The 57,671-nt window shown below is 42.5% G+C and carries 48 protein-coding genes and 1 tRNA gene (1 of these 49 running past the window's edge); 28 read left to right on the forward strand and 21 right to left on the reverse strand.

The window, feature by feature from the left end; genetic code table 11:
- Nucleotides 1–594: 594 nt before the first annotated feature.
- The 6 genes from I3257_RS01705 to I3257_RS01730 all read right to left on the reverse strand — a co-directional run bounded on the left by I3257_RS01705 (nt 595) and on the right by I3257_RS01730 (nt 12,025).
- Nucleotides 595–1,347: a hypothetical protein gene (locus I3257_RS01705; protein ID WP_238048620.1), complete on the reverse strand. Its 753-nt coding sequence runs from the start codon at nt 1,345–1,347 to the stop codon at nt 595–597.
- Entirely contained in the window at nt 1,347–4,031 is a 2,685-nt protein-coding gene (locus tag I3257_RS01710; RefSeq protein WP_238048621.1) for a DUF2345 domain-containing protein, read from the reverse strand. Before I3257_RS01710 ends, I3257_RS01705 begins: the two co-directional genes overlap by 1 nt.
- Nucleotides 4,032–4,203: 172 nt before the next feature.
- Nucleotides 4,204–5,040, reverse strand: a complete 837-nt coding sequence (locus I3257_RS01715) for an OmpA family protein (RefSeq protein WP_201581671.1) — start codon at nt 5,038–5,040, stop codon at nt 4,204–4,206.
- A gap of 110 nt (nt 5,041–5,150) precedes the next feature.
- Nucleotides 5,151–6,131, reverse strand: a complete 981-nt coding sequence (gene tagF / locus I3257_RS01720; protein ID WP_198330578.1) for a type VI secretion system-associated protein TagF — start codon at nt 6,129–6,131, stop codon at nt 5,151–5,153.
- Nucleotides 6,128–10,174: a type VI secretion system membrane subunit TssM gene (gene tssM / locus I3257_RS01725; protein WP_238048622.1), complete on the reverse strand. Its 4,047-nt coding sequence runs from the start codon at nt 10,172–10,174 to the stop codon at nt 6,128–6,130. Before tssM ends, tagF begins: the two co-directional genes overlap by 4 nt.
- A gap of 66 nt (nt 10,175–10,240) precedes the next feature.
- Nucleotides 10,241–12,025 (reverse strand): hypothetical protein, encoded by a 1,785-nt coding sequence (locus I3257_RS01730; protein ID WP_238048623.1) that lies wholly within the window; start codon nt 12,023–12,025, stop codon nt 10,241–10,243.
- Nucleotides 12,026–12,442: 417 nt separating this feature from the next.
- Here I3257_RS01730 and I3257_RS01735 point away from each other — a divergent pair, with 417 nt between their 5' ends.
- From I3257_RS01735 to icmH, 4 genes are all read left to right on the forward strand, one after another.
- Nucleotides 12,443–13,492, forward strand: coding sequence for a M15 family metallopeptidase (locus I3257_RS01735; RefSeq protein WP_238048624.1), 1,050 nt, complete (start codon nt 12,443–12,445; stop codon nt 13,490–13,492).
- A 31-nt stretch (nt 13,493–13,523) separates the two neighbouring features.
- Nucleotides 13,524–14,210 carry a hypothetical protein gene (locus tag I3257_RS01740; RefSeq protein WP_045451250.1) on the forward strand — a complete coding sequence of 229 codons (687 nt, stop codon included), beginning with the start codon at nt 13,524–13,526 and terminating at the stop codon, nt 14,208–14,210.
- Between the two features lie 9 nt (nt 14,211–14,219).
- A complete protein-coding gene (gene tssK, locus I3257_RS01745; RefSeq protein WP_238048625.1) occupies nt 14,220–15,566 on the forward strand; it encodes a type VI secretion system baseplate subunit TssK in 1,347 nt (448 codons plus the stop codon).
- Nucleotides 15,567–15,682: 116 nt separating this feature from the next.
- Nucleotides 15,683–16,495, forward strand: a complete 813-nt coding sequence (gene icmH / locus I3257_RS01750; RefSeq protein ID WP_060491495.1) for a type IVB secretion system protein IcmH/DotU — start codon at nt 15,683–15,685, stop codon at nt 16,493–16,495.
- Between the two features lie 254 nt (nt 16,496–16,749).
- Here icmH and I3257_RS01755 read toward each other — a convergent pair.
- Both I3257_RS01755 and I3257_RS01760 read right to left on the reverse strand, forming a co-directional pair.
- A tRNA-Asn gene (locus tag I3257_RS01755) sits at nt 16,750–16,825 on the reverse strand.
- A gap of 299 nt (nt 16,826–17,124) precedes the next feature.
- Entirely contained in the window at nt 17,125–18,327 is a 1,203-nt protein-coding gene (locus I3257_RS01760; protein WP_238048626.1) for a pyridoxal phosphate-dependent aminotransferase, read from the reverse strand.
- Between the two features lie 541 nt (nt 18,328–18,868).
- Between I3257_RS01760 and I3257_RS01765 the strand changes: the two genes are divergently transcribed.
- The 9 genes from I3257_RS01765 (at nt 18,869) to I3257_RS01805 (ending at nt 27,157) form a co-directional block, all read left to right on the forward strand.
- On the forward strand, nt 18,869–19,606 hold the full coding sequence (locus I3257_RS01765) for an SDR family NAD(P)-dependent oxidoreductase (RefSeq protein ID WP_238048627.1): 738 nt from the start codon (nt 18,869–18,871) through the stop codon (nt 19,604–19,606).
- Nucleotides 19,607–19,663: 57 nt separating this feature from the next.
- On the forward strand, nt 19,664–21,424 hold the full coding sequence (locus tag I3257_RS01770) for an FAD-dependent oxidoreductase (protein WP_238048628.1): 1,761 nt from the start codon (nt 19,664–19,666) through the stop codon (nt 21,422–21,424).
- A 41-nt stretch (nt 21,425–21,465) separates the two neighbouring features.
- The gene (locus I3257_RS01775) at nt 21,466–22,449 is read left to right on the forward strand and encodes a DUF1365 domain-containing protein (RefSeq protein ID WP_238048629.1); all 984 of its coding nucleotides are present in this window, start codon (nt 21,466–21,468) and stop codon (nt 22,447–22,449) included.
- A gap of 80 nt (nt 22,450–22,529) precedes the next feature.
- Entirely contained in the window at nt 22,530–24,023 is a 1,494-nt protein-coding gene (locus I3257_RS01780; protein ID WP_238048630.1) for a cyclopropane-fatty-acyl-phospholipid synthase family protein, read from the forward strand.
- A 101-nt stretch (nt 24,024–24,124) separates the two neighbouring features.
- Nucleotides 24,125–24,535 carry a DUF2177 family protein gene (locus I3257_RS01785; protein ID WP_060491490.1) on the forward strand — a complete coding sequence of 137 codons (411 nt, stop codon included), beginning with the start codon at nt 24,125–24,127 and terminating at the stop codon, nt 24,533–24,535.
- 126 nt (nt 24,536–24,661) lie between these two features.
- Nucleotides 24,662–25,207 (forward strand): acyl-CoA thioesterase, encoded by a 546-nt coding sequence (locus tag I3257_RS01790; RefSeq protein WP_238048631.1) that lies wholly within the window; start codon nt 24,662–24,664, stop codon nt 25,205–25,207.
- A gap of 109 nt (nt 25,208–25,316) precedes the next feature.
- Nucleotides 25,317–26,438, forward strand: a complete 1,122-nt coding sequence (locus tag I3257_RS01795; RefSeq protein ID WP_238048632.1) for a cation diffusion facilitator family transporter — start codon at nt 25,317–25,319, stop codon at nt 26,436–26,438.
- A 15-nt stretch (nt 26,439–26,453) separates the two neighbouring features.
- Complete coding sequence (locus tag I3257_RS01800) at nt 26,454–26,615, forward strand: hypothetical protein (RefSeq protein ID WP_238048633.1); 162 nt, start codon at nt 26,454–26,456, stop codon at nt 26,613–26,615.
- A 50-nt stretch (nt 26,616–26,665) separates the two neighbouring features.
- Nucleotides 26,666–27,157 carry a DUF2059 domain-containing protein gene (locus I3257_RS01805; RefSeq protein WP_238048634.1) on the forward strand — a complete coding sequence of 164 codons (492 nt, stop codon included), beginning with the start codon at nt 26,666–26,668 and terminating at the stop codon, nt 27,155–27,157.
- Nucleotides 27,158–27,341: 184 nt separating this feature from the next.
- Here I3257_RS01805 and dps read toward each other — a convergent pair whose 3' ends face one another.
- A complete protein-coding gene (gene dps, locus I3257_RS01810; RefSeq protein ID WP_201581658.1) occupies nt 27,342–27,824 on the reverse strand; it encodes a DNA starvation/stationary phase protection protein Dps in 483 nt (160 codons plus the stop codon).
- Nucleotides 27,825–28,195: 371 nt separating this feature from the next.
- Here dps and uvrB point away from each other — a divergent pair, with 371 nt between their 5' ends.
- From uvrB to I3257_RS01840, 6 genes are all read left to right on the forward strand, one after another.
- Nucleotides 28,196–30,307 carry an excinuclease ABC subunit UvrB gene (gene uvrB / locus I3257_RS01815; RefSeq protein WP_025652097.1) on the forward strand — a complete coding sequence of 704 codons (2,112 nt, stop codon included), beginning with the start codon at nt 28,196–28,198 and terminating at the stop codon, nt 30,305–30,307.
- Between the two features lie 88 nt (nt 30,308–30,395).
- Complete coding sequence (locus I3257_RS01820) at nt 30,396–31,220, forward strand: AbiH family protein (protein ID WP_238048635.1); 825 nt, start codon at nt 30,396–30,398, stop codon at nt 31,218–31,220.
- A gap of 41 nt (nt 31,221–31,261) precedes the next feature.
- A complete protein-coding gene (locus I3257_RS01825) occupies nt 31,262–31,876 on the forward strand; it encodes an AbiH family protein (RefSeq protein ID WP_238048636.1) in 615 nt (204 codons plus the stop codon).
- Nucleotides 31,877–32,118: 242 nt separating this feature from the next.
- Entirely contained in the window at nt 32,119–33,171 is a 1,053-nt protein-coding gene (locus I3257_RS01830) for a histidinol-phosphate transaminase (protein ID WP_238048637.1), read from the forward strand.
- Nucleotides 33,172–33,698: 527 nt separating this feature from the next.
- Nucleotides 33,699–34,751 (forward strand): histidinol-phosphate transaminase, encoded by a 1,053-nt coding sequence (locus tag I3257_RS01835; protein ID WP_238048638.1) that lies wholly within the window; start codon nt 33,699–33,701, stop codon nt 34,749–34,751.
- A 277-nt stretch (nt 34,752–35,028) separates the two neighbouring features.
- Nucleotides 35,029–35,406, forward strand: a complete 378-nt coding sequence (locus I3257_RS01840) for a hypothetical protein (RefSeq protein WP_201560109.1) — start codon at nt 35,029–35,031, stop codon at nt 35,404–35,406.
- 138 nt (nt 35,407–35,544) lie between these two features.
- Here I3257_RS01840 and I3257_RS01845 read toward each other — a convergent pair whose 3' ends face one another.
- The 4 genes from I3257_RS01845 to I3257_RS01860 form a co-directional block, all read right to left on the reverse strand.
- Complete coding sequence (locus I3257_RS01845; protein ID WP_238048639.1) at nt 35,545–37,209, reverse strand: alkaline phosphatase D family protein; 1,665 nt, start codon at nt 37,207–37,209, stop codon at nt 35,545–35,547.
- 153 nt (nt 37,210–37,362) lie between these two features.
- On the reverse strand, nt 37,363–37,752 hold the full coding sequence (locus I3257_RS01850; protein WP_045451282.1) for a hypothetical protein: 390 nt from the start codon (nt 37,750–37,752) through the stop codon (nt 37,363–37,365).
- A gap of 196 nt (nt 37,753–37,948) precedes the next feature.
- Nucleotides 37,949–38,182, reverse strand: a complete 234-nt coding sequence (locus tag I3257_RS01855; RefSeq protein ID WP_238048640.1) for a hypothetical protein — start codon at nt 38,180–38,182, stop codon at nt 37,949–37,951.
- 257 nt (nt 38,183–38,439) lie between these two features.
- Complete coding sequence (locus tag I3257_RS01860) at nt 38,440–38,955, reverse strand: hypothetical protein (protein ID WP_055123847.1); 516 nt, start codon at nt 38,953–38,955, stop codon at nt 38,440–38,442.
- Nucleotides 38,956–39,280: 325 nt separating this feature from the next.
- Here I3257_RS01860 and recJ point away from each other — a divergent pair, with 325 nt between their 5' ends.
- Nucleotides 39,281–41,110 (forward strand): single-stranded-DNA-specific exonuclease RecJ, encoded by a 1,830-nt coding sequence (gene recJ, locus I3257_RS01865; RefSeq protein WP_238048641.1) that lies wholly within the window; start codon nt 39,281–39,283, stop codon nt 41,108–41,110.
- Between the two features lie 73 nt (nt 41,111–41,183).
- On the opposite strand, the gene I3257_RS01870 is transcribed toward recJ, so the two are convergent.
- The 7 genes from I3257_RS01870 to I3257_RS01900 form a co-directional block, all read right to left on the reverse strand.
- Nucleotides 41,184–41,849 carry a trimeric intracellular cation channel family protein gene (locus I3257_RS01870; RefSeq protein ID WP_045445303.1) on the reverse strand — a complete coding sequence of 222 codons (666 nt, stop codon included), beginning with the start codon at nt 41,847–41,849 and terminating at the stop codon, nt 41,184–41,186.
- Nucleotides 41,850–42,110: 261 nt separating this feature from the next.
- Nucleotides 42,111–42,746, reverse strand: a complete 636-nt coding sequence (locus I3257_RS01875; protein WP_201539950.1) for a trimeric intracellular cation channel family protein — start codon at nt 42,744–42,746, stop codon at nt 42,111–42,113.
- Between the two features lie 111 nt (nt 42,747–42,857).
- Entirely contained in the window at nt 42,858–44,012 is a 1,155-nt protein-coding gene (locus I3257_RS01880; protein ID WP_238048642.1) for a multidrug resistance efflux transporter family protein, read from the reverse strand.
- A gap of 61 nt (nt 44,013–44,073) precedes the next feature.
- Complete coding sequence (gene queE / locus I3257_RS01885) at nt 44,074–44,805, reverse strand: 7-carboxy-7-deazaguanine synthase QueE (protein ID WP_238048643.1); 732 nt, start codon at nt 44,803–44,805, stop codon at nt 44,074–44,076.
- Between the two features lie 241 nt (nt 44,806–45,046).
- Nucleotides 45,047–45,868, reverse strand: coding sequence for a 2,3,4,5-tetrahydropyridine-2,6-dicarboxylate N-succinyltransferase (gene dapD / locus I3257_RS01890; protein ID WP_060491477.1), 822 nt, complete (start codon nt 45,866–45,868; stop codon nt 45,047–45,049).
- A 143-nt stretch (nt 45,869–46,011) separates the two neighbouring features.
- Nucleotides 46,012–46,968, reverse strand: coding sequence for an alpha/beta fold hydrolase (locus I3257_RS01895; protein WP_238048644.1), 957 nt, complete (start codon nt 46,966–46,968; stop codon nt 46,012–46,014).
- A gap of 135 nt (nt 46,969–47,103) precedes the next feature.
- The gene (locus tag I3257_RS01900; protein WP_238048645.1) at nt 47,104–48,837 is read right to left on the reverse strand and encodes an amidohydrolase; all 1,734 of its coding nucleotides are present in this window, start codon (nt 48,835–48,837) and stop codon (nt 47,104–47,106) included.
- A gap of 535 nt (nt 48,838–49,372) precedes the next feature.
- Here I3257_RS01900 and arsS point away from each other — a divergent pair.
- The 5 genes from arsS to I3257_RS01925 are packed head-to-tail and all read left to right on the forward strand — an operon-like array spanning nt 49,373 to nt 52,636.
- A complete protein-coding gene (gene arsS / locus I3257_RS01905; protein WP_238048646.1) occupies nt 49,373–50,371 on the forward strand; it encodes an arsenosugar biosynthesis radical SAM (seleno)protein ArsS in 999 nt (332 codons plus the stop codon).
- A gap of 12 nt (nt 50,372–50,383) precedes the next feature.
- Complete coding sequence (locus I3257_RS01910; RefSeq protein WP_238048647.1) at nt 50,384–51,232, forward strand: DUF547 domain-containing protein; 849 nt, start codon at nt 50,384–50,386, stop codon at nt 51,230–51,232.
- A gap of 39 nt (nt 51,233–51,271) precedes the next feature.
- A complete protein-coding gene (locus tag I3257_RS01915; protein WP_238048648.1) occupies nt 51,272–51,550 on the forward strand; it encodes a glycosyltransferase in 279 nt (92 codons plus the stop codon).
- Complete coding sequence (locus I3257_RS01920) at nt 51,522–51,998, forward strand: TIGR04283 family arsenosugar biosynthesis glycosyltransferase (RefSeq protein ID WP_238048649.1); 477 nt, start codon at nt 51,522–51,524, stop codon at nt 51,996–51,998. The genes I3257_RS01915 and I3257_RS01920 overlap by 29 nt, the downstream gene beginning before the upstream one ends.
- A gap of 44 nt (nt 51,999–52,042) precedes the next feature.
- Complete coding sequence (locus tag I3257_RS01925; protein WP_346014804.1) at nt 52,043–52,636, forward strand: TIGR04282 family arsenosugar biosynthesis glycosyltransferase; 594 nt, start codon at nt 52,043–52,045, stop codon at nt 52,634–52,636.
- Between the two features lie 138 nt (nt 52,637–52,774).
- Here the strand turns inward: I3257_RS01925 and mtnP are convergent, their stop codons facing one another.
- A complete protein-coding gene (mtnP, locus tag I3257_RS01930; protein ID WP_238048651.1) occupies nt 52,775–53,680 on the reverse strand; it encodes an S-methyl-5'-thioadenosine phosphorylase in 906 nt (301 codons plus the stop codon).
- A gap of 510 nt (nt 53,681–54,190) precedes the next feature.
- Here mtnP and I3257_RS01935 point away from each other — a divergent pair.
- The 3 genes in view from I3257_RS01935 to I3257_RS01945 are tightly spaced (each overlapping or abutting the next) and all read left to right on the forward strand, a layout consistent with a single transcriptional unit that may run on beyond the window.
- Complete coding sequence (locus I3257_RS01935; protein WP_193007574.1) at nt 54,191–55,210, forward strand: TAXI family TRAP transporter solute-binding subunit; 1,020 nt, start codon at nt 54,191–54,193, stop codon at nt 55,208–55,210.
- A complete protein-coding gene (locus I3257_RS01940) occupies nt 55,191–55,751 on the forward strand; it encodes a DUF1850 domain-containing protein (protein WP_238048652.1) in 561 nt (186 codons plus the stop codon). The genes I3257_RS01935 and I3257_RS01940 overlap by 20 nt, the downstream gene beginning before the upstream one ends.
- Nucleotides 55,723–57,671: the 5' portion of a TRAP transporter permease gene (locus I3257_RS01945; RefSeq protein WP_238048653.1), read on the forward strand. 142 nt of this gene lie beyond the right edge of the window; only the first 1,949 of its 2,091 coding nucleotides appear in the window; the start codon lies at nt 55,723–55,725; its stop codon lies beyond the right edge, outside the window. The genes I3257_RS01940 and I3257_RS01945 overlap by 29 nt, the downstream gene beginning before the upstream one ends.

Below are 57,671 nucleotides of genomic sequence, written 5' to 3' on the forward strand. Positions count from 1 at the left end.
GGTTAATACGCTTAGTTTACCAAGTTTAGTTGTACGGTTTATTCAGCATAGCTCAATAAGTCAGATTGTCAGCCTTTCAGTCGTTGATTTTGTAAAGGTTTAAAGTGGCCTATTAACTACTTGCATAATTAGGGGGCTGATGTTGGAGATAAAGCTATTGATTATTTTTCTGGGTAATTTCGAATACTTGTGACTTCTTTAGTTTTCCAGGGAAGCTTCCAGTAAAAACTCGGCAATATATCGCTTTGTTATAATTTATCGTACTTGAGCGCTCAAATCTAACGTTATATAGGTATCGATTTGAAGTTTTATCAATATTAGGCTCTATGTCTTTATGAATATTACTATTTAAATAATGGTTTGTAGAGAAGTCAGGAATATATTCATCGTCATACATAGTACTATCATTAATACAATGTACATAACTTCCTGTATTTTTTGATGATTTACGCGTTGAGAAATTAGTGTCTGATAAAAAAGTTATATAGTAATATGAGGAGTCTTGATTAAAATTTACTAATTGAATTTCTGGATGCGTATAATTTTTTACGCATCCTTGAAGGATCAGTATGATACTCAATAGTATTAGTTTTTTTAACATTGTAATACCTTTTGTAAAGAGTTAATCAACAAATCTAATGCTGATAAATTCCCATGAACTTTTGTAGTAATGATGTAATCTGCATCTAGATGGTTTGCTTTAGTTATCACATTATAGGTAGGTTGATCTTTATTAGGCTCCCACTGTTCTCCTAGATCAGCAACAAAATCGCTGAAACCATATTCTTTCGGCTTACATCGTATATTTATCCAAGTCTCAGCTATTACTACTGGATCGTTATAGTATATATCAGCTACATTTATCAAAAAACCTTTACCTACAGGGTCCAAAGTGATGAGCATTTTCGATTTATAGCCTTTCTTAAGTAACCTATTCGTTAAATGTGCGCCATTCCACCCTCCAAGACTATGCCCTATAATATAGATGGCTGTATTCTTGTCAGGAATTTTGTCAATAACTGATTTTTGAATATTTTCATCTCCAAAGATCTCATAATATCCTAGCCAACATATTGATAAGTCATCGATAATTAGTTTTTTTTGATTCTTTTTAATTATTGAGTCTTTTTTTGCTATATATTCTGAATGTACATAAGTTATATTTCTATTTGGACCTGACCCAGCAAAAGGCTTTTTGTCACCAGCTCCGCCAATGAATAAAATAATGGCTTTAGGTTTTGTTATAGATATACAAGTATTATTTGTACCAGATGAAGTTACATCAACTGTTCTAGTATGACCAACCATAGGTAATGTACGATTCAGACTATTATATTTGTTTCCCATTATTCACTTTCCTTCTCATCATTTTGCCAATCAAGCTCTAGATGAACCTCAATCTCATCCTCACTATCGGAATGGAAACGTTCGGACCAGCCATCTTCATTAGTGATACCTCTGAATTCTTCGCCCGTTTTTTTATTAACAGCAACATAAGAAGTATTAGCATAAGGTTCATCATCATCATCCAAAAACTGATACGCCAAATTATAAACTCCATCCATTAGCGTCTTTTTATCAAGGATGGTGTTAGGCAACAATCCAAGCCCCAGCCCATCCATACCGCCTCCAGCCTTGCTATGCTTACCAGCCTTCTCCTTAAACTGCTTAGCCGTAATCGTAATATCAGCACCTTCAAGGGTTATAATAGCTCCACCAGCCGTTAGCGTAATTTTATTCGTCGCTACTATCTCAACCTCTTTGGTAGAGGAGGCGATATTTACATCTTGCTTGGCTGTGGCTTCAAGCTTACCCGTATGGGCGGAGAGGGTGATATTCTCTTTGGCATTAGTCATAATAAACTGACCATCGGCTATTATATTGAGTGACTCGCTACTGACTTGATTATGACTATTACCACTACTTATCATCATGTCTTGCTGAGTGGTAGTGATCATCTCACCCATGCTTCTGTGAATGAGCGTATCGTCACTGACGTAAGCATTATCTGCTGCGCTATCGACTAGCGTGTAGGGCATCGTTTGATGGGTTTTGGTTTGCTGTTCCTCAGCGATGTTCTCAAGTTGCATCTTAATCGCGTTATGGCCTTTAACGTTTCTGCCCAGCCCTGTTGCCAGTTGCGTTAAACGCTCAGCTAGATGCTGACCACCAAGACCAGTTTGGGTCAGAGTCGGGGTGTGCTGCTGGTAGTTATGCTGTCCAGATTGTGCGTAGGTTTGCGGTTGAGTGGAGAGGACGAGGGCTTCACCTGACTTAATATTGATTTGAGCATTGGTGGCCGCATTGATGCCTTGACGTTTGGCGGTGTCTGACGGATTGATAACCCCCATTTTTAGACTGGCGGATATCCCACCACTGTCTACTTTTAGCTGCGAGTAAGCTTGTTCTGTACGATGATCAGTAATCCATTCTGATAAACCATTGTCCGTGTTGCGATAACCGCTTTCGACGGCTTGTTCGTTATCCGTGGCAAATAGGCTAGGTCGAGTCGATGACAATAAACTACCAGTATTAATCAGATGTTCGCTATCACCGATAGACTGCATCAGGGTTTGGTCGTCCGCTCTATGGGTGAAGTGGGTGCCGTAGTTAGCGCCAGCTTGTGCCTCCAATCGGTTGATAGGCTGAGATGGACTATCCAGTAACAAGCTGCGCGTGAGCGTCATATGATTGCGGCTATCGATATCGCTTTGCGCTTCGGTGATACCTGTCATCGGCGGTAGAGTCTGTCTACTGTATAGATGACCGACCCATAGGGTATCAGCGGTAATGAGGCGCAGCTGAGTTAAATGAATGCCAGATGCTAATGTCGACGCATGACGCTGTTGGTGGTGTGAGCTTTGGGTCAGCCCTGTGACATGCGCTAGACTATTGCGAGCCAGATGCACGATATGGGTAGCACGGTAGTGCTGATTGAGCGCACTGTGATCGACAAGCATAAAAGTATCAGCAACATTCAAATCCGTAGCATGGGCTAGAGCATGATAGATGCTATATCGATTTTGATGACTGTTTGCCACGATGGTTGCTTCGTCTATGGTTTCAGTATCTGTTACTGGCGCAAAAGTGGCTGGCGTGTCTAATGTGAGAGTGTGGTCATTCGAATGGCTTACGTCATCAGGGTTACGGCTCATCGCAACGTCAGCGGACTGCGTTGGGTGTGCAACACTGCTGCTATTAAAACGCTGCATCGTTACTGAATTTGGCTGGGTGATGACCTGCTCACTCAATGCCAATACTGGTGCATGGACACGGTCATGTAAAACTTGCTGGTAACGCAGCGCGCCAATATTCAAGCTGATGCCATCGCTATCACTTGGATCTGCGGTAGTAATAATGAGCTTTGGTGGACTGTGCTCATTCGTTTGCTCATGGCGCAGATAGGCTGTGAGTCCTTGACGCGCAAGCCGCTCGCAAATATGTGTCCAGTCACTGATTTGCCACTGGGTCATGCGTGCTGGTGACCAGTTAGCATGTTCACCATGGTTACTGTCATCGATGATTTCTATATCCAGCGTAGCCGTGCGCTCTGCTACCATCGCTTGTACGGTCAAATGAGTATCAATATGACCGCGTATATGCTGATGCAGACGATAAGTGATGGGCTGGGCGAGCAGGCGATAATAGCCGTAGCTGCCATCATGATCTAGCTGATGCACAGTCGTTATATATAGATGACGATAGGTCAATCCGCTCGGAGTATCGAAGCTCAAGGTTAATGGGCTACCGATTAAAGCCGTTAACGGTGTGAATGGGGGATGATGGCGCTCATGGATATAGACGTGCAGCACATAGGTGTCGATACCATGCTGCTGATGTTGGCAATTACCATTGGGGTTTAGTTGAGCAATGATATCGGCTTCATCAGCGCTATGCATGAGCTTATCTTGCCACGCACGATGAGCATTGATGTCTTGGCGAGCGCTCGGATAGGGCGCTTGAGTGCTGCCTTCACTGGCATAGAGCCGATCAGGATGCATAGGCAGCACGGTATTGGTCAAGCGTAGCATAGTTATGTCCCTATTTTTTTAGCAGTGGCTCTCTTTTGGCATTGGCATTTTTTGTAGCATCGATATCTCTAGTAGCAATGACAGTATGTTTTTCAGCATTATCAAACCAGCTATCAGCACTTAACCGTCATTGTTTAGTTGCCGTTATCGTCATACGTTCTACATAACGATGTTATTCATTAAGGGTAAATTCGATACGGCGATTGCGAGTGCGACCTTCTTCGTTGTCGTTACTAGCGATAGGATCTGAGTCCCCTTTGCCAGTAGTACTGAGACGAGTCGCATTTATATTTCGACCGATCAAGTATTGTTTGACGGCTTCTGCACGCTTATTTGATAGGGCAAGATTGGCGGTAGAATTGCCGACATTATCGGTATGACCTGTAATAAGAACAGGCTTATCACCTACTCGCTGTAACACCCCTGCCATATCGTCTAAGATACCAAGGCCCATCGGCGTTAGATTGGTGCTACCAGACTCGAACTCGACGATACGGTTGCCCAAAGTCTCGTCTATGAGGCGTTGTTCACCTTCTACCACAACCAGCTGATTTTCTAATTGATAGAGATCAGTTAGGCGCGAGTGAATACGGTTTTGAATGGCTTGCTTTTGTTCAAGGCTGCTTACCTTGCCATGTAAGCTAATGGTCGTCCCATGAATGTCGATACGCCCTTGACGAATGTTAGAGATATCGCTATCAATGATAGTCGTGGCTATCTGTTGCCAGTTGGTTGGTATACTGATGTTCGAACGTACTTCGATTTCATCTCTGACAGGTTTATCAGGATACTGTGCTTTTAGCTTGTCGAGCAGTTGCTGTTTGTCTGAGCTGGTAGCGACCACACCCTTGATGACCACTGGCACATTTTGTGAATTATTTGTCACATGAGTGTCGTTATGTTCTGCAAATACAACGGCGCTCATAGGCAGGGTGATAGCGGCGGCTAATAGCAGGTTTTTCGTGTGATTTGTTCGCTTGGGTTTTGTCATTCTAGAGAGGACTTTCATTCAAGTACCTTTTTAATCTGTCTATTATTGAGCAGTGACTAATTGCAGGGGTATGATGCATGGTGGCTACTATCAGCTGTTACAAATCAGCAGTTATCGTGAGCCATTATTTATTGTGCTAAAAAAGTTTTTTTAAACAATTGCCTAGTATCATACAGATATAAATTGTCTTGTAACAATACTTTATTAAACCGTGTCAACCCAATGTCTTCATCGATATAGCCTTGAGTCCAGTCGCTATGAGCGATGACCACCCAACCTTCAGGATAAGTTTTTTCACTTTCTGATATTTGCTTGAGTATACGTCCATCTGGTTTAGTAAAACTCATGAGCAGGCGATAGCAATTAGCGACACGATATAAGTAGGTATTCAAGTAGAGCTGGTGTGGCTGATAAAAACCATTGATGAGATCGTGCCAAAAAGTGGCCATGTGTATCGAGTTTTCTCTATCAGAGGTAAGTGACCAGCAGATGGCTTTATTTAAGCCATGGAAACCCTTAGTAAAAGTAGGTAAAAATAACAGGCCAGTGGCAATGATTTGCTGTATCAGCTGCGCTTTATCAATGTTCATTAAGATCGCTATATCATGCAACGTAGTGGTATTGATAAAATCATAGTAGTAAGTACTGGCATTATTATCGATGCTGAGTTGGCTATGGTTGAGATGCTCCATAAGATCGGTATTGTCAGTTTTGGATTTGGCCATGCTTAAAACTTCATAAGTGTCATTCCAAAGCGCTGATGACTTGACGGGCAGATAGTTCATCCAGTTTTTCGGTTTATCGAGATGAAGCACGCCAAAACCTATCAATGGGTAATTTCTATAGCTACTATCGTGACTAGGGATCAAAACACCGGTGATAATCTCATTAGCTCTAGTATCGATATGACTGAAATTTAAAAAGGCAAAGTTATGATTACTGACATTGTCTATCGGAATTCCGCTAAATACACTTTCCGACACGGCTAACGCTTCGCTGACCCACTCATCAATGGCATTGGTCTCAGAGATATGAGCGCGCGCCCGGACAAAGTCCCCGCGAGCAGGCAATTTTCCAAAATATACTAAAGGCAAGGAGTCTGGAGTCATGGCGTTTGCTCCTGCTGTTCAGTCACGGCTGAACGATCATCAGTAGCCGTCGTGCTATCAGTAGGCGGTTGCACTGGTGGACTGTTTTCACTATTAGTATTAGGGGTTACAGTAGATGTGCGGGCTGGCGGCGTGACATTGCTTGTATTTTGCTCGCCAGTCGGTACTGGCTGATTGGTGCCAGAACCCGCATTAGGAGTATCGCCATCAACAGTATTATTATCAGAAATTGGCCTTGCTGTACGTGTGACACCAAGGGCAATAATCTCCTCTGGTAGTTTCATGCCAGTAAAGGGATTGGTAGAGCGACCTTGACCGGTAGTGGTACTACTGCCACTGCCGCTGATGATTCTAAAGCGTACAGAGATAGTGATACCGTCACCAGACCATGCCATCTCAAAGACATCATTGCCCAGTTCAGTACGGCGTGCACTGTTAATCAGCTTTTCTACCCCAAAGCTACCTGCTTCTTCAAAGACAGTAAAGTCTCTGCCATCATAGTCTTTGGCTCGAATACTGGCACCAGGTTGGCTACTTGGGTTCGGCCATACAAACGTTGTCCACGCTTGGGTCCCCATGCGATAACGCAACTGCTGACCATCGACCACAATGGTATATTCAGTCAAACCGCTGACGGGTAATGGCATGATTTGAAAAGTGGTTTGATTGGCAGCGCCACCAGTATTATTCGCACCAGCAGCGCCTGGACTATTACTACCCGTATAATTGGTAAAGTAACGGCCAAAATCAGCGACAAACTGCGGGTTGAGACCCAAACCTGCACCATTCCAGATTTTACTGGAGATTTGATCGCCGCGGCGAATGATAAAGGGCGATAACGTTTCGTTGACGAATCGCGCCACATAGCCATCTTCGCCGAAGAATTGACCGATCTCTGCAGGCGTCGCTTCTAAGTTTGCATTCGCCGTAAAGGGGTACTTACTGCCTAGGTTATCGAGGAAAGGCTTATAGACTTGCGCTTTCCAAACTTTATTAATCTCTGCCTTGGTGGGCGTCAGCAGCATATTAAATGAACGAGTCAGTGGCTCACTCAACAACGGACGAACCAGTTGTTTTATTTCAGAGTTGGCTTGACTTAGGATCTGCTCATCTAATATCTGTAGAGATTTGGTTAACTCTGAGCCTTCGGGGCTGAGGGTTTGTGAGGCAAACAACAAGGCATCAGGGCCGATGTCGTCACTACGAGCGATATTGTTAAAGCGGGTTCTGATATCACCTAAACTGACTAAATAGCTGTCTAATAATGACAGATCCTGATTTTCTTCTCTTGGCGTTACTAGCGCATGTATAGAAGAGAATTCTTGAGCAATCACACCTGAGCTTGCTTGTGCTACAGGCGCGGCGTTACTAGAGCTACCACCATTATTCATCGCAGCTTCTGCTTGTCGTAGCTCAGCAGGGCTTTGACGCAGGATAGTTTGCTTAAACCAGTTGACGAATGAGCGACGAGATTCGCCACCATTGCCAGCTGCTTGATTAGCCGCTTTATTGTCCCATTGAGTTTGGCGATCTACTGTCTCAAACAGGGTTTTTAACGGTGACTCTGCGGCATTGGACAGCTGATTTAATAAGACCGCATGATCATCGAAGCCTGTGCTATCCCGAACATATACTTGAGTTAAAAAACGTTTCCATTCACTGATATATTCTTGCTTATAGCGATTGACCAGATATTGTCGTATCTGTTCAGGACTGCCCGTCAAGGTAAGGTCATCTTGGCTGCTGGTGGCCAACACCCAATCATCGGCGACCACTCTCGTAGTGGCCGCTTTATCAATCTCATCACTGACGAAAGCCTCCCATGCCTCTTTAGTAAAAGTGCCTGAAATTACATAGCTACCAAGCAGTGCTTCATTAGCATTGTTTTGCGTAATCTGCGCAACCGTGACCGATGGGAAGCGGGCAGATGCGCGCATTTTAATCTCAGAGTAAACACGCTCACGAGCAGGTTGACCTTTGCTAACTTTGGATAAATTGCTGCGGGTTTTGTCTATCAGCCCTAAGTCATTTTGGATCAATGGAAAGGCTGGGTCGTCGACATGAGCCAAGGTAAAACTCAAGATACGCTCAGCTTGGCGAATCATCTTGTCACGCGGCATGTCAGCGCGATTGGCTTCGAGCCAGTTGCGCCAAAAACGGGTCATCTGATCACTCAAATGACTGGCCTCTAAATTGTCATGATTGCCAAGCATGAGATAAGCCTTGAGCGCGTTATAAGCATCTTCAACGTCTGTGGGGTCCGACTGGATATAAGCATCATTAACGGCAGCATCAGAGGTGTCATCAGTGCTTGAGTCTTCTGTACGGACTTCTAATTGATTGGCATTGGTATTTACTTCGGTCAAAAACGTTTCGATATTTTGTTTGGTTGGCGCTAAGACGATGATGCTGATGCCGTTGTAATATTCTGCTAGCAATTTTTGCTTAAGCTTATCGCCTTGATAGAGGCCAAAACTCAAAGACAGCGGCTTGTCGTCTTCATAGCCTTCAAGCTGCTCGATTCGACTTTGTAGAATATTGAGCGACTCAAGCTGGGATTGTAGATCACCGTTAGAATTTTTTTGTAGCGCTGCGACTTGCTGTAAGTCAGCCACGACACGCTCAGTGAGCTGTTTATTATTGGCATAAGACCATGTCCACAGACCGACAGCCGCACACAAAGTCACGACAGCAGCTAGCGTCGCAAGCGCACGATGACTGCGCTTGTGTCGATTTTTATGCTGCTTGACCAAATGCTTGTCTTTTAGAATGACTTTAGAAAATAGATCTTGTAAAAAATAAGGCTTGTCTGCGGCTTCTTGCTGCGCATTGAGCGGTATCGCAGGTGGGCGCAAATCGTAATTTTGTACCATTTGCAACGTCATTTGGCTGCTAACTTGCCCGTCCTGCAAGGCGCTTGTAAAGTAAAAGCCACGCAATATGGGCTTAAATTGGAAAGGGTTGTCCTCAAACAGAGCATGCATCAGCGTCCGTATCATGGGACGTAATGACTGAAACTCCATTGGGAAAGTCATTAGACTGGGAGATACCGTGCGCTGATGACGTAAGGATAGCTTAGTGGTGCTCAAATCTTTTAGACCATTGACCAATACGCCAAAATGCTCTTCGAATATGTCAGTGATATTGATGTTTTCTGGGTCTTCAGGATAAGGGATGGTCGCACCCCATACTTGGCTGCGCTCTTCTTGCTCATAGTCATTAAAGAAGTCACGGAAGCCTGAAATCAAATCCATTTTAGTAAAGACCACATAGACAGGCGCATAGACTTCTAATTGTTCAGTTAAGTCTTGCACACGGCTGCGCAGATTCTTGGCCAAATCCAACGCATAGTTTGGGTCATTTTTGGTGAGTTCGGCGATACTGACCGCGATGATGATGCCGTTGATCGGTGCTTTAGGTCGATTCTTTTTGAGTAGGCTTAGAAATGACAGCCATTCTGAGCGATCTTCTTCATAAACAGAGTAACGTCCTGCGGTGTCGAGCAAAATACCTTCAGTCGAAAAAAACCAATCGCAGTTACGTGTACCGCCGACGCCTTTAACGGATAGCTTGTTACCTTGTTCCATAAAGGGGAATTTTAAGCCAGAGTGTAGCACTGCAGAGCTTTTGCCTGCCGCGGGATTACCAATGACCATATACCACGGCAGCTCATATAACGCCGCTTTGCCTGTTTGATCGCCTATCTTTGATTTGCGAATGGTTTTAATGGCATCTTGCATTTGCTGACGTAGCGCTTGCACTTCTTGAGCGTTTTCATCTTTGGCCACATGAAGGCTATCGTCACCTTGGCTCTCGTTGCCATTATCTTCCACTAAGTTTGCCAGCTCATCTGAGGCAAGCTTACGTTTTTTCCACAGGTAATAGCCAAGCGCCCCCAGCACCGTACATGCGATTAGGACGCCAATGATTATGACAAAGGTTTTAATAGTCACATAATCATAAAGTAAGACTAGAGCGACAATGAGCCCCAGCGCCAATAATACTCTTGGGTTATAGATAAGATGAAAAAACCTTGAAAACATGCGTGCTACCTAGTGTGAACTTAAGATAATAAAACGAGTATTTACCACGACAAAACACCATTAAAACTACGACTCAGATGTTTGAGAAGAGTCTAGCAACCAAAGCATATTGCAGTGCTTATGTTGAGTAATTAAAAACGATCTGTCTGACTCTTGTTGGTCTTCTTTGGCTAAGTCAATGAAGAGTGATAGGCTGATGAATGGCTTCAACCAATTATTCAATGGCATATAATGCCCTAAATGATGTTCGTTTACTAGAGCGCCTTGTGCTATAAATGCTTCAAGAAAGCTCATATACGTCGATAAGTCATAGGGCTGCTTTAATGGATTAATGTCAGACATAGCGATAATGGCCATGTCTGTTATAGCAACATTAGTCTTGTATTTTTCTTTGCTGTTGATGTCAGACGATTTTTTTGCGGGCTTTACTGTCTGTTTATCAGGGGTTTTTAGCGTGGTCGTATCGGTCGGTGACAGTGAAAGCATATTGTCTATTAATAGGTTTTTGATAGTCGTTAAATGATTCAAATAGCGACGATTATCACTCAAAAGCTCAGTGCGATGAGCTGTACCTATCTCCGTTAATAAAATACTGGTACTGGCGTCAATATTGAGTAGCTCTTGAGCCGCTTGATTCGAGAATAGCAACAGCGCACCCGCCTCAGTTGGAATGACATTGGTCATTTTCTCAGAATACAAATGAGTGTCTAACCATTCTTCACTTATCTGTGAATCTGCAATGAGAATTAAGCAAAGATCCGGCGCAGTTGATTTAGATAAAGGCAGCAGATGTCTATTGATGAATTCTGTAGGTGTGGCAATTAGGGTATTGTTAGCGCTATTATCTGCTACGGTGTTTGCGACGTCAGTGCTGTCAGTTATGATGGTCGTAATAGCAATCCGTGTATCAGGAATACCGTAAGTTGCTAACTGTTCTTTTATGGTCGCGATCAAAAATGCTGAATCGGCGCTGGCAGGTAAGCATAAATAGATAGGAAGATTGGCTAAATGACCAGCAGAGGCTGCTGTCATTTTGTCATCACTGTTCTCTTTACGGCTGTTATTTTCACTACTTACTTCGTTGGCACTCACCAAATAATGTTGCTGCCATTCGGGATGAATATGAATGGCTGCGTTGGACTGAGTCGTATCTTGTTGGTGATGTTGGTAAAAGTATTCGGCAAGGCTAGACAGCATCTCCTCGCTCAAGACTAGCTGCTCATAAATTAATGCCTGTAAACGCAAGGTAGTATCATTTAACGCAGCTTTACGTTCAGTAAATCTCTCATCATCGAGATGACTGTCTAAACTACTGTCTAAATCACTGTTCGAATCTAAATAATGGTCTGAATAGCTGTCATCAAACTCTGAATCTGCTGAATAGGCATCAGACAGACTAGGATATGGTAGGGCGGCTGCATCAGGGAGTCTTGCAATCGGTTTGACCAACATTGGCATACCATCAATATCTGTCAAATCCTCGCTCAATACGGTTAGGTCTGCATCATTGTCCACCACTTCAGACCAACAGTCTCCTTCTGGTAGGCAGACACGGCTATAGATAAATAACTGATAAGTATTGGGCGGCTTAATAGTGTCTGTTTTATCTGTTGTTCCATCAAGTATCTCTGGTGAATCGGTTGTTTGTTTATCCAGTTTTTTTTGCCACCATAAGAGCGCCATGATAGAGCCAAGAAACAATAAAGGGATGGTAACAAACCATAGTAATAAGCCAGATGAGGTCAGCTGTCGCGCATTGTCTTTAAAGTACATCCAGACCAAAATGAGATACAACACCAAAAGCATGACTAAAACAGATCGGCCGTATGACAGTATTTTTTTTGCGCCCACTTATTTAAACTCCCTATTTGTTGGGTTGTTATTATGATTATTACCATGTAGACAAGCTTTGCGATCCAAATTTTATGATAGCTACAAGCTTATTTTTACTATACTAGTTAACTTTATTTGTCTTTTTTATGATTCGGTTGTAATGATAAGAATGGCTTTGAAAATATTGTTAAACTATAAAATCTATAACCAGTAAGCCTCTTAAGCATTATTAAGTAAATTTCTATAATGAAATAGTATTTTTAAGTTGTCTGTAGATAAGCTAATGGATAGGAATAAATAAAAATTAGTGTAATTAAGTTAGCTTTATTTTAAAAGGAGATGATTTGTCTATATAATACTGACGAAATCGTAATTATCAACGCCTGTTTATTATTATTTTGTTTTTATCGTCTCAACTGTCGCTGACGCTTGCCTATGATTTACTTGACTGTATCGGTCTTTACATTGCTCTCTATCCTCATGATGGTCATGCTTTTTGATCGGCAGCTATGTGGGCGACTATTAGATAAGGTAATGGTGTTTTTTCATCGATTGCCTAGCCTAAAATTCAAGCGTCCATCAATAAAGACACCAAAGAAGGTATTTCATTATCGTATCAAGCAGTTTATTCGTTTTATTTCGGATATAGATGTTTCTCGTATTCCAGTGATATCGGCATTGTCTTTTTTGATTGTCATGGCAACGGTTGGATTGTGTTATGCCCTGATTACCAATCATTCTCTGGAGGTTTATCATGCCAACGATACCGTGGCTAGCACGACAAATTTGCAAATCAGTCAACTACTCATAGGAGAGCGTCTGCGTCCGCCGTCGCCTCCGCCAGAGGAGCTGTTTGCTGAACTAGAAGCCGAGGTTGCAAGCTATCGAGCTGACAAGACAGAGGAAGGGTATTGGCCAGATAATCAGACAAATATACCTCAGATTGATAGGCCGCTAATGCTCCCTGAGCCTGACTTGTCTGACTTAAACACGCAAGATCATAGCACTGGCTATTCAGGTGATATGTTGGCTACACATCTAAACAATGGTCATATCAATATCAAAAATGCTGACCGTAATTGGCAAAAAATGAACTCAGATTTTGTTCAACGGCTGTTGACAGTGTATAAAGTAATGAGTGACCAATATGGCTATGACATGGTGCTGTTAGAAGGCTATCGTAGCCCTGCAAGGCAAGCAAGACTATTGAAAAAAGGGACTCATGTAACGAAGGCAGGATCATACAAGAGCTATCATCAGTTTGGTTTAGCGGGCGATAGCGCCTTTATCAGAAATGGTAAAATTGTCATAAGCGAAAAGGATCCTTGGGCAATGCGAGGCTATAAATTATATGGTAAAGTAGCCAAATCTGCCGGACTTGTGTGGGGTGGTGATTGGCGTATGATGGATCTTGGGCATGTTGAGCTGCGCAAAAAAGGCGTGCTCGGTCGCCCAGAAATGGCTGAGATTTTGACCAGTCAATAATGATAATAACAAGCTAAGGTAAACTGAAAGTATGAATAAATGTATGACATTGCCAGTATCATTAATCGCTGCTACTTGCTTGCTAAGTGGTACGATCGCCGGATGCAGCACTGATAAGTTGAGCAAGTCAAATGACAAGGTATCGGCATTGGCAGGCGAGCCTCCTACTATAGATGCCATGAGCCATATCGTTGATAATGGCAAAAATAGTGCTGATTTGCAAAGTTTAAAAGCACAGCTAGAGCTGCAGCAACAGCAGCTAGCGACCATGAATGCTGAGCAGCAAGCATTACAAGAAAAATTGAAGCGTCAGCAGATTACCCTAAATATCAAACCCACCACTAATGCCAATGCAGGGCGTACCAAAGTAGGCACAGCAAGTACTGCCTATATCGCATTTTTGGAAGAAGAGAGCCAGTTTACGGATATTGAAGCGCTGGCTGCCAAAGAAATCAGTATTATCCCAAATCGTGAGAGCAGTCTGACCGTGAACATTCCACAAGACGCGCGCTTTATCGCTATTAAAGTGGGGCTGAGATATACCAAAAAGCGCTCACAGTTTCTTATCCCACTTGCCAGTCTCAATTTTGATACGCCACTGGCGATCAATATTGGTGGATGCGATGTCAGCATTACTGAGGGTGTTGACCCAGCACTGGCACCTACATTTACTACCAAACTTAAATATTATCAGCAGCCACTAGTCAGCTGTTCTTAGGAGATTGTCTTGAGTAAACACAGGGTATTATGGGGAGAAGGGTTGTTTTTGCGACCCCAACATTTTCAGATTCAAGACACTTATCATGACTCGCAACGCGCTTTGAGTATGATGCTGGTGCATCCTTATGCTTATGGAGTATCTGATGTTCAGATTGATAAGCAACTTTTGGAAAGCAATTTACTAAGCTTTCAAAGTATTTATGCGGTATTGCCCGATGGTACGATATATCATGCACCTCGTACCGACACTTTACCGAAAGCCATTACCTTAGATACCCAAGACAATGGCGATGAAGTTTTCGTATTTTTGAGTTTAGAGATTGTCCATAGTGGCGGCAGCAATATACAGACGGATCGTAGTGACAATCCAACACGCTATGTAAGGGGTGCTATTGAGGCACAAGATCTATATAGCCAAGCGGCTGAAGCAGTCATTGACGTGATTAAACTGTCGCCAAATTTGCAGTTAAGTTATTCTGCGCAAGCGCCTAGCCAAGATACCGTGTCCTTATTGGTAGCCAAGCTCGTGCGTACCACTCAAGGCATCTATCAAGTCGATGATGATTATATCGTCCCAGGTGTGCATATTACGAGTAACCCTGCGCTTATTGGTCACGTATATCGTTTGATGACGATGATTAATACCAAGTCCACGTCACTGTATGACCATCATCGTCAATCTAACAATGACTTACTGGAGTTTCGCTCCTCAGATATTGCCTCTTTTTGGCTATTGCATACGCTAAATACCGCATACTCTCAGCTCAGTCATTTATATAATAATGCCAAACTACATCCAGAACGCCTTTATGAAGCATTATTAAATGTCGCCAGCCAATTGGCTACTTTTAGCTCATTATATAAGGTGGGCGACTTACCTTCTTATCATCACGATAATGCTAATGACTCATTTGTCAGTATCATTTTAATCATTCGTGAGCTACTCAATACCGTCATTGCCAGTAACTTTATTTCGATTCCATTACGTCAGAATAAGCCATCTTATTATACAGGCGAGCTAAGTAGTGACAAGATCACGCGTGGCTCACAGCTATATCTGTCTGTTAGCTCATCATTGCCGATGCACGAGCTCATCGACATCGTACCACGCCGATTTAAAATTGCGACGCCTGACTCAGTAGAGAAACGTGTGTTGTCAGCGCTGCCAGGCTCTTCTATTTCACATGTCAGCCAAGTACCCAGTGCGATACCAGTGAGACCAGGCTTTAGCTATTTCACCATCGAACCGGTAGGCGAGCTATATGACGAAATGCTCAAATCTGAATCTATCTGTATTTATGTGCCCAATGGCTTTGATGATTTAAAAATAGAGCTGATGGCTATCGTACAGTAGTTCTTTTTGTCTCTAGAGGTGCTGAGGTTGCAAGATGAGTATGCACTATATGGCGCGCCCTCATTTTGAGGACACGCCCTCAATAGTATTTGAAATAATAAGCATTAGGAATAATCATGTCAGGGAATAATTCAATGGGTTCTGCACCTTCGCTGTTAGATTCAGGTGAGGTGGCTTCAAAGGTCTCAGCAACTGGTCTGGATAAGCGTATCAGTAGTCAGTCGCTGGTAGACATCATGTATGACGGCTTTTACTTGGTGTTTTTATTGCGCAATCATTATTTCAGTACAGAGCCGCGACAGTTTCGTCAAAAAATATATGATTTTTTAGACAAATTCGAGATGAATGCGCGCAAAAAAGGATTTCTGTCAGAAGATATCCATGAAGCCAAGTATGCGTATTGTGCGTTGATTGATGAGACCATCATGACATCGCAAGAGCCAGAATTTCAAACTCTCAAAGATGCTTGGGAGCTAAATCCTTTGCAGTTGGATTTATTTGGCTCACAAATTGCTGGTAATGAGTTCTTTGAGCGTTTAGATGGGCTACGCGAGCAAGGAGAGAGGCGTCTACCTGCTCTGGAGGTCTATCACTATGCGATGCTACTTGGCTTTCAAGGGAAGTATCGTTTAGAAGCGCCAGAGAAAATTCGTTATCTTATCTCACGCTTAGGGGATGAAATTGAGCATCTACGGGGTAATAAGAACGAGTTTTCGCCTTTTTGGGCGATACCCGACCAAATCAAACACACGCTCACGAGCGAAACGCCACTATGGGTCATACTCACGGTCATGGCAGTGTTGTTGACCGCGATATTTGCTACCATGTGGCAGTTTACCAATAGTTTCTCGAATGAGCAGCTGTCAGCATACGACAATGTGATTCAAGAAAACAAAGAGCAAGCTCATATCTCAATTTTCCTACCTTAATTATTTTCCTTACTTTAAATGCTAACTTTTTTAACAGTTTTTATTTCAGCTGCATACGTTGTGCTGAAATAGAAACCGTTAGGACAGCCCCGATTGTTATATCGTTGGCTACTTATTTTTCTACTGAGTTTTATATAAGTTTCTTCATGCCAATGAAAAGAACAGCCATAAAAAAACCCTCATCAAAGAGATGAGGGTTTTGGCAAATGCCATAATTGAATTAAAGATAATTCAAGAAATTTACAACTAAAATGTGGCTCTCCAACCTGGGCTCGAACCAGGGACACACGGATTAACAGTCCGTTGCTCTACCAACTGAGCTATTGGAGAATAAGCTGCAAGTATTTAAAACCTTACAACGAGCCTTAGAAGTCTCTAACGAGTTCTTGCTAAGTGGGGCGTATTCTAGCAAAAATAAAAAATACGTCAAGCCTTTTTTGCATAATTATCAAAGATAATTATTTTAATAAGGGGATAAGGCTTTTTTCGAGGTTTTTTGCCAAAAAAACTCCCAATTGTGAGATGAATAAAAAGCCGCCACATAAAGGATAGGTGGCGTCTTCGTTTATAAGCATATTTATAAGCACATACTTAAGCATAGTAATTTTAAGACAGTGGCTGTTTAGTCTTTATTCAGCAACGTCTAAATCAGCTACCGCTTTTTCGATACGTGATAAGGCGTCTTTTAGCGTTGCTTCATCAGTCGCGTAAGAGATGCGCATATAGCCACCAAGACCAAAGGCGTCACCAGGCACCACTGCTACGCCAACCTTCTCTAACAACCATGCTGAAAATTCAGTACATGATGACAGACCAGCAGCTTTGATGAGTGGTTTGATGTCAGGATATACGTAGAAAGCGCCATCAGGACGCAGGCAGGTAATACCTTTAATCGCGTTCAAACCATCAACGACTAGATCACAACGCTTCTCAAAGGCTTCTACCATCGGCGTGAGCACGATTTGATCGCCACTGATAGCGGCTTCGGCAGCAACTTGGCTGATCGATGTTGGGCATGAGGTTGACTGTGATTGTACTTTTTTCATTGCCCCAATCAGCTTGGCAGGGCCACCAGCGTAACCAATACGCCAGCCAGTCATCGCATATGCTTTCGACACGCCATTTAAAATAATCGCCCGCTCTTTTAGCTCAGGTGCTGCATTCAAAATATTGTAGAACTTATCGCCCGTCCAGCGGATGTGCTCATACATGTCATCTGACACAACATAAACTTGTGGGTGCTTTTTCAGCACTTCAGCGATGGCTTTTAGCTCATCCAACGTGTAAATCATACCGGTTGGGTTAGAGGGGCTGTTTAGTACCAGCATTTTAGTTTTGTCAGTGATGGCGTCTTCTAATTGCGCAGCGGTGATTTTGAAATCTTGCTCAGCAGGGCATTTGACGATGACTGGCACACCTTCTGCAATGATGACCATGTCGGGATAGCTGACCCAGTAAGGTGCTGGAATGATGACTTCATCACCTGGATTGATAAAGGCTTGCGCAAGGTTAAAAAATGATTGTTTACCACCGACCGATACTAGGATTTCATCGGGCTCATAGCTGATGTTGTTATCACGTTTGAACTTCTCAATGATGGCGGTTTTTAGCTCTGGCGTACCATCGACAGCGGTGTATTTGGTAAAACCGTCATTAATGGCATCGATTGCTGCTTTTTTGATGTGCTCTGGCGTATCAAAATCAGGTTCACCCGCACCCAGACCGATAATGTCTTTACCAGCTGCTTTTAGCTCTTTGGCTTTATTGGTAATCGCTAGCGTAGGCGATGGTTTGATGTTGTTGACGCGGTCAGAGAGTTGCAATTCGCTCATGAGAGATCCTTTTTATAGTGGAGTGGGATTGGTGAAGCACTATCATTAATCGTATAACGTTTGAGATGTTATTAGGACACGATATCAGGCAGTTTCAAAAACTGCCGCAACGGAAGTTGATTTTTGAAAACAAATAACCGTTAATAAAGACAAGCGCTTTTAACAGGTTGGATATTTTCATGATAAATACGTTGACTAATCAGCCCTTTAATTCAAATATATTTTTGATTTTTAGTATTGTAGCATGCCGTAATTACGCTGTCTTATAAGGCTAGTAACATAAAACGACAGACCTAAGAGCAATTTTTCTAGTGCGTGAGAGTAGACAGGTTCAGTCAATTGAGAGACGCATTGATTGCGAAACCACAACAATAAATCGATAGCCTTGCGCTATGATTGTTTAGATTTAATAAATAAAATGGATGATACCTTAATAAGAAAAGGTTAATGCCATCAGCTGACTAAAGATGATAAGCAAGTATTTGATACCTGAATGCATGGGAAGTTGTGTACTATCAGCACAAATAAAAGGACGTTTACGATGACTGACTCTACTAAGAAATTACATATACTTATTACTGGCGCGACGTCTGGTATTGGCAATCAATTGGCAAAAGACTATCTACTAGACGGTCATCATGTCTATGCCGTTGGTCGAGACGATAGGGCATTGGCTGCGCTTGAGTCATTAGGCGCAGAAACGGTTGACTTAGATCTCATGGATCGGGATAAAGTTATCGATGCTTTTGAAAAAATTGAAGAGGTTGATTTGGCGATTTGTGGCGCTGGCATGTGCGAATATTTGGACATGCCAAACTTCGATAGCGCCTCGTTTATGAAAGTGATGTCGGTAAATATGGGTACGTTGTCACATGCTATCGAAGGGATATTGCCAAAACTAATCGCCTCAAAAGGTCGTCTGGTTGGCATTGGTTCAGCATCTGCTTATGTGCCATTTGCTCGTGCCGAAGCTTATGGCAGCTCAAAGGCTGCCATCCATTATCTAATGAAAACTTTGCAAATTAGCCTTGCACCGCATGATGTGTCGGTAAGCTTGGTCGTGCCTGGTTTTGTCGAGACGCCAATGACTAAGCAAAACGATTTTCCCATGCCCTTTATCCAAACAACAGCGCAGGCAAGCCAAGCTATTCGTGATGGTATCGCGAGTGGTCGCGATGTGATCGAATTTCCCAAAAAGCTCACTTTACCGTTAAAGGTATTGGGTACGCTGCCAGATTTGGTGTGGCAGCAAGTCAGTGAAAAAATTAATAAAAAATAGCTTATATTGAAAAATTGTAAAAAACAAATTACTAAAAATATGGAAAGGAACGCATCAATGCTGTTTAACCACCGTAAACGTAAGAACCTAGAGACAGTCTCTCATGAAGCCAGCAGCCTCTCAAAACAGACGACTAACGCTCAAGCTAAAAAACGTATTGCTATCATTGGCTCAGGTGTATCAGGATTGACTTGCGCTCATTATCTGGTGGCGCAACATGAAGTGACAGTGTTTGAGGCTAATGATTATATTGGCGGTCATGTAAATACCATCGATGTGGTGCTACAAGACGGCAAAAAAGCAAAGAGCAGCAATGTGGAAAACAGTGCCATAGATACTGGCTTTATCGTCTTTAATGAGCGTACTTATCCCAATTTCTTTCGGCTACTGCATGAGCTGCAAGTGCCGTTTCAATCGACTGACATGAGCTTTTCGGTAAAGAATACGGCGCGCCATTTTGAATACAATGGTCACACGCTCAATACTTTATTATCGCAGCGTAAGAATGTCTTCAATCCAAAATTCTGGCAATTTATCAAAGACATTTTACAGTTCAATAAACATATCAAGCAGCTACGCCAAGACTACGAAATGGCACGTGCTAAAGGGCAAGATGTTAGCATTTTTACTGAGCAAACACTGGGCAGCTATCTCACAGAAAAAAGCTATGGCAAGCTGTTTATAGACAACTATCTGCTGCCAATGGTTTCTGCCATTTGGTCAACCAGTTTGCATGAAGTACAAGACTTCCCACTGGTGTTTTTTGCACAGTTCTTTGACAATCATGGCTTGCTCGATGTGGTTAATCGTCCGCAGTGGTTTACGATTAAAGGTGGCTCAAAACAGTACGTCAATAAGTTGATTCCACGCTTCATCAAAGCGGGCGGTAAGGTGAGAGTAAACAGTCCCGTACAGTCTGTGGTTCGTGATGGTGAGCAAGTATTATTGACGGTTAAAAATAAAAGCATTACTGACAACAATATCGAAAGCTTAAACGAAAAATTGGTATTTGACGAAGTTATCTTTGCTTGTCATGCAGACACCGCGCTCAAAATTTTAACAGATGCCAGTAAGGATGAACATGAGGTACTCAGTCATTTTCGCTTTACCAAAAATACCGCCGTACTGCATACCGATGTCAGTGTCCTACCGAACAAGCCGTTGGCATGGGCCAGCTGGAATTATCTGATTGATGAGAGTCTCACAAATAAAACTGCGCGACAATCAGGACAATCAGCTACTGAAAACCATACTAAAAAAGCGCAAACATCAGCAAAACCAGTGTTGACTTATCACATGAATATTTTGCAACGCCTGACCAAAAAGCACAATTATTTGGTTACGCTAAATCCAGAAACCGCTCATGAAAATGTTGATGATAAGCACGTCATCAAGCGCATCGATTATAGCCATCCTGTATTTGATAAAGCGATGATTAAGGCGCAAAGCAGATGGTCGAGTATCTCTGGTAACGACATGCACACACACTTTTGCGGTGCCTATTGGTTTAATGGTTTTCATGAAGATGGCGTACGTAGTGGTCTACGTGTCTGTCAGGCGCTCGGTCATGATATTGCGATAAAGGACGAGGTTGATCCGACTCATCTGCCTGATGCCGAGAGCGCACATACGCCGTTTCGTTATAAGGACCTACCGGTAAAGGCAGATACCAAATTGCGCACACTTAATAAGCGTGAGGTGGTCACGGCGCTCACCAATCAGGAGCTGATTGAGTACATTGAACGTTTACAACCGACTGTTAAAAATGATGAACCAAAGCGAAAGCGTCGCTTATTCGGTCGTCATAACGTGCAGTGATTTTGGTCGTGAGATCAACGAACACTATTGAAGAGAGTGATATGTCTATTGAAACCGGCACGCCTAATAAGCTGTTACCCCATCAGTTGTTCCATGGGACGACTTGGCACAGTCGGTTACTGCCAAGTGTACATAAATTTGCGTATCCATACCGTTATTGGGGCATCAATATCAGCGCATTGGCTAAAGAGCTGGAGCTTCCTGAAGTAAGTACAGGTATGAGTAGCAAAAATAAGCTTTTAAAAAGGTTGCTTTCAAAAGGGCGTCTGGTCAAAGGATTGCCATTATTTTCAGCAAAGAAAAAAGCCTTGCAGCAGTTTTGTCCTGATGATTACTTACAAGGTCTACCTGTACAAAAGTCAAATAGCCTAAGTAATTACTTAATGAATGATAAGCAGGATAATTGTCGTTCAAATTCTGTTCAAGCACTTAATCATCGCTTAAACCAAGCATTTACTGAGCAAACGGATAGTGCGCCAACAGGCGATATTATTGGAATGCTCGTTTGCCGCAATGCGGGTATATATTTTAGTCCAGTCAATTTTTATTTAGGTTTCGATGAGCAGCAGATACCGTCGCATTTATTGGCTGAAGTCTCTAATACACCATGGGATAAGCGCCATTATTATGGGTTTACACTCAATGGTGCGAATACTGAATTTTGTCATAATAAAGATTTTCATGTCTCACCTTTTAACCCGATCGATCAGCTATATCGTTGGCAGGTTAAGGTAAAAAAGCAGCCGGATAATTGCTTGCAAGTTCGTATTGCTATCGATATCAGCGATGAGCGCGGTGAGGTATTAAAAACGGGTATAAAAATGGCTGGCGTTCCAATGACCGCCACAACGATTCGCAATAGCTTGCGAAAAAACCCGCTAATGAACATGACTTCTGTAACCCGTATTTATTGGCATGCTTTCAAGCTTTATGCGATTAAAAAAGTGCCTTATATTCATTATGATGAAAAACTGGCCGATAGCCAACAGAACAAAGCACCGACTCCAAAAGATATTCTTGGATAGTTGAAGGGCTAACGATCAGCCATAGAAATTTATCAGCGTAACGCTTAAGCATAGAGCATTTAAACAAGGATGAATATACGATGTCAGCACGACCAACCGACCGAGCACCCGTTTCGATATTAGGAAAATTGACTGCACAGATGAGTAAAGTCGTCAATGAGAGCGCCATTTTTCAGCCCGTCAGTGCGGGAATGAATCAATTGGCAAGAAAACTCATCTTCCGCGCATTAGCGCATATCCAGTTTGGTAGCCTGACTATAGTCGAAGCATTCGATGAGCAAGCACCTAATACCGTTAGCTTCGGTAAAGTATCCGATAGTGTCGCGAGCAGTTCGGCAGTGGGTCGCCATTCACTACACGTGACCTTGATGATTCATGATCCTACTGTCTATAGGCAGCTGTTGCTTGGCGGCTCTATTGCGCTAGCAGACAGCTATATCAATGGTGAGTGGGATACGGACGATTTGACCGGGCTGATTCGGTTGGCAGCGCGTAACTTGGCGGTGTTGAATAAGTTAGAAAATCGCTTTGCGGGTGTGAGTAAGGCGTTTGAAAAAGCGAAGCATCGGCTACGTAGCAATGATCAGTCTGGTGCCAAGTCTAATATTTTAGCGCACTATGATTTGGGCAATGATATGTATCAGCGGTTTTTGGATGATACGATGATGTATTCAGCGGCAGTATATCGTACACCTGATGTGTCACTGAGCGCAGCACAGCAGCATAAACTGGCGCTCATTTGCCAGCGATTACAATTGACGCCTGATGATCATGTGATAGAAATTGGCACAGGGTGGGGTGGTTTTGCTATTTATGCCGCCACACACTATGGCTGTCACATAACGACGACGACCATCTCTGACGCCCAGTATGATGAGGCGCAGCGCCGAGTCGATGCGGCAGGGCTGTCTGATAAAATTACCCTGCTGAAGCAAGACTATCGTGAGCTGACAGGGCAGTATGACAAGCTGGTCAGTATCGAGATGATTGAAGCCGTTGGGCACGAGTACTTACCGACGTTTTTTGCCAAATGTAATAGCTTGCTCAAACCCACAGGGCTGATGGTGCTGCAAGCGATTACTTTTAACGATCAAAACTACCAAGATTATGTTAATTCAGTCGATTTTATCCAAACGCACATTTTCCCTGGTGGTTGTTTGTTGTCTAATCAAGAGCTAAATACACAGTTTACGGAACAAACCGACATGGTCATCAAGCAGCTACATGATTACGGTTTTGACTATGCTCATACCTTGCGCGATTGGCGTGCGGCGTTTATGGCACAGCGTGAAGAAATTAAGGGGCTTGGTTATGATGATGCCTTTATTCGCTTGTGGGATTTTTACTTTTGCTATTGTGAAGGTGGGTTTTTAGAGCGCACCATCGGCGTGGTACAGTTGACTGCAGTGAAGCCTGACAATATTGATGTGATGCATTTCTCTGAGTTGTCTTCTCATGACACTCTCACCGATGAGCAAAGCAGCCGCCTGATTCACGATATTATGAATTCTCATGAAAGCGGTAATGTTAACAGTGATGGCGAAGACGCCTCCAAACGAAACATAGCGTCTTAACAAGTTGTGTTTCAATAGGCAGTGTCTTAACAAGCACTGACTTAACAAGCAGTTAGGGAAACAAGCTGGGATTAAAAAACGCTAATTAAAAGGATGTGGTTATGGGTTATGTATTTATATATCTGGCTGCTGTGCTTATATTTTTGGGTATTGACGCAGTTTGGCTCAAGACCATGACGGGCTTATTTTACGAAAAGCGTATCGGGCATCTGCTTGCCGATGAGCCAAACATGATTGCTGCTGGCGTGTTCTATATGTTTTATCTACTGGCTCTCTGTGTCTTGATTTTATATCCACAAATCAAAGCAGGCGCTTCGATTGGTCATATATTCTTGCTTGGCGGCTTGATAGGGCTGATGGCCTACGGTACTTATGACTTTACCAGTTTAGCGTTGTACAAAGGTTTTACACTAGATACAGCGTTGGTTGATTTTGCTTGGGGCGGTATCTTGACAGGTTCAGTGAGCGCCATTGTTGCTTGGCTTGCTTATCGTTTTCATTGGTTGAGCTAAAGTTAAATAGTTTAAGGTTTACATAACCTAGACCATTCAATGACAGAGTGCCGTTTGTGCTCTCTTGTGAGCTGCTGTATAAATGATACTTACTATCAACACGCCCTAAATCATTCAAGGATTTTTATGCCGCAATCCAATACCAGCTCGACTGCCAAGAAAGCCCCATTAAATCATGAGTTATATATGTCGATACTCATGACGCCTGATATGGCGAATTTTATTGGCAATGTGCATGGTGGTGATTTGCTTAAGATGCTCGATCAAGTCGCTTACGCTTGTGCCAGTCGCTATAGCGGCAATTATGTGGTGACGCTGTCTGTTGACCAAGTGATGTTTCGTGAGCCTATATATGTTGGCGAATTGGTTACCTTTGCGGCAAGTGTTAATTATGTGGGAAATACTTCAATGGAGGTCGGCATTCGCGTCGAAGCAGAAGACGTTCGAGCCCGTACTGTACGCCATACCAACAGCTGCTATTTTACGATGGTCGCTATCGATGATAATGGCAAGCCCACACCTGCGCCGCCACTTGATATCAAAAATCCCATGCAGCAATGCCGCGCTGATGCCGCACTAGAGCGTAAAAACCTGCGTCTGGAAAGTTCACATCGACCCAGTTGTGATATCGGGGATATGGTTGGTGAGCTGGCTAATTCTCATGATCGTTAAGAAAAACAGACCTTGTGTAGTTAGTTAAACGGCTTTCAATATACGGTCTATTAATCTGGTTAAATATGTCAATACCTGCGTTCAAGAAGCCTATATTATCGAGATTATTATGAGCTTAAAACCATCGGAAGCCGAGTCACACACTCCTATTTCTCATCAGCCAGCGCCGCGTAGTAGCCGTGCTCGGGGTGCTGGCACGCTCATTAAAGACAGCACTTCTGATGGTAATTCTCACTCTGTATTAGACGATTCTGCTAAGTCGACCACCAATAAAGACAAGCAGCATTCCGCTTCATTGGTAACGGTATTAATTGCCGTTGGAGCCAATATTATCATTGCGATTGCCAAAACGGTAGCAGCATTTATGACGGGTTCTGCTTCTATGATCGCAGAGTCAGCGCATTCGTGGGCAGATGCAGGTAACGGTACTTTATTAATTGTGGCCGAGAAAAAGGCAATCAAACCTGCTGATGAAAGCCATCCCCTCGGCTATGGCAAAGAAGCTTATGTCTGGTCGATGATAGCCGCTTTTGGTGTCTTTATGGCAGGTTCGATTGTCTCCATTTATACCGGTATCACCGAGTGGAATGCTGCGGAAAGCGAGACTAACTATACCATCGGTTTTATTGTATTGGCGATTGCGTTTGTGCTCGAAGGGTTTTCGTTAGGGCAAGCTTACTTACAAAGCAAAAAGCATGGTGAAGCGATAAATGTCAGCGCCATTGGCTATGTGGTCGATACGTCAAACCCAACTTTACGTGGTGTATTCTTTGAAGACTTGGCAGCTGTCATTGGCTTGGTTGTCGCTGCTGCTGCCATGGGTATGCATGCTTATACGGGACAGCCGTTTTGGGATGCGCTCGGCTCCATCATTGTCGGAATATTATTAGGTGCGGTAGCCATTTTTTTAATTAGCCGTAACCGTGACTTTTTGGTCGGTTATAAAGTATCAGAGAGGATACATGGCTATGCATTGACCGAGTTACTCAATCATCCAGATATCGATAGTGTGTCGTACTTACATTTGGAGTGGGTGGGACCCAAAAAGATATTTATGGTGGCAGCAGTCGATATCGCTGGCAATCAAAAAGAAAAAGAGATTGCCCAAAAATTCGAAATTATTGAAAGTCAGTTCCGTGCCAATCCTTTATTTCAGGAAGCTATCCTGACATTATCTGTACCCAATGCTGAAACTTTGAGCTTACCCAATAGTTATAATCAAGATGCCTGATAAAGAGAAACTAACATGAAACTAAGTCTTCAGTCTGCTATAGAGAGCTCTGTTGGGCGTTCACTCATGGTTCGCTCATTAAGTATGACAGTTATCACTATTAGCGCAGTAGCCAGTCTGACTCAAGCACAGGCTGAGCTGGTAATTCATAGTGAGCCTGCTCACAGCAGACAGTAAGTATCAATAGAATAAGTGCGAATACCGCTTCTATTAACAATACCGCTTTTATGAATAATATTTCCCCAACAGATACGTCTATCGTTAAGCTGATGGAAGTGATGCACATTGATGAGCAAATAGAATCTATCGTTAACGGGCAACAAGCGGCTATCGATGCCATCAACGTACAAACGCAAAATCGTACTGAGTCAGTAGGTGATGGTAACTTAAATAAACGTCAACAGGCGCTACAAGAGCAGATTCAAAAAGTGCTAGGTCAATATGCCAAGATAATGACCAATACTATCGGCGATACCACTGACAAGCAGACGTTGACGCAAGCATATATTAATTCAGCAAAAACTTACTATACGCAAGCGGAAGTTGATGCTCAAATTGATTTTTATGATACGGTGATGGGTCAAAGTATCTTGTCGAAACAGCCACAGATTACAGCAGCATTTCTAAAGCAATCTTTGCCTGAGGATACCAGTGAGACAGAGGCGCAGCTGGATGAGCTTTTACCGCAGATGCAACAAATAATCCAAGGTGTTTTTTAACTGACAGCTAATAACTGACAATTTAGCTACTTTAAAGCCCGTTTCTGAGCGCGAATCTTAAAGTTATTACACAGAAATTAATACACACAAAAAAGGTCACTATAAAAGTGACCTTTTTTGCTGATATAGACTGTCTTATTGATATACCTGTTTTATTAGTATAACTGGTTTAGATATAAAGATATTATTTCTTTGGCGCATTAGCACCGATGAACCATGCATCTTTATCCACAGTACGGCTTATTTCCGTTAATAAGTCAGCGGTATCTTCATCGCCGGCATCACCAGCAGCATCAATCCCTTCGCGTAATGAGGCTGCGATAGTCTTATAGCGATTGGTAAGCTCACGGACATGCTGATCGACTTCAGTGATATCAGTAGGGTAAGTATCGAGGATAGAGTCCTCAACGACGCGTTTAGAGATACCATTGGCTTTACCGCCAAGGATAACAATACGCTCAGCGACCGTATCATAAGCTTCAGTCAAGCGACCATAAGTATCATCTAATAACTGATGAACACCGATAAAGCCAGTACCTTGCAAATTCCAATGACATTGCTTACTGTCCATACTCAAATCAATGAGATTCGCTAGATTAGCGTTCAATAAGTCGATCATTTTCTTTGCGGTTGCGTCATCTATTCCACTTGCGTAACGTTCTCTCATGTTCTACTCCATTATGTGTATTATTTTAATGAAAATCTCATTTGTTGTTATTGGTATCTTACTAATGAACTACTTGTTGATTCGTTATAAATAATAGCAGCTTAAATGAAGATTGAAAGCCTCAAGCGTTAGGCTTTATTAGGTGGTCGTGTAATGAGTTTGTTAATCATGAAAAGCTTTGTAAATTTAGCGGATGCTGTGTGCGTTTTTTATAACGAAGGTACTATTTATTCGTTATAAATAGGGCGTATTACGTCATATCTAGATGCTAATATTGTAAGAGAAGATGACAACATAAAACCCTTAATTACCTTTAAAAACCCTAGCTTAGACCCCACATTGTAATAAACCTTCAGAAGAAGAAAGCCATTATGCGAATGCCTGAACCGCGCTCGTCGCGTCAGTTAAATCAATTGGCCACTCAGCTCCAAGGTGAAGCTGAAATTAGTGGTGTTAATGCGTCAGGGACGCAAATATCGAGTCGTGCCTTTGAGATGGTCACAGAATTTGAGCCAGCAGGCGATCAACCGCAAGCGATTGAAAAGCTCGTCAACGGTATTAATTCTGGTATGGATGAGCAGTTACTACTGGGAGTGACGGGTTCAGGTAAGACCTATACCATGGCAAAGGTCATCTCTGAGACGCAGCGTCCAACCATTATTATGGCGCATAACAAAACGCTTGCCGCGCAGTTATATGGTGAGTTTAAGTCATTTTTTCCAAACAATGCTGTTGAGTATTTCGTCAGTTATTATGACTACTATCAGCCGGAAGCCTATGTCGCGGCGAGTGATACCTTTATCGAAAAAGACAGCGCTATTAATGACCATATTGATCAGATGCGTCTGTCAGCGACGCGAGCACTCCTAGAGCGCCGTGATGCAATTATCGTCGCCTCGGTATCGTGCATTTATGGTTTGGGTGATCCAGAAAGCTATCTAAAAATGCTCTTACATGTGGTCGTTGGCGACAAAATTGATCGCACTGCTACCATCAAACGTCTTGTTGAAATGCAATATACGCGCAATGAGCTAGACTTTGGACGCGGTACGTATCGGCTGCGTGGCGAGCTGTTAGATATTTATCCTGCTGAGTCTGAGCAGCTGGCGGTACGTGTGCATTTATTTGACAATGAAGTGGAGAAAATCACGTGGTTCGATCCTCTAACGGGTAAGACGGTACGTAGTGTGCCACGTATTACTATCTATCCAAAATCACACTATGTGACGCCGCGCAATAAACTGGAAGCTGCCAGTCATACCATTCGCGCTGAGCTTGAACCGCGCTTGGAGTATTTCCGCGAAAACAATAAACTGATTGAAGCACAGCGTCTTAAAGAGCGTACTCAGTATGACCTTGAGATGATTCAACAGCTTGGCTACTGTAATGGTATCGAAAACTACTCGCAGCATCTGTCTGGTCGTCCATCAGGGGAAGCGCCGCCGACCTTATTTGACTATATTCCAGAGGATGCGTTGTTATTCCTTGATGAGTCACATGTCACTGTTTCGCAAATTGGTGCAATGTATAAAGGCGATAGATCACGTAAAGAGAACTTGGTCAATTATGGCTTTCGTCTGCCAAGTGCTATGAATAATCGTCCGATGAAGTTTGAAGAGTGGGAGCGTATCAAGCCTAAGACTATTTATGTCAGTGCTACGCCTGCATTGTATGAGCTTGAACACAGCGAGCAAGTCGTTGAACAAGTCGTCCGTCCAACGGGTTTGATTGACCCTGAGATTGAGATTCGTCCTGTATTGACGCAGGTCGATGATGTGTTATCAGAGATTACCAAGCGCCGAGAAAAAGATGAGCGCGTGCTGATTACCACGTTGACCAAGCGCATGTCAGAGGATTTGACCAGTTATCTAAAAGAATACGATGTCAAAGTTGCCTATCTGCACTCGGACATCGATACCGTTGAGCGTATGCAGATCATTCATGAGTTACGTACAGGCGTGCATGATGTGTTGGTCGGTATTAACCTATTGCGTGAAGGGTTAGATATGCCAGAAGTGTCATTGGTCGCGATATTTGATGCCGATAAAGAAGGCTTTTTGCGTTCTGAGCGTGCACTTATTCAGACCATCGGTCGTGCTGCGCGCCATATCAATGGTAAGGCTATCCTTTATGCTGATCGTATTACCAACAGTATGCAAAAGGCGATAGACGAGACCGACCGTCGCCGTGAAAAACAAGTGGCATTTAACCTTGAACACAACATCACACCAAAAGGGGCGCGTCGCAGTATTACTGATAAAATCGATACGGGTGACGATCAGAATGCCAATGACAATCAAGTGATTCCTATCAAGAGCAATCTACCTGATGTCGATATTAGTATCTTACGCAGTCCTGATTTGCTGGCGAAAGAAATCAATCGTCTTGAAAAGCTCATGAAGCAGATGTCGCGTGATTTGAAATTTGAGGATGCAGCGAAAACGAGAGATAAAGTGCTTGAATTAAAGGCGCATTTGATTTAGATGGTAAGGCTTAGAATATAAAAACAGTAGGCGGGTTAACAGATAGTTAGCTCGCCTTCTTTTTGGATTATAAAAAGGAGAATAAAAATTGGACACTAAAAGAATATTTGTACTGGGTAATGGCTTTGATTTAGCACATTATCTACCAACTGCTTATGTGCATTTTATGGATGCAATGATGGTTGTGGAATCTTGCGAAGAAGAAAAACAACTTGGTTTTGATGACTTGTTTCAGAAATATATCTCAGGTGAGTGTTCCAATAGAGACAAAGAGTTTTTTAGCAAGACTAAGGAGTTGTATAAAACAGATGATTTGAGGTTATCGATTGATACTGTAAATGATTTGCAAGAGAAGTTAATAAATAATGGTTGGTTTCAGCATTTTAAGCATCATTTGACCGATGTAGATACATGGATTGATTTTGAGAACGAAATCGAAAGTTTACTAGTAAAAATGTGTGATTTGTTTGAGATAAGTTTTGATGATAAAACCATCGGGTACTTCTCAGATAGAGTACAAATATATCTTCCTAACATGAGTAATAGTCGTAATTTAACTATAAAACATACAGATGTACTAGCTGGCAATTATCGCCAAATCAGTCAAAAATTTTTTGATAATTTTAAATTACAAAAGATGTTTGTACAAAATACGCTAAGTAATTTCCAGCTTATAACTGATATGTATTATAAAGCTGAAGATATACATAATCCGAATGGTTTTGGTGTCAGTAGTATTCAATATAATAAAATTCTTGAAGAAGAGTTTGAAGAGCTCCGAGAACGTGATTCATCGTATGGGAGAAGGGTTGCTAAAAAATCGTTTAAAAACGTTATAGATATAAATTTTCTAAAAAAGTACTCTGATAGTTATTTAGAGTTTGAAGGAAATAAAGTATTAAAAAAATATTGAGTCATTTAGATGGCTTTAACGATATTTTTAAGATGTATATCATGCTAGTAGTAAATCAGCTTGAGCCAATAAATGAGTTTGTAAGGTTTGGTGATTTGAATAAGAACTTACAAGCAATATTTACTTTCAATTACTCTAACTCATTTGAACGTTTGTACTCTGATGTCAAATTATTGACTATTGATAAGGTTCAATATGTTCATGGCAGCACTAACAGTCGTAAAATTGTATTAGGTATAAGTGATCTGGAGGATGAACGTCTTAGAAAATATAAAGTTTATGGTTTTGTTAAAACTCATCAAAAGTTAATTAATGATACTGACTACCAATTCCTTGACCATGAAGATCTAAATATTAAACGTGTATTGGGTCAATCTCTAAGTGATGTGCCTTATGAAGTTATCTTTTGGGGTCATTCTTTAGCTGATTCAGATGCAGAGTATATTAAAGCTGTGTTTGAGATGAATGCTGATGAAAACTTACCCAATGTGAAATTAAGAGTTTGGTGTTTCCAAAATGATCCTCATGAACCGTTAGCTAACTTAATTCACATTGTTTCTAAGGAAGTTGTAGAGCGTTGGATGAAGAAAGGCTGGCTAGTATTTGAAGCTGCACCTGATATTTATGCAGAGAATCAAAAGGCTGAACGATCATAGCTTGAAAGCATTTTTTTGGTAATTTGCGTCCTATTTTTCATAGCAGTATAGGTGACAAAAAATGCCTGTCTGTTGTGTTGAGTTGAACTAATATTAGGATTAAAAGGAAGGGCTTCATAGGTGTAAATTAATAACTAATAATTGGTTATATCAAAACTTGTGTTTATACCAAATGCCCCTTAATATAATATCAATGAGCAATATGAACTTATAACAACGGACGTTGAGGCATATAATCCATCATGCAAAATAATAAATTCTTAGAATTAAATGCGAATGAAAACTCACTAGGTATGTCAGATTCTGCCAAACAAGCCATTATAGAGTCTTTAGGTGAGGGCTTTCGTTATCCAGATAATCCACGCGCGGCGCTCATTAGCAAAATCGCCACCATCCATGGTGTGGCAGAAAACCAAATCTCATTAGGCAATGGCTCGACTGAAAATATTCGAGCTACCTTACAAATGTTGCAAAATAAAGCATTAAAAGAGGGCAGACAGTTTCAAATGGTGATTCCTGTACCAACGTTTGATTGTGCAGAGATGTATGCAAATTCCATTGGCGTGCCTGTGGTCAAGATACCACTAACCGCTGAAAACTATGATTATGATTTTGATGAACTACAAAAAGCAGCTGACGATTTTGATGGCATCAGCCTACTTTATATTTGCAATCCGAACAATCCAACGGGCATCATTACATCAACGCAAAAGCTCAAAAATTGGGTAAGTAATGCACCAGATAGCCATTACTTTTTATTAGACCAAGCTTACTTGGAGTACGTATCAGACCCAAGCTTTGAAAGTGGGATTGAGTGGGTGAAACAAGGGTTATCAGACAATCTTATTGTTATCCATACTTTCTCAAAGTTATGTGCCTTAGCAGGTATGCGAGTGGGCTACGCAGTTTCTAACCCGCAAGCTATTGAGAGTGTCGAAGCGTTTATGTCTATGGACAACACCAACTTGTCAGGTGCGGTTGCTGCTATTGCGACGTTAAATGATGCCAAGTTTTTAGCGCTAAGTTTGCGCAATACCAATCAGTCGCGCCAAATGATTGAGACAGTGTTAGATGACCTTGGATTGCGTTATTTACCTTCACAGACCAATTTTATTTTTCATGAAATAAAAGGTGACTTAAAAACATACATCGATAGAATGCGTGACCATGGCATCAAAGTTGGTCGCGAGTTTCCACCTATTACAGGCTTCAATCGCTTGACGCTTGGCACGCCTGATGAGATGGCAGCATTTATTAAAGTATTAAAGCTGTTCCGTGAAAAAGGCTGGGTCTAAGTAGTACATTAGAAAACTGCTAATTTGAAATATCGATAAACTAGCAAGACTAGCGCGTGTCCTCAATTCAATCGATTACTTGCTAAATGGGCTAAAAATAGCTAAATTTTGCCAAACATCGTCAAATAGCTTCTTAATATCTCGATATTATGTGCGCTACTTTCCTTGTTTGACGGCAATTTATCTGATTTTTATCACCATTTTTAAAATGAGGACACGCCCTAGTATTAGCAAAGTGATTTGCCTATAGGGTGGCTATTTTTTATTTAACGGACACTATCAATAAGTGAGCATCTTACTCATAACAGCTGCTAACGAGTTTCATCGCTCAGAGCGCTTGTAATCAGGGTAAATGCCACTTACCATAACCATTATTATCCGAATGCATCTCACCATCCATATATAAACCCTACTAAATAATCAGAGTAGCAAAAAAGACGAGCGCAAGTGCTACGTCTGCTGGCTGAGCGAGTTTGACATTATTCATCGCATATTTGGTATGGGTATCAATTAGGCGTATTACTATTGTGCTTACCAATCCATTAATAGCATTAAACTCTAACGAAAACTCACTGGGTATGGCAGACTCTGCCAAAAAAGCGGTTATCGATGCTTTAGATATCGGCTTTCGTTATCCAGATGACCAGCGTGCAGCCTTAATCACTAAGGTTGCGAAAATTAATGACGTGACTGAAAGTCAAATATCTCTAGGCAGCGGCTCCAGTGAGAATATCCGCACCGTCGTACAAATGCTGCAAAACAAAGCGTTAAGGGAAGGCAGAAATTTTCAAGTAATTGTGCCGCACCCAACCTTTGCTTATGCGGAACTATATGCAACATCTATCAATGTGCCCGTGGTAAAAGTAGCACTGATGCCTGAAAGCTATTCTTTTGATTTACAAAATATGCAAAAAGTGGCTGATGATTTTGATGGTATAAGCTTATTTTATCTCTGCAATCCCAACAATCCTACAGCGACGATTACTGACACAGATGAGTTAAAAGCGTGGGTAGGAACGGCACCAGACCATCATTATTTCTTGCTAGACGAAGCCTACTCAGAATATGTCACTGACCCAAGTTTTGAGAGTGGGATTGCGTGGATAAGAGAGCAGCGCTCAGACAATATTATCGTGGTTCGGACTTTCTCCAAACTGTGTGCGCTAGCGGGTATGCGTGTCGGCTATGCGGTTGCCAGTCCGCAAATGATTACTGAGCTAGAGGCGTTTATCTCAGTAGATAATACCAATCTGTCTGGTGCTGTCGCTGCGATAGCAACCTTGGATGATGAGGCGTTTTTGGCGTTGAGTTTGCATACTGCCAATCAATCGCGTCAGCTGGTTGAGCAGACGCTGGATGAGCTTGGACTACGCTACTTACCATCACAAGCCAGCTTTATATTTCACGAAATCAAGGGCGATGTACAAACCTATATCGATAGAATGTGCGACCATGGCATCGCTGTTGGTCGCGAGTTTGCGCCTATCACTGGCTTTAATCGCTTGACGCTTGGCAGACCTGATGAGATGGCAGTGTTTGTTGAGGTGTTGAAATCGTTTCGTGAAAAAGGCTGGGTGTGATTAAGCCAGATAGAGTAGTTTCATCATTAGAAAAGGAAAGTTGCCTAGTTTGCGACTTCTTTTGCTTATTGCAATAGGATAAAGAAGCCACAGCTAATATTCTATTTTTACCAACATCAAACGCAGTTTTACATATCCTGTCTTAAAAAATATCACGTCATCTTATAGTATTGATTCATAAAGCACGAACGAACAAGCATGCAGTTGAATGCTTGGTGATAGTCATAAAATCAGTCGTGCTAACGTATATTGTAATTTTAAGGCCAGGGATATATCCATGTTTGATATCAAATCATTTTTTAAGAGAGAAGTAGAAAAAAAACTCATCAATGTAGATGATTATATTTTTATGCCTGAGAGAGTAGAGATGGAGCTGGAGGGCGGAGTATTAAACTGTGTACTCAACAGTGATGGTCGAGTCGATATTTTTTATAGTAAGCAAGGCGTGACAGAGGTCGGCTCGGCATCACGTAAGCATCCCTTTACGGCATTCGAAACTGAACTATATCATGGCGTTTATGATGACGTTATTAATGAGTTGATCAAAGAAGTAGATAAGATTATTGATAGCTCTTCTAAGTATTTTAGCCGCAGTAAAATACTGCCTTTTACAGCAGCGCTGTCACAGAATCCAGTTGACAAAAACAAGTTCTAAGCCAAGTTAATAAGATAAGCGGATGGTATAAAGACTTAGCAATAAAAAGGGTGCGTTATTTATAACGCACCCTTTTTACTTTTCATTCTCAATGAACGTTACTTTGATACTTTAAGTATCTACTGCAGTTAACGATACTTATATTTTCACCCCGACAGCTTTATTTGCAGCAGCTAATACAGCGACGTTAGTGATAGGGCGAGATTGTTCACCCTCTATTAAATGATTCGCCTGTGCTTGAGTGAGCAAGCTTTTGGCAAATCTAGTACTGTCATCTCGTGTTTTTAAGGTATTAGTATAATACCATTCACACTGAAACGCCTGCTCGGTGATATCTAACAGCATATAGCCGTGATCAGTTTGGTTGTTGAACTTCTGATGTGGATTGGCTTCTGGTCCAGCACCTTTTTCAGGAAACGCGAGCGAGGTTAGAGCAGGGCAGACGAATTCGACAGCCAATGATCCTGAACCTGTGCTTGGATTATAGCTGTCCCCATCGAACGGATTTTTGCAGACATCAAATGCAAACGAAGCGTGATAGTCGCCAGTTAGAACGACTGTATTATCAATATTATTATTTTCAATGAAATTGAGCAGACGATCGCGAGCACTGGCGTAGCCATTCCATATGTCTCCCGAGTTGGTGGCAGATGCACCTCTGAATGGAGCTAAAATGACTTGCTGCCCCAGTATCTGCCATTTGGCATCGCGGCGTTTGCCTGCCAGCATGTTTAGATGAAGCCAGTTCTCTTGTTCGAGTCCCAATAGTTGGCGTTCAGGCTCATTACTGGCAGTAGCATCAAGCTTTTCACGGCCAAATATACGTGTGTCCAGCATATTCAAATCAAACAATTTACCAAACTCGAAGCGTCGATAAATCCGCAGCTGGCTGTCTAGCTCGTTGCTGCTATCATCACGGATAGGCATCCACTCATGATAAGCTCGAACCGCTGACATCTTGCGCTCTATATAGCTGCCTTTGCTTTCAGTATGGAACCCAGCGCCCCCTTTCCATGAGTTATCTGCAATTTCATGATCATCCCAAACGGCGATAAAAGGGTGCTGGCGATGGCATTCTTGTAAATCAATATCAGTACGATAACAGGCATAGCGACGACGATAATCTTCTAAACTAATAATCTCATTTTTGGGGTCTATAGGACGTTCTTCTATTAAGGATTGATCACGATAAAACCCTTCTTGATATTCGTAGATATAGTCACCCAAATGCAGTACGGCTGATATATCGGCTTGCTTAGCGATATGTGCATAACCATTGAAGTAGCCAAATCCATAGTTCGAGCAAGAAACCACGGCCAAGCGCACACGGTCTACTTGGCTGGCTGGTAAGTTTGGTTGCGGGATAGTACGAGTGCGACCAGTGGGCGAGATATAACCCAATGCTTGAAAGGTATAGTAATAAGTCGTATTGGGCTGTAGAGACTTGGGATCGACTTTGATAGTAAAGTCAGATTCAGAGGTGGCTAATGCTCTTCCTTGAGCAACGATTTTTTTCATCTCTGGGTCTGTTGCGATAGTATAGCCAACAGGGATGCTCGTGGCACTGATACTGCCGTCATTGGTAATTCGTGTCCACAGTATTACTCTATCCTGTAGAGGGTCACCACTGGCAATACCATGCTTAAAAGGTGAGGCGCCTTGATAACCCAAGTCATCTAAGACGTCCAATTTATCACCCTGGATATTCTCATCGTCGTCTGATGAACAGGCGCTCAGCTGGGTCAGTAGAGTGCCAGCCACAGTAACATGACCACCTAATTTTATAAACGCACGTCTTTTCATTTGTCATCCTTGATATCAAGTGAATTCCATTTCATTTACACCTAATTTATACGAATAGACTGGGTTAAGCAATCGCTAACCCAGCCTGTGTCAATATTAATATCAACGTCAAAAATACATTGTCAGAACTGTGCTTTGTTACTTATTACAAGTTTATTTCATAAAACTGGTATAGCAACTTTGTAGAGATTTTGCGACGACTTTCGTGACCAGCTGTGTGCGATATTGCGAATCTATAGCAGCATTGCCCAATTCAACGAGTGTCACTTGCTGCGGCGCTTGCTCACTGACGCAGCCACAAACATTACTTTTTACAGCTTCTTGTTGTGTGTCGGTCATAGCCACGCTAGCCACACGCCAAGCAGTTTGCTTTTCAATCTGACTGCGGCACTGGTTATCAATCGCTGATTTAAAGACATTCATACCAATCTCATTTGCAGTACCGATAGCAGTACCTGCATTATTATTCATGCCACCAGTCGTTGTGCATCCAGATAGAGCGAGGGTAGCGAGCATAGCCGTTGATATTAAGATTTTTTTCATGGGTCTGATCCTTTAAGATTTTTATTGGTTTTAAGGTTTATGCTTAATAGAAACTGGCATTTGGTAGGAGTTGATGTTTGCTAGTTGACATGTGTTTTTTCCAAGCAGGTCGTATATTATCAGCAAAATCAGTGCATGACATCATTAACCACTACTAGCACAGAATTAAGCCGTTTTTTATAAAGGATTGACTTTATCAATCCAGCCACGCATAAGGGTGATAAGACGCATAGGTTTTATAACCAATATAGCCGACAATCATCAATAAACCACCGACGATAAATAACCAAGTGGTGAGGTGTTCCCACGAACAATCATCAAAACGGTCATTAAACGCCGCCGAAATACTGGCGATGAAAAGAATGAGGCAACCTAGTAGCAGTATCAGTGTTGACGTGAGCTCATAACCATCCACTCTAAAGTTTGGCATACCATAATCCAAAAATAAAATTCATCTTACTTTAACGATTTTAATCAATAAGGCAGGTGAATTGTTCATGAAGTATTGCTATGTTTGGGTAGCGTATTTATTATTTTCTACTGTAAATACTATTTAGCTTAATAGCATTCTGCGCAAAGCAGCCGATTCAAACCCATATATACGTAAATCAGCACAAAAAAACCAGCTAAGGCAATGGCTCTTAGCTGGTTTTATTTTATAAAGTTAATGTCAGTTTTTTAACTGTTTTAGACATTTTTACCGTGTTGCTTTTGCTGAATGTCTTTTGCGAGTTTGTAACACTCATTGATGTGGTCATTGGCGATTTTTTTGAAAATCATATAGCCCATTGTAGCAGCAACCATTTGACCCCCTAATGGGATAAATTTCGTTACTTGTTTGGCTGCGATACGACCACCGAAGCCTTGTACGGTCTTTTTAACAATACCACGTGTCGCCATCAACCCTGCAAAATCAACAGTACGATCTTTTAGCGCGCCCCAATGAATGGCTCGTGATTCTAAATCAACTGCCGCCTTACGATCTTCAAGTAAGCCAAATCGTTCGCTAATGTCAGGTAATAGTTGAGTAAGCATACCTGCATCTACTGCGACATCAAAAAATGGTACAGGAACGATGGCAACACCAGCAGAATATTTGGCGCGTTTTTTAACCAGCTTTTGACATTCTTTTTTTACTTGTTCAAGATCTAAGCTAGGGTCAATGGTATTTGGTAGTTTTTCAGCCAGTGGTGTGGTTTTCATAAAGCGTCCTTATAAATGGTTAAAATAAAAAATCAAATAAAATAAAAAATCTCAATAGATAGCAAGTATCTTAGTTGCTATCTATTTTATGGATTTCTGAGCGGCATACAATCATTGCTTTGTAGCAAAATGCAGAAAAATGCAGTCGCTATGCACCGTTTTTGTAAATGAAATATTGTGCATATTATATGGATAGAGTATGAGTTGTTTACTCTATGCTAGTATTAAAATATGGTTTATCACAATGTACTGCAACAAAAAACGATAAACCAAGCCGCCAAAAATTGTCATTGTGACCCTCTGCCAAAGCCAGTAGAATATGCACATGCTAAACTTAACCCCCCGTTATACCAGCACTCGCATCGACGAGTTGCCCGCCGCGCTGCAACCACTTGCCGCCCAATCATTGACGCTTGCCCGCCTGTATGCAGGTCGCGGCATTACTCAGCCTGATGAGCTAGAGACGCAACTCTCTGCGCTATTGCCAGCCGAAATGCTACATGGTGTCACAGAAGCAGTGCGTCTATTAGACGTCGCCATCGATGACGGTCAGCGCATCCTTATCGTGGGTGATTTTGACTGTGATGGTGCGACCAGTACCGCATTGATGATGCGTGCGCTTACAAAAATGGGCGCAGTTGTTGACTTTTTAGTGCCCGACCGTTTTAAGTATGGCTATGGTTTGACACCAGAAATTGTCGAATTGGGTATTGAGAAGTATCATCCTGAGGTGATAGTGACCGTCGATAACGGTATCTCAAGCCATGAAGGCGTGGCACGTGCGCAAGCCGATGGCATCACTGTGATTATTACTGATCATCATTTGACGACCAAAGAAACACCGCCTGCGGAGGCTGTGGTTAATCCCAATCAGCTCGATTGCCACTTTAGCAGTAAAGCGCTCGTAGGGGTGGGAGTGGCATTTTATGTGCTTGGACGCTTAGCCAAGCTGCGCCGCGAAGCCGGTAAATCTACCGTGCAAGTGAGTCAATATTTGGATTTGGTGGCATTAGGAACGATTGCCGACGTTGGGGTGCTTGATAAAAACAATCGCATTTTAGTGCATCATGGACTGGCGGCTATCCGCCAAGGGCGCTGCTCGCTTGGTATCTTGGCACTCCTTGAACAAGCAGGACGAGATCCTAAGCAGTTGCAGGCACAGGATTTTGGGTTTGTCTTAGGACCTCGTATCAATGCCGCTGGTCGTATGGACAATATGCGCATCGGTATTGAGTGTTTGTTGACGGAGGACTGGGGTACGGCGCAGCGTTTGGCGCAAGAGCTTGAGCAGTTAAACCGGACGCGTCGGCAGGTAGAAGGTGAGATGCGCGCGCAAGCGGATAACATCGTACAGACATTAGCCGCTGCGGATACAGACATGGACGATGAGGCTACGGCGGATAACCATGAAAGCGGGGATGTTATTGTTCAAAATAGATCTGAGAAAAAGACGAATAATAATCGTAAACGCAGTATCGTTTTATACCAAGATGATTGGCATCAAGGCGTCATCGGCATCGTCGCTGGACGGTTAAAAGAAAGTCATTATTTGCCAAGTATCGTCTTTGCGCCCGCGGATACAGAGCGTACCGCTGAAGATGACCCTATCAAAGGCTCGGCGCGTTCTATCGCTGGCGTGCACATTCGTGATGCGATTGAGCAGGTTGCCGAGCGCCATCCTGATTTAATCAGTCATTTTGGTGGTCATGCGATGGCAGCAGGCTTAACGATCAAACGCCGTAGCTTTGATGGGTTTGTTATGGCTTTTAATGACGTCATGGCACAGATGGATAATGAGGTGTTTGCTGAGCAAAAATTCACTGATGGCGCGTTGCAGGCGAGTGACTTTAGCTTGTGGTTTGCTGAATACTTAGCTGATGCCAATATTTGGGGTCATGGCTTTGCACCGCCAATATTTGATGGGGTCTTTGAAGTCTTAAGCTTTAAGATATTAAAAGATAAGCACCTTAAACTGTCGCTGCGTTACCCTGATGTACAATATCCAATTGAAGCAATTTATTTTAACTTTGATAGCGAGATATGGGATTATCGTGCGGAAAAAGTGCATGTATTATTTCAGCTAGACATCAACGAGTGGAACGGCAAACAAAGTCTACAGTTGATGGTAAGGGATTTAGCAGTCATACAGGAATGATGGCAGTATCTTATTATAAAATACTCAACCAGTAGCAAATATAGCGTCGACTTTGTTTAAGGTTGACGCTTTTTTAGTATTTCCATTCGATGGTTGGAAACTGCCAGTCATAACGAATGGCGAGCATGCGTAAGGTAAAAATCGTACTCATAGTAGCGATGTCAGCAATCCAAGCTGTCACACCCAGATTGTGTAGTGCGAAATAGAGGATGCCGCCAGCCAAAGCTGCCGAAATATAAATCTCTTGCTGCAACACCAGCGGAATCTCATTGCAGATCATATCGCGGATGATACCGCCGACAATAATGGTGATCACCCCAAGTAATAACGCCACGGGCACATTTGCGCCCATACTATCGGCAACCTTGATACCGATTAAGGTAAAAACTGACAGTCCAATAGTATCTGAGAGTTTGAGGAACTTATTAACGCGTTTAGAGTTGGGGTGAAAGAATATTTGCATCACTAATGAAGAGATGGTGATAACAGTCAGGTAGCTCATATCCACCATCCAAAATAGGGGATGGCGATCTAAAATGACATCACGCACAGTGCCGCCACCGATAGCGGTGACAATAGACACCAGTAAACAACCAAAAACATCGAAATTTTTGTGTTTTGCCAGTATCGTGCCTGAAATACTACAAGCGATAATACCAATCATATCAAAAAGGTAAATGAGAGAGCGTGGGTCAAACGTAGTGATTAGTGCTGAAGGGTTCAATGCGATAGCCAGCATGAGCAAGTCTCACTAAGTTTGTATGATGATTGTCTGATTATTATAAGCCAATGCAGTAGAGCTTAGGGCGCGTCCTCATTTTAAAAATAGTGATAAACATGAGATAAATTGCCGTCAAACAAGGAAAGTAGCGCAAATAATATCGAGATATTAAGAAGCTATTTGACGATGTTTGGCAAAATTTAGCTATTTTTAGGCCACTTAGAAAGTAAACGATTGAATTGAGAACACGCTCTAGTGTTTAAACCATATATATCGGTCTTATTTCACCAAACGTATAGAAGGCAGGTGCCAATCAAAACGCAATGCTAGCATCCGTACAGCAAAGATAACGCCCAGCATAATAAATTCATTCAATCCAGCATTTACACCCAAACGATCAAGCAGCAGATAAGTGATCGAACCTACAATACTAGCAGAGATATAAATCTCGCGTTGAAGTAACAGTGGTATCTCATTACAGATGATATCGCGTAGCAGACCACCAATAATAGCCGTCCAAACCCCCATCATAATAGCGATAATAGCTGACATATCTTGTGTCAATGCTATCTTAAAACCAATCACGCTAAAAGCCGCCAACCCAATGGCATCAAACAGCTTCAATGCCTTATCAATCTTATGATACAGATGAAAGAATATTTGTAAAATAAGCGATGTCACTGTGATGACGATCACATAATTGAGGTCAGTCATCCAAAAGAGCGGATGACGGTCTAGCGCCATATCACGTAGTGTACCGCCGCCGATAGCATTGACCATCGCAACCAAGATACAGCCAGCAATATCAAAACCTTTGTGCTGTGCCAGCAGTGTACCTGCGATCGCACAAGCAATCACACCAACCATATCTAATAAATATAATAAAATATCAGGAAAAATTAAATCATTAACCATGATTATATTACCAATATAATGGCCATCAAAATAGATTGGCTGTGCTGGACTAGTTTTGAAGTTGTTTATATCAATAATTCAAATAGAGTTAACCTAATTTTAGGTAGTAGTTTAGCCATCTTTTGCAAATAGAATAAGCCCAACGATAATCAGAGCAATACCTATTAAGCCCATCGCTGATGGCAAAGTATTATTGAGCAATAGCATACCGCCAATTAAGGCAAATATCACTTCACTTGCCTGAGTGGCATCAACCCCAGCCACTTCGCTTGAAGTTTCCGCTTTTTCACGGGCATATAAAAAGATACTGGTTGCCGCCACGCCTGCCAATAGAGCCACAAGTAAGGTATTGAATACCTGCTTAGTATCAGGCAAATCCGGATGAACGACAAGACCCAAAACCAACCAAAATGGCAGACTGCCCAAGGTCATTAACCATACTTTGTTAAAGGCATTTTGTAGCAGGGTGGTTTTGATAGCAGGTATACGTGCGATTAAAGTTTGCAGCACAGAGCTCGGCAAGGTTTGAGTGGGGTGGTTAAGGTTTAAGGAATCGACCGCGTCCGCCGTATAACTCATATCGGCTGACAACGCAGGTGCTTCTGTAATAAGTGAGGTTGTTTTTTTACTAATCTCGTTGGCTTGGATATCACTTTTTTGAGTGCTAGTAGGCTCGGCACTACGCTTGCGAGCGTTGTAAGATACCTGCCAAACCAACTGGTTACCAATGGGATAGCTAAAGGCGGCTATTAGGGCAGGCACGGCACCATAAAGCAGCATATCTTTCATAGGCACTGCATCAGCATCTAGCAAAGAAGCGGCATGCAGTCCTTCACTGATATTGACCAGTACCACGCCAGCAAATACTAATAACGCATATGCAATGAATTTTTTATCAAAACGTTGTCCGAATGCTAGCAAAACGAGTAGACTTGCGACCACTGTAAACATAAAAGTCGCGGCGACTACCCAGCCTGCGACATGATCAGCCGCGTAGCATATTCCTGTATAAAAAATTCCAAAACCAATACTGCCCGTAATACACCAAAAGCCCCAATGTTGACGGAATATAGTCATTAGCTCTGTAATACGCCCAAATCCATGCTGCATAATTATAATAGCCGTGAGTATTAGCCACATAAATGCATAGCGAAGGCTAGCTGACCAAAACCAATGCCCACCAGCCGCACTCATAACTTCGTTTAACACAAACGTCGAGCTAAAAAATGCCCCCGATAATAAGCCCAATAAAATGAGTTTGACCATACCTATATTCCTATCCTTGGGTCGCTATTTATGTTGAATATCCGTTTAGATGATTGGGCTATTATTTACCTTTAGCATCTGCCCAGATGATTTTATGCAGTTGCAATTGGAAGCGTACGGGCAGCGCGTCAGCCAACATCCATTCTGCAAGTTCGCGCGCCAACAAAGGTACATCGGGGCTGACTTCGTCGTCGATATCCTCTGCGACATTAAACATCGGAGAGAACCAAACCGTTCCGACCAAATCGTTTAGCTCATGCTCGATCAACATGGCTTTTGCCCAGTCGTAATCAGTACGGTTCATAATGACAAATTTAATTTGGTCATGCTGAGTGAGGTGGTCGAGATTTGACCATAGATTCTTATCGACTTCGCTTGAGCTTGGCGTTTTGAGATCCATGACTTTACTGACCGCTTTTGGCACGTTTGCTACCGTGAGCGCGCCTGCGGTTTCAAGCGAGATTTCATAACCGTCGCTCAGTAAGCGCTTCATTAGTTCAATGGCGTTCGGCTGAGCTAAAGGCTCGCCGCCAGTCAGACAAATACGCTTGCAAGGATAGCTTTTGATGGTCTCTATAATGGTTTCTAGCGACTGCCGCTCGCCGCCAGTAAAGGCGTATTCAGTATCGCAATAGACACAGCGAAGTGGACAGCCGGTCAAGCGCACAAATATCGTTGGCAAGCCTGAGGTCAGCGCTTCACCTTGCAAAGAATAAAAAATTTCTGTCAAACGTAGACCTGCTTCAGGGTCAGTGACAGGAATGGCGGCGGTGCGTAATAGTGATTCACTCATAATATGTCAAATACAGTTAAAGATTGCTAATGGGATGAGGCATTTATCAATCGTAATAAAAAGGCAGGTTCTGGTATGGAGGTTTTGCGTTTGGATAAAGCCAAACCAAAAAAAGGGATTATAACGCACCACCCTCTATTAAGCTGCAAAAAAGACGCTGAAGTTTTCTTCAGCGTCTTTAATAAAGAGGATCTGTCGCTGTCCGTACGGTTTGGGTACGAGACTCTAAGTATTGGAAATACTAGGCTAAACGCAATAGCTCATTGACTGATGTTTTAGCGCGGGTTTGTGCATCGACTTTTTTGACGATGATAGCAGCATATAAGCTATGCGTACCATCTTCTGACGGCAAGCTACCCGGTACGACAACAGAGCCTGCTGGTACACGGCCACGATGAATCTCACCCGTTTCGCGATCATAAATGCGCGTTGATTGACCAATAAATACACCCATCGAGATAACAGCGCCTTCTTCGACGATTACGCCTTCAACAATTTCAGAACGTGCACCGATGAAGCAGTTGTCCTCAATGATTGTTGGATTCGCTTGCAATGGCTCTAATACGCCGCCGATACCAACGCCACCTGATAAATGCACATTTTTACCAATTTGGGCACATGAACCCACGGTCGCCCACGTATCTACCATCGCGCCTTGATCGACATACGCGCCGATGTTGACATACGACGGCATCAATACCGCACCTGCTGCGATGAACGAGCCTTTACGAGCAACAGCGGGTGGTACAACACGTACGCCTGATTCTTTGAACTGTGCTTCGGTCCAGTTGGCAAACTTAGTCGGAACTTTGTCATAGAATTGCACATGTTCGCCCGCTGCCTGAACATAGTTGTCGTTTAAGCGAAAAGAGAGCAAAACGGCTTTTTTTGCCCACTGGTTCACGACCCATTCGCCATCCTTTTTTTCTGCAACGCGCAATGTGCCGTTATCTAATTGCTCAAGTACTTGATTAATAGCATCACGCACGTCCTGTGGCATCGTGCTTGGGCTGTATTCGTTGCGTTTTTCAAAGGCTTGTTCGATGGTTTGTTGTAATGACATAAAGATTCCTAAAGTTAGTGGAAGGTAAAGCATATATTATCGTTAAATAACTCGCATGACTTGGCGTAAAAACTTGCTTGCCGTATTGTCGCTAATTTGGCGACTTTTAGCAAACGAGTTAACCGCCAAGATGAGCGCTGCGGTTAATTGTCTGAGCTATGGCTTTCTATCCATTCTAAGATATCTTCATAAACTGTTTGGTGGTCTTTTTCATGCAAAGGCTCATGACGCATGTTTGGGTAGAGTTGGATATCTACTTGACTGAAGTTTTGCTTGTTTAAGCGCGTGACAATTTTGCGGATGCCGTTGCCCATATCTCCGATAGGATCATCTTCGCCGCTAATAAATAGCATCGGGAAGTTTTTTGGAATAGTCATTGCCCAGCCTTTGTTTAAGCCAGTTTCCATCAGAAAGAATAATGTCATAAAGCCATTATTGGTGAAATCAAAGCCCGTCAATGGATCTGCTTCATAGGCTTCAATGGCGGCAGGATTTTCAGTTAACCACGCAAATTCTGATGAAGAGATGCGATCTTCAAGCTTACTATTCAAGACTTTATTCATCACCTTGGCAAACATTGCATTGGGTTTTTTAGGGGCTACTTTTGCCAGTATTTTATTGACTGGGAGTAGCACTTTAGTCAAGGGGTTGGCATCTGCTGTACCCATCAAAATAGCACCTGTAAAATTGTGTGCATGGTGCTTTAGGACATTACGCACAATAAACGAGCCCATAGAGTGACCCATTACAAAGTGAGGCACGTCAGGATGACGATTTTTTAAGCTATCAGCCATGACAATGACGTCTTTTAGCAGGGACTGTACTGGATGCTCTTCACCAAAAAAACCTAAATCTGCTGATGTTTTGACGGTCTTTCCATGTCCCAAATGGTCATAAGTTGCCACTGCGATACCGTGATCCGCTAAAAACTGAGCGAAGTCTGCGTAACGTCCGCTATGCTCTGCCATACCGTGGACAATCAGTAATGTGGCTTTTACCGCTGTGTTTTCATGGCTTGGTTCAAAAAAATCATGATGCAAGTAATGAATATTATCGGAGGAGAGAATGTGGTCGTTACCTGTATCGGTGTTGGTACTCATATAGGGTTCCTTAAACAGTTTTAATGAATGTTTTTAATAAATAGCTTTAATGGTTTATCATCTTAATGAATAGCAGGCATGACAATTTGAAATCACCTGCTAAAATTTGGCTTATTATACGGCGCTTACCATGAACTATTGTACTGGACGTTGGTAAATCGTTTGACCTTCTTTAATGGTTGTGATGACTTTGATATCTTCGAGCTTGCTTGCCTCTATGGTTAATGGGTTGGCATCCAAGATAACCAAATCAGCCAGTTTTCCGGGCGTCAAGGTGCCTTTGCTGTCCTCTTCAAAATACTCATAAGCGGCATTGCTGGTAATGGCTTTTAACGCTTGATACGGCGTCGCTCGCTCATTTTTACCAATGATTTTACCTGAGCGCGAAGTGCGATTGACTGCTGACCAGACTGTAAATATCGGGTCAACAGGTGTCACTGTGTCATCAGAGTGATTGGTATATTTAAGTCCCATTCTATCAGCAGTGGCAATCGGGCTTGAAAAGTCGGCACGTTTTTTACCTAAGTTTTTAACGTGTACATCTCCCCAAAAGTAAGTATGGTTGGTAAAGAAGGATGGCACCATATTATATTTTTTGAATGCGGCTAGCTGATCAGGTCGGGCAAATTGAGCATGAATGGGTACAGTACGGCGATCTTTATCAGCTGCTTGACCAGTCTTTTTAACGGCATACTCGTGTGCCTTGATGAGCATATCGGTTGCGCCATCACCATTATTATGGATAAAGAGCTGATTGTCACGAGCATAGGCTTTGACAAACATCTCGTTCAGTTCATCTTGGCTGACACTTGGTAAACCGCGGCAGTCCTTTTCACAATCTGGAACTGGCGTGAGATAAGGTTGGCTAAAATAGGCGGTCTTGCCTTGTGGCGAGCCATCTGCAACGATTTTGGTACCCTGTACTTTAAAACCGTTTTTATAGGTTTTCCATACAAAGTTTTTATCAGCTAAATTCTCATCTAAGTCAATCACTCCTGCTAGTGCGACCAAGTCAATTTTAAGTTTGCCTGCATCGGCTTGTTTTTGAAAAAACTGAATAGTGTTTCGAGCCGTTGAGCCATTGTGTGCCGTCGTTATGCCATTCTTTGCATAATACTCTTGCGTCTGCTCAAAGAATTTGCCTTGATTCGGCGCTAACACTTCTAGCATATTGCGCACGAACGGATACATCGCCGTTTCTTGTACGAGACCGTTTGGTTCATTAGAGCCTTTAATTCGAGCAATATTACCGCCCGCTGGATTTTTACTGTCAGCAGTGATGTTCATCATGGTAAGCGCCTTGCTATTTGCCACGCCCATGTGACCACTCGTGTGTTGTAAATACACTGGGTTGTTTGGCAATACTTTATCAATCTCGCTTTTGGTCGGATGACGCCCCTCGGCGAGCTGGGTTTCATCATAACCCCAACCAAATATCCAGTCGCCATCAGCAATGTTATTGTCTATTTTATAATCTTTTAGCGTTTGCATCATTTCAGGAATACTATCGACTTGACCGATGGGCGGCGGGTTGAGATTGACCTGACCCATGGTGTTCGACACCATATCAAAATGACTGTGCGGATCGATAAAGCTTGGTAATAAGGTTTTATCTTGTAGATTAATCTGCGCGGCATTTTTATATTTCGATTGCGCCTCTTGTAAATTGCCCACATAAGCAATCTTGCCCGCTTGGGTGACTAAGGCTTCAGCCATTTGTGGCTGATCGCCCTCCATCGTGATGATGTTGCCATTGTAATAGACAGTTGCTGAGTTGCTCATATCCTTGGGCGCGGTCTGCATGGTAGTGCAACCTATGACACTCATTAATCCAATGCTCAGTACAGTTGGTTTTAGTAATGTGCTCATATTCATTACGTTATCCTTAAAGGTGATTTGATGCTTACATCCGTGTGTTATAAGCATTGGTACGTGGTGGGTTTTCTATATTCTAAAAGTATTTATATTTTATCAGTGCATGTTGTTTTAAAAGATAGGAATGTTGCAACCAATTTAGCGATAAAGCCTTGTGCGGTCAATGCTATTTAAGAGTTTTGCACTGACAACTGTGGCATTGCCAATTGGATGAGAAGGTCGATCTATAAAGCTGCTGAATATAATATCTTAAAAGCCAAATTCAAAAGTGCTGTATGACATCCTACGAAACGTCATGCTCATTTGGAATAAAAGGTAAAAATCACGATATTAGTTGTCAATATTGTTTCACAATCAGGTATGATTAATTAGATAAATCGTAAAGTGACAAGGCTGGAAATAAGATGATAATTTTATGAAATAATCATAAAAAGCAATTGCTTGCGTGTGAATTTGTCTTTTTTTAATCTTTTATTTTTGCGTCATCCTTCTTGCTTTAGAGGTGCTACTAACGGGGTTTTATACCATTATGAAATCAACTATCGAATTACTCGAGCACACGGATTTTCCAGCGCTCAAACGTCGTGAGTTAACCACGCTACAGGTCAATATGGGTTACTTATGCAATATGTCTTGTGTGCATTGTCATGTGGCTGCCAGTCCTTACCGCACAGAGATGATGTCGCGTGAGTTGGTTGAGTTGATTCTAGAAGTCTTACAAGCACAAAATATTGAGACGCTTGATTTAACGGGCGGTGCGCCTGAGATGCATGAAGACTTTAAGTATTTGGTTACAGCCGCACATGCCTTGGGTGTAAAAGTGATTGATCGCTGTAATCTGACTATCCTGATGAAAGATGGGTATGAGGACATGGCGCAGTTTTTGGCAGACAATGCGGTCGAAGTGGTGGCTTCAATGCCCTGTTATTCATTAGAAAACGTCGATAAGCAGCGCGGTAAAGGCGCATTTGATGACAGTATATTGGGACTGCGTAAACTCAATGCATTAGGTTATGGCAAAGTGGGTTCAAACTTAACGCTTAACCTCGTTTATAACCCGCAAGGTGCGACGCTGCCGCCCAATCAACAGCAGCTCGAAGCGGATTATAAGCGCGAGTTAAAAGCGCATTTTGATATCGAATTTCATCAGTTATTTGCCTTGACCAATATACCCATTCAGCGTTTTGGTGCGGTGCTATTGGCTAAAAACCAATTCTATCCCTATATGGATTTGCTCAAAGCCAATTACGTGGCCGCCAATTTAACTGAAGTCATGTGTCGATCGACCATTAGTGTCAATTGGTTAGGAGAGTTGTTTGATTGTGACTTTAACCAGCAATTAGAGATTCCAGTGCCCAACAAGTCCCGTCGGCATCTAAGCGATTTGTTAACGCAAAATCCTGCTGGCGATGACATTGCTATTGCAGATCATTGCTATGGCTGTACGGCAGGGCAAGGAAGTAGCTGCGGTGGTGCGCTAGAAGAAGAGACAACAGATCAGACGATAGAAAAAATATCATTGATTTAAATGGAGTGACTCATGTCAGTATTTAATAGTACAAGACTTAATAGTAAAAGCCTTTTTTTAAGCAGTGGTTTGATAGTTAAAACAGCAGTAGCCACCTCTATATTGTTAGCCAGTATGGCAAGTTATGCGGATTTTAATCACAGCACTTGGGATAGTTTACTGAATAAAAACGTCACCATGACCAATGGTGGCAAAGCCTCAGTCGTTAACTACAACGGTATGAAAGCGGATCAAAGCAAACTTGATAGCTATATGGCGGCGACTAGCAAAGTCAGTCAATCAGAGTTTAATGGTTGGAGCAAAGATGAGCAATTAGCATTTTTGATTAACGTCTATAATGCTGGCACTGTAGAGCTAGTCTTGACCAAATATCCTAACATCAAGTCGATTAAAGATATTGGTGGAATATTTGGTTCGCCATGGAAACAGGATTTTGTCACGCTATTAGGCAAGAAGCGCTCGCTTGATGACATCGAGCACAATCTAATCCGTGGCTCCAAACGCTATAACGAACCGCGTATTCACTTTGCGGTGAACTGTGCGAGCAGCGGCTGTCCTGCGCTATTAAATGATGCTTTTACAGCGAGTAAATTAGATAAACAATTAGAGCAAGTGACGAGTAAATTCCTCGCGGATAGCAGTCGCAACCGTCTCAAAGGTAATACGTTAGAGGTCTCGCCAATTTTTAAATGGTATAAAGAAGACTTTGAAACCAACTGGCGCGGTACTAATGATTTAGAAGGGTTTTTGGCTCGTTACAGCTCGTCTTTAGGGCTTAATAAGTCGCAAACGGCTGAGCTAAAAGCAGGAAAAATGAAGATTGGCTATACCAATTATAATTGGAGCCTTAATAAGAAATAATGGTAACAACAAGTAAGAGTACTGCTAACTATGACGGCTATGGCGACGGTTTCTATTATTATTCCAGTACTCAATGAGGCAAATAATTTGCCTTTATTGTTTGATAATATCAACAAGCTAAATCCAAACCCGCAGCAAGTGATATTGGTCGATGGTGGTTCAAACGATGATTCTATTGACATAATCCAAAGTTTTATTAATGAGTTAATGCTTGATAATGATCGTAAAATTGATTGGCAAATGACTGAGTCTAAAGCAGGTCGCGCGCTGCAAATGAATCGCGCTGCAAATGAATACAGGTGCAGCGTTAGCAACTAGCGATGTATTGCTATTTTTGCATGCCGATACGCAATTGCCACTGCACGCTATCGATAGCGTTTCTGAAGCGATGAAACGGGCAGAGTGGGGACGTTTTGATGTGCAAATAGCCAGTCGTCAACCGACACTGCGATTGGTCAGTCAAATGATTAATTGGCGCTCACGGTTGAGCGGAATCGCGACAGGCGACCAAGCCATTTTTATTAGCCAGTTTTTATTTGAGCGAATCGGTAATTATCCTAACCAAGCCTTAATGGAAGATATTGAGTTTTGCAAACAATTAAAAGGTATTGCTAAACCTGCTTGTTTAAAAAGTAAAGTCATCACATCGGCAAGACGTTGGCAACAGCATGGCACTTGGCGGACGATTATTTTGATGTGGCATCTACGTTTTGATTACTGGCGCGGCGTATCAGCTGATAATATCAAAGCGCGTTATTATAAATAAAAGAATAAGCTCTTACCATGAATCAAAACTAACAAACTTGCATTATTCTTTTCGCCAAGTTCCCCGCACAGGGCATGGCAAAAACGCGCTTGCAGCCAGCTCTTGGTATTGAAGGTGCCGCGCAAATGGCGCATAAACTACTATTGCATAGTATAGAGCAAGCAGTCGCTACCGGCTTTACGGTTGAGTTATGTGTTAGTCCTGCGCCGACAGATCCATGCTGGCAACTGCTTGATTTTCCTGAATCGCTGCGATGGTCAGCACAAGCAGAGGGTGATTTGGGTTTACGTATGTTAACCGCCAGTCAGCAAGCGTTAACACGTTTCGAGCACGTTATTTTGATAGGTACGGACTGTCCTAATCTTACAACCATTCGTATTCGACAGGCTGCCCAGCAATTAGAAACACAAGATAGCGTCATGATTCCTGCTTTTGATGGTGGCTATGTACTGTTTGGTTTTAAGCAAGTTGCTGCTCGTTTATTTAGCAATATCGAATGGAGTACGGCGAGCGTAGCAAAGGTTACTCAACAGCGCTTGGCAGAATTGAGATGGTCTGTAGCGTTGTTAGAACCTTTGCCTGATATCGATGAGCCTGAAGATTTACCGTATTTACCTGAAGATTGGCTTGATGATTAAAAGTTTATTGAGAACTAAAAATTGAGAACGCCTTATCATTTAGGGTTTTTAGGTATGAAAAAGCCATCGAGCTATTTTGTTGACCCTATTAGGTTGATTATAGTTCGATGGCTTTTCGATAATCACAAATTGGTATCGTTAAGGCAATAATGCTGAAAGTCTGGTTTTAGTCTCTTCACTCATCGCCTGTACTGGCGTGACTAACGCTTGAGCTAAAGCTGTATGGGCAATAGAGTCAGGCTGTTCTGCTGCTAGTAGGGCGACCGCTTGCTTAATCACTGCTTGAGCGTTTTCAGCATTTTTTATTAGGTTTCTTATGGCATAGTCTGCACTAACGGCTTCTTCGGTAGGATGCCAACTATCAAAATCTGTGATCAATGCTAGCGTCGCGTAAGCCATACTCGCTTCACGTGCAAGCTTAGCCTCTGGCATATTGGTCATACCAATGATGTCAGCGTTCATCTGCCGATACCAGTGTGACTCTGCACGAGTGGAGAACTGCGGCCCTTCGATACAGATATAAGTGGCTTTTGCATGACATTGACCTTCGGCTATCTGCGCATGAACATAAGCACGCGTTAGAACATCCGCTACTTTAGGACATAAAGGATCAGCCATCGCGACGTGTGCCACTGCACCTTCCCCAAAAAAGCTGCTTTTTCGATGCTTAGTCATATCGATCATTTGATTGGGAATGACCATATCTAAGGGTTTAAGCGCTTCTCTTAGCGACCCCACTGCCGATACCGAAATGACGTAGCGTACGCCCAAAGTTTTGAGGGCATAAATATTGGCACGATAAGGCACTTCGGAAGGGGTGAACTTATGACCTTGACCATGACGAGTTAGAAAGGCGACCGTCACGCCATTTAATTCACCTAAGACAATGTCATCAGAGGGTTTGCCGTAAGGCGTCGATATGCTGACACTACGTTTGTTGGTTAAATCTTGCATCTGATAAAGACCACTACCGCCAATGATGGCGATATCGGCAGATACTAATGCCGATACTGCCGCTGACTTTTCTACACTAGATATTGTCATAAAGGTTTTCCCTATTTTTAGAGTAACAGATAACGGTGCCAAGATATGTGGTGACGAATTTGCAAATTTAGACGGGATCTACTTTAAGTCAGCTGACTTACAAGACAACCGCTTAGGGTTTATATATAAAATATAATCAAGCCTACAGTATGGTAAAAATGCATTAAGAGCTACCATCTAGTCATTTTATATCAGTATTTTTTGGTCAAATAACCTCGTTTGTATTTAGATGATTATAAAGGTTTACAATAGACACAGACTTTGGTTAAATGAATTGTATAATGAAACATTGTTCCGCATAGCAAAACTTTATTTGGCTGTTGATTCATTACAAGAACTGCTGCGCCTTCACTTAAATAGCTTCGCATATAAAGTGTGAGTGTAGAGGGAATCTGGATGGCAGTTTATTTATAGCAAGAATTGCTATATTATTACAGGTCTGTAACGCATCATTATCGATATATTGATGCCGTTAAGTGTATTAACTCGATTATTTCAAGGATGAACTCAATGCTCAACTCTCTAAAATCTCCGTTACTTTTATCAGCAATGTTAAGCGCCACTTTAGGTCTGACGGCATGCTCATCACCAAGTTCAGAAAGTACTGACAGTACGGCAACAGATAGCGCTGCTACTGACACTGCCGCCGACAAGCTTGACACCAAGTTCCTTACCATCGCCACTGGCGGAGCATCTGGCCCTTATAACATCATCGGCACTTCCTTATCAGAAGTCTATGTCAAAACCTTTGGGGTCAACTCAAAAACGCAAACCACTGGCGCTTCAGTCGAAAATGTCAATCTATTGACCCAAGGTAAAGTCGATATGGTGTTGGCGCTCAGTGATGTCGTCACCGACGCGGTCGAAGGCAAAAACAACTTTGATAAGCCAATAACCAACATCCAACAGATTGCAGTCTTGTACCCTAATGTGGTGCAAATTGTCACCACCAAAAAATCTGGCATCAAAAATATTGAAGACCTACGTGGTAAGCGCATCGCTGTGGGCGATCAAGGCTCTGGCACAGAAGTAAATGCTCGGACGCTATTAGAAGGGTTTGGTATCACATATGATGATGTGACCGTTGATTATTTAGGCTTTGCGGAAGCAGCGGACGGTATGAAAGCGGGTAAAATTGAAGCGGCTTTCTTTAGTAGTGGTCTGCCAAACTCTTCATTGATGGAGCTAGAGCAGGGCTTAGACTTACAGTTGATCACCATCAATCAAGACAAGCTACAAGAAATCATTGCGACTAAGCCTTACTTTAAGACCTTTGAGATTCCTGCTGGCACTTATGGCAATGACGCCGCGATTCCAACCGCAGCAATCATGAATGCTCTATTGGTTAGCTCTGAGTTGTCTGAAGCAGATGGTTACAAGCTGACCAAAGCGTTATTTGACAATTTAGACGGTCTAAAAACAGCGCACCAAGCAGCTAATGATATTAGCTTAGCAACGGCTCGTGAAGGAATGGTCGCACCTATTCATCCTGGCGCCAAAAAGTACTATGATGAGCAAGCAGCTAAATAAGCGATTAGGGTTATTAATTGGCGTGGCAGGCATTGCCGCGCTGGTTTTTTTTACGCTATGGCATCTCTTTGTCCGTCAGCCTGTGGTGGAAGTGCGTGTTGCAGGCGTTGACGGTGCTAATGATAAAGTGTGCTACTTTGTCGAGCCAAATTTTCAACTGCGTTGGATACACTCTGTAGAAAAACAATGGTGGGAAGAGCAATACCAACGTATAGACGGCAGTAGTACAGAAGACGCTGAATTGCTGCTGACCACCACTTATTTTGAAGCTTTTGGTGCAGGTACGCCTTCCACTGAAATGCTTGCTCCTGTACAAAAACCTGGCTATCTGGGTTATCAAATCAATGAGAAATTTCCTAAGATTAATTGGGTGGTCTCACGGCTTACCAAAGGTGAGATTGACTATGGTAACTACCAGATGCTCATTCATCGCTGGGTGCCAGACTATTCTGAAGTAACGATCATGCCGAAAACGTATGATTTCATTGATAGATTTAACAAGGATTTGTGTCATGAACTCCCAAGTGATGGATCACAATAATGTGACAACGATGTCAGATAACCATATCAATAACGACTTGCCTATACATTCCAACACGGATGCTGATACTCAGGTCGACGCTGAACTTGAGGCGCAAGCCCACAATAAAGCCATATTAGAAAAGTACGATAGAGAATCCATCACAAGGCACATCACTCAAGGACCAGTGAAGTATTTTATCGCTGGACTTTGCATTTTATATTCACTATTTCATTTATATATCACTTTTAATCCCATGCCAGCGCTGCTACAGCGCTCCGTACACGTGGGCATTGGTTTTGCCTTAATTTTCTTAATTTTCCCTGCAAGTAAAAAAAGCAGCCGTCAGCGCGTGGCATGGTATGACTGGATATGGTTTGCCCTGTCATTGTCTGGGATGGCTTATCTGATATATGAATATCAAGATATCGTGACCTCACGTGGCGGTATGGCCAATCAGATGGATGTAATATTTTCGCTGATTACGGTGGTCTGCGTATTAGAAGGCAGTCGCCGTATCACAGGTTGGATTTTACCGATATTGGCAGGGATATTTTTGGCGTATCCGTTTGTCAGCCACTTAGACTTTATGCCCGATAGGCTGCTGACGCGTCCTTATGACATGGGTGATATCTTTGGTCAATTATTCCTAAAAACCGAAGGTTTATACTCTGTTGCGATTGGTGCATCGGTCACTTTTATCTTCCTATTTATTCTCTTTGGTGCATTCTTAGCGCGCTCAGGGATGGGACAGCTATTTAATGATTTAGCCTTGGCAATTGCGGGTCATAAAAAAGGTGGTCCGGCAAAAGTGGCGGTTATCTCTAGTGGTTTTATGGGCAGTATTAATGGCTCTGCTTTGTCAAACGTGGTCAGTACTGGTGCCTTTACCATTCCGCTCATGAAAAAGGTCGGTTACCACAAAGATTTTGCCGGTGCAGTAGAGGCAAGTGCCTCTGTTGGCGGGCAGATATTACCGCCGATTATGGGCGCGAGCGCCTTTATTATGGCAGAAACAACAGGCTTGCCGTACAGCACGATTGCGTTGGCAGCATTATTACCCGCGATATTGTATTATCTTGGCGTCATTGCGCAGGTGCATTTTCGCGCTGGTCGTCGCGATCTAAAAGGTATCGCTAAAGAAAGCTTGCCAGCCGTGAAAGAAGTGTTAAAAGCCCGCGGCCATATGCTGCTACCGATTGTATTTTTGATTTTCTTATTAATCAGAAACGTGCCCGTTGGTTATGCAGCGGCTTATACCATTGGTTTTACTGTCGTGGTCAGTATGCTGCGTAAAGAAACTAGAATGGGTTTCTCTGACATTTTGGGTGCATTAGAAGATGGTGCACGCCAGTCACTCGCGGTAATGGCTGCCTGTGCAGTCGTCGGTATTATCATCGGAGTCGTGAGTCTAACCAGCTTTGGAACGGTGATGACCTCATCAATTGTCACACTTGGTGCAGGGTCGTTATTTTTCACGCTCATTTTGACTATGCTTGCCTCGATGGTATTGGGCATGGGACTGCCGTCTATTCCTGCCTATATTATTACGGCAACGATGGCAGCACCAGCATTAGCCGGTTTTGATATTCCAATTTTGTCGGCGCACATGTTTGTTTTCTACTTTGGTATTTTTGCCAATATTACACCGCCTGTGTGTCTAGCCGCCTTTGCTGGTGCGGGCATATCCGGTGGCGATCCGATGAAGACAGGGTTCTTATCGCTCAAACTGGCACTCGCCGGATTTATCGTGCCGTTTATGTTTATCTATAGTCCAGCGATGTTAATGATTGATCCTACTGGGCTTGCGGTAACTGCTAAGGACTTCCCGCTACCACCTATTATCGATATTATCACGGTAGTATTGACGTCAATTACGGGTGTTCTCGCACTTAGTGCGGCATTAGAGGGTTATTTTAAAAGCGATATGAGCCCAGTAAC

Origin of the sequence: Psychrobacter sp. Ps7, assembly GCF_022129225.1 — a bacterium.
GTDB classification, from domain to species: Bacteria; Pseudomonadota; Gammaproteobacteria; order Pseudomonadales; family Moraxellaceae; genus Psychrobacter; species Psychrobacter immobilis_A.

Excerpts from the sequence above, each read along its gene's own strand:
- I3257_RS01705 (WP_238048620.1), bottom strand. The coding sequence starts at position 1,347 with ATGGGAAACAAATATAATAGTCTGAATCGTACATTACCTATGGTTGGT.
- I3257_RS01710 (WP_238048621.1), bottom strand. The coding sequence starts at position 4,031 with ATGCTACGCTTGACCAATACCGTGCTGCCTATGCATCCTGATCGGCTC.
- I3257_RS01715 (WP_201581671.1), bottom strand. The coding sequence starts at position 5,040 with ATGAAAGTCCTCTCTAGAATGACAAAACCCAAGCGAACAAATCACACG.
- tagF (WP_198330578.1), bottom strand. The coding sequence starts at position 6,131 with ATGACTCCAGACTCCTTGCCTTTAGTATATTTTGGAAAATTGCCTGCT.
- tssM (WP_238048622.1), bottom strand. The coding sequence starts at position 10,174 with ATGTTTTCAAGGTTTTTTCATCTTATCTATAACCCAAGAGTATTATTG.
- I3257_RS01735 (WP_238048624.1), top strand. The coding sequence starts at position 12,443 with ATGATTTACTTGACTGTATCGGTCTTTACATTGCTCTCTATCCTCATG.
- I3257_RS01740 (WP_045451250.1), top strand. The coding sequence starts at position 13,524 with ATGAATAAATGTATGACATTGCCAGTATCATTAATCGCTGCTACTTGC.
- icmH (WP_060491495.1), top strand. The coding sequence starts at position 15,683 with ATGTCAGGGAATAATTCAATGGGTTCTGCACCTTCGCTGTTAGATTCA.
- I3257_RS01760 (WP_238048626.1), bottom strand. The coding sequence starts at position 18,327 with ATGAGCGAATTGCAACTCTCTGACCGCGTCAACAACATCAAACCATCG.
- I3257_RS01765 (WP_238048627.1), top strand. The coding sequence starts at position 18,869 with ATGACTGACTCTACTAAGAAATTACATATACTTATTACTGGCGCGACG.
- I3257_RS01770 (WP_238048628.1), top strand. The coding sequence starts at position 19,664 with ATGCTGTTTAACCACCGTAAACGTAAGAACCTAGAGACAGTCTCTCAT.
- I3257_RS01775 (WP_238048629.1), top strand. The coding sequence starts at position 21,466 with ATGTCTATTGAAACCGGCACGCCTAATAAGCTGTTACCCCATCAGTTG.
- I3257_RS01780 (WP_238048630.1), top strand. The coding sequence starts at position 22,530 with ATGTCAGCACGACCAACCGACCGAGCACCCGTTTCGATATTAGGAAAA.
- I3257_RS01785 (WP_060491490.1), top strand. The coding sequence starts at position 24,125 with ATGGGTTATGTATTTATATATCTGGCTGCTGTGCTTATATTTTTGGGT.
- I3257_RS01790 (WP_238048631.1), top strand. The coding sequence starts at position 24,662 with ATGCCGCAATCCAATACCAGCTCGACTGCCAAGAAAGCCCCATTAAAT.
- I3257_RS01795 (WP_238048632.1), top strand. The coding sequence starts at position 25,317 with ATGAGCTTAAAACCATCGGAAGCCGAGTCACACACTCCTATTTCTCAT.
- I3257_RS01800 (WP_238048633.1), top strand. The coding sequence starts at position 26,454 with ATGAAACTAAGTCTTCAGTCTGCTATAGAGAGCTCTGTTGGGCGTTCA.
- I3257_RS01805 (WP_238048634.1), top strand. The coding sequence starts at position 26,666 with ATGAATAATATTTCCCCAACAGATACGTCTATCGTTAAGCTGATGGAA.
- dps (WP_201581658.1), bottom strand. The coding sequence starts at position 27,824 with ATGAGAGAACGTTACGCAAGTGGAATAGATGACGCAACCGCAAAGAAA.
- uvrB (WP_025652097.1), top strand. The coding sequence starts at position 28,196 with ATGCGAATGCCTGAACCGCGCTCGTCGCGTCAGTTAAATCAATTGGCC.
- I3257_RS01825 (WP_238048636.1), top strand. The coding sequence starts at position 31,262 with ATGCTAGTAGTAAATCAGCTTGAGCCAATAAATGAGTTTGTAAGGTTT.
- I3257_RS01830 (WP_238048637.1), top strand. The coding sequence starts at position 32,119 with ATGCAAAATAATAAATTCTTAGAATTAAATGCGAATGAAAACTCACTA.
- I3257_RS01840 (WP_201560109.1), top strand. The coding sequence starts at position 35,029 with ATGTTTGATATCAAATCATTTTTTAAGAGAGAAGTAGAAAAAAAACTC.
- I3257_RS01845 (WP_238048639.1), bottom strand. The coding sequence starts at position 37,209 with ATGAAAAGACGTGCGTTTATAAAATTAGGTGGTCATGTTACTGTGGCT.
- I3257_RS01850 (WP_045451282.1), bottom strand. The coding sequence starts at position 37,752 with ATGAAAAAAATCTTAATATCAACGGCTATGCTCGCTACCCTCGCTCTA.
- I3257_RS01855 (WP_238048640.1), bottom strand. The coding sequence starts at position 38,182 with ATGCCAAACTTTAGAGTGGATGGTTATGAGCTCACGTCAACACTGATA.
- I3257_RS01860 (WP_055123847.1), bottom strand. The coding sequence starts at position 38,955 with ATGAAAACCACACCACTGGCTGAAAAACTACCAAATACCATTGACCCT.
- recJ (WP_238048641.1), top strand. The coding sequence starts at position 39,281 with ATGCTAAACTTAACCCCCCGTTATACCAGCACTCGCATCGACGAGTTG.
- I3257_RS01870 (WP_045445303.1), bottom strand. The coding sequence starts at position 41,849 with ATGCTGGCTATCGCATTGAACCCTTCAGCACTAATCACTACGTTTGAC.
- I3257_RS01875 (WP_201539950.1), bottom strand. The coding sequence starts at position 42,746 with ATGGTTAATGATTTAATTTTTCCTGATATTTTATTATATTTATTAGAT.
- I3257_RS01880 (WP_238048642.1), bottom strand. The coding sequence starts at position 44,012 with ATGGTCAAACTCATTTTATTGGGCTTATTATCGGGGGCATTTTTTAGC.
- queE (WP_238048643.1), bottom strand. The coding sequence starts at position 44,805 with ATGAGTGAATCACTATTACGCACCGCCGCCATTCCTGTCACTGACCCT.
- dapD (WP_060491477.1), bottom strand. The coding sequence starts at position 45,868 with ATGTCATTACAACAAACCATCGAACAAGCCTTTGAAAAACGCAACGAA.
- I3257_RS01895 (WP_238048644.1), bottom strand. The coding sequence starts at position 46,968 with ATGAGTACCAACACCGATACAGGTAACGACCACATTCTCTCCTCCGAT.
- I3257_RS01900 (WP_238048645.1), bottom strand. The coding sequence starts at position 48,837 with ATGAGCACATTACTAAAACCAACTGTACTGAGCATTGGATTAATGAGT.
- arsS (WP_238048646.1), top strand. The coding sequence starts at position 49,373 with ATGAAATCAACTATCGAATTACTCGAGCACACGGATTTTCCAGCGCTC.
- I3257_RS01910 (WP_238048647.1), top strand. The coding sequence starts at position 50,384 with ATGTCAGTATTTAATAGTACAAGACTTAATAGTAAAAGCCTTTTTTTA.
- I3257_RS01915 (WP_238048648.1), top strand. The coding sequence starts at position 51,272 with ATGGCGACGGTTTCTATTATTATTCCAGTACTCAATGAGGCAAATAAT.
- I3257_RS01920 (WP_238048649.1), top strand. The coding sequence starts at position 51,522 with ATGAATACAGGTGCAGCGTTAGCAACTAGCGATGTATTGCTATTTTTG.
- mtnP (WP_238048651.1), bottom strand. The coding sequence starts at position 53,680 with ATGACAATATCTAGTGTAGAAAAGTCAGCGGCAGTATCGGCATTAGTA.
- I3257_RS01935 (WP_193007574.1), top strand. The coding sequence starts at position 54,191 with ATGCTCAACTCTCTAAAATCTCCGTTACTTTTATCAGCAATGTTAAGC.
- I3257_RS01940 (WP_238048652.1), top strand. The coding sequence starts at position 55,191 with ATGAGCAAGCAGCTAAATAAGCGATTAGGGTTATTAATTGGCGTGGCA.